This window comes from Streptomyces sp. NPDC026538 (genome assembly GCF_055567535.1).
In genome coordinates this window covers 337673-395343 of sequence record NZ_JBVHQG010000006.1, presented here as the reverse complement: position 1 = coordinate 395343, position 57671 = coordinate 337673, and the positions used below count along the sequence as shown (strand labels likewise).

38 protein-coding genes and 1 pseudogene (2 of these 39 running past the window's edge) are annotated in these 57671 nt (G+C 71.4%); 19 read left to right on the top strand and 20 right to left on the bottom strand.

The features are described from left to right. Nucleotides 1-2236: the 3' portion of a beta-galactosidase gene (locus ACZ4N4_RS25495; RefSeq protein WP_467592841.1), read on the top strand. 1838 nt of this gene lie to the left of the window's left edge; 2236 of the gene's 4074 nt are visible here — the last part of the coding sequence; its start codon lies beyond the left edge, outside the window; the stop codon is at nt 2234-2236. A 126-nt stretch (nt 2237-2362) separates the two neighbouring features. Here the strand turns inward: ACZ4N4_RS25495 and ACZ4N4_RS25490 are convergent, their stop codons facing one another. Continuing rightward, nucleotides 2363-3268 carry an AraC family transcriptional regulator gene (locus tag ACZ4N4_RS25490; RefSeq protein ID WP_467592410.1) on the bottom strand — a complete coding sequence of 302 codons (906 nt, stop codon included), beginning with the start codon at nt 3266-3268 and terminating at the stop codon, nt 2363-2365. Nucleotides 3269-3503: 235 nt separating this feature from the next. On the opposite strand from ACZ4N4_RS25490, the gene ACZ4N4_RS25485 reads away from it, so the two are divergent. Beyond that, on the top strand, nt 3504-4355 hold the full coding sequence (locus ACZ4N4_RS25485; RefSeq protein ID WP_467592407.1) for an oxygenase MpaB family protein: 852 nt from the start codon (nt 3504-3506) through the stop codon (nt 4353-4355). A 55-nt stretch (nt 4356-4410) separates the two neighbouring features. On the opposite strand, the gene ACZ4N4_RS25480 is transcribed toward ACZ4N4_RS25485, so the two are convergent. Both ACZ4N4_RS25480 and ACZ4N4_RS25475 read right to left on the bottom strand, forming a co-directional pair. Further along, complete coding sequence (locus ACZ4N4_RS25480) at nt 4411-11400, bottom strand: glycoside hydrolase domain-containing protein (protein WP_467592405.1); 6990 nt, start codon at nt 11398-11400, stop codon at nt 4411-4413. Nucleotides 11401-11894: 494 nt separating this feature from the next. Next, nucleotides 11895-12776 (bottom strand): class I SAM-dependent methyltransferase, encoded by an 882-nt coding sequence (locus ACZ4N4_RS25475; protein ID WP_467592403.1) that lies wholly within the window; start codon nt 12774-12776, stop codon nt 11895-11897. A gap of 372 nt (nt 12777-13148) precedes the next feature. Here ACZ4N4_RS25475 and ACZ4N4_RS25470 point away from each other — a divergent pair, with 372 nt between their 5' ends. The 10 genes from ACZ4N4_RS25470 to ACZ4N4_RS25425 all read left to right on the top strand — a co-directional run bounded on the left by ACZ4N4_RS25470 (nt 13149) and on the right by ACZ4N4_RS25425 (nt 27879). Continuing rightward, on the top strand, nt 13149-14732 hold the full coding sequence (locus ACZ4N4_RS25470; RefSeq protein ID WP_467592401.1) for an ABC transporter substrate-binding protein: 1584 nt from the start codon (nt 13149-13151) through the stop codon (nt 14730-14732). A gap of 2 nt (nt 14733-14734) precedes the next feature. Further along, on the top strand, nt 14735-15691 hold the full coding sequence (locus ACZ4N4_RS25465; protein ID WP_351701901.1) for an ABC transporter permease: 957 nt from the start codon (nt 14735-14737) through the stop codon (nt 15689-15691). Beyond that, nucleotides 15688-16587 (top strand): ABC transporter permease, encoded by a 900-nt coding sequence (locus tag ACZ4N4_RS25460; RefSeq protein WP_467592398.1) that lies wholly within the window; start codon nt 15688-15690, stop codon nt 16585-16587. Before ACZ4N4_RS25465 ends, ACZ4N4_RS25460 begins: the two co-directional genes overlap by 4 nt. Continuing rightward, nucleotides 16587-18341 carry a dipeptide ABC transporter ATP-binding protein gene (locus ACZ4N4_RS25455; RefSeq protein WP_467592396.1) on the top strand — a complete coding sequence of 585 codons (1755 nt, stop codon included), beginning with the start codon at nt 16587-16589 and terminating at the stop codon, nt 18339-18341. Before ACZ4N4_RS25460 ends, ACZ4N4_RS25455 begins: the two co-directional genes overlap by 1 nt. Further along, nucleotides 18338-20347, top strand: coding sequence for a CocE/NonD family hydrolase (locus tag ACZ4N4_RS25450; protein WP_467592394.1), 2010 nt, complete (start codon nt 18338-18340; stop codon nt 20345-20347). The genes ACZ4N4_RS25455 and ACZ4N4_RS25450 overlap by 4 nt, the downstream gene beginning before the upstream one ends. Next, nucleotides 20344-21012, top strand: coding sequence for a TetR/AcrR family transcriptional regulator (locus ACZ4N4_RS25445; RefSeq protein ID WP_450757379.1), 669 nt, complete (start codon nt 20344-20346; stop codon nt 21010-21012). The genes ACZ4N4_RS25450 and ACZ4N4_RS25445 overlap by 4 nt, the downstream gene beginning before the upstream one ends. A 416-nt stretch (nt 21013-21428) precedes the next feature. Then, on the top strand, nt 21429-22907 hold the full coding sequence (locus ACZ4N4_RS25440; RefSeq protein WP_453578335.1) for a glutamate-cysteine ligase family protein: 1479 nt from the start codon (nt 21429-21431) through the stop codon (nt 22905-22907). Nucleotides 22908-23148: 241 nt separating this feature from the next. Beyond that, nucleotides 23149-24375 carry an aminotransferase class V-fold PLP-dependent enzyme gene (locus ACZ4N4_RS25435; protein WP_467592391.1) on the top strand — a complete coding sequence of 409 codons (1227 nt, stop codon included), beginning with the start codon at nt 23149-23151 and terminating at the stop codon, nt 24373-24375. Between the two features lie 133 nt (nt 24376-24508). Next, entirely contained in the window at nt 24509-26569 is a 2061-nt protein-coding gene (locus ACZ4N4_RS25430) for a galactose-binding domain-containing protein (RefSeq protein WP_467592389.1), read from the top strand. 773 nt (nt 26570-27342) lie between these two features. Further along, nucleotides 27343-27879 carry a DUF3566 domain-containing protein gene (locus ACZ4N4_RS25425; protein WP_467592387.1) on the top strand — a complete coding sequence of 179 codons (537 nt, stop codon included), beginning with the start codon at nt 27343-27345 and terminating at the stop codon, nt 27877-27879. Between the two features lie 179 nt (nt 27880-28058). On the opposite strand, the pseudogene ACZ4N4_RS25420 reads toward ACZ4N4_RS25425, so the two are convergent. The 5 genes and pseudogenes from ACZ4N4_RS25420 to nhaA form a co-directional block, all read right to left on the bottom strand. Further along, nucleotides 28059-28271: pseudogene (locus ACZ4N4_RS25420) on the bottom strand (TetR/AcrR family transcriptional regulator C-terminal domain-containing protein); the annotation flags it as partial. Nucleotides 28272-28407: 136 nt separating this feature from the next. Continuing rightward, the gene (locus ACZ4N4_RS25415) at nt 28408-28869 is read right to left on the bottom strand and encodes a GreA/GreB family elongation factor (RefSeq protein WP_453578345.1); all 462 of its coding nucleotides are present in this window, start codon (nt 28867-28869) and stop codon (nt 28408-28410) included. A gap of 111 nt (nt 28870-28980) precedes the next feature. Beyond that, nucleotides 28981-30294, bottom strand: a complete 1314-nt coding sequence (gene secY / locus ACZ4N4_RS25410) for a preprotein translocase subunit SecY (protein ID WP_467592385.1) — start codon at nt 30292-30294, stop codon at nt 28981-28983. A gap of 191 nt (nt 30295-30485) precedes the next feature. Further along, nucleotides 30486-32093: an adenosine deaminase family protein gene (locus ACZ4N4_RS25405; RefSeq protein ID WP_467592383.1), complete on the bottom strand. Its 1608-nt coding sequence runs from the start codon at nt 32091-32093 to the stop codon at nt 30486-30488. A 120-nt stretch (nt 32094-32213) separates the two neighbouring features. Further along, nucleotides 32214-34124 carry a Na+/H+ antiporter NhaA gene (gene nhaA, locus ACZ4N4_RS25400; RefSeq protein WP_467592381.1) on the bottom strand — a complete coding sequence of 637 codons (1911 nt, stop codon included), beginning with the start codon at nt 34122-34124 and terminating at the stop codon, nt 32214-32216. A 332-nt stretch (nt 34125-34456) separates the two neighbouring features. Here nhaA and ACZ4N4_RS25395 point away from each other — a divergent pair, with 332 nt between their 5' ends. After that, nucleotides 34457-35641: a beta-ketoacyl-[acyl-carrier-protein] synthase family protein gene (locus tag ACZ4N4_RS25395; protein ID WP_467592379.1), complete on the top strand. Its 1185-nt coding sequence runs from the start codon at nt 34457-34459 to the stop codon at nt 35639-35641. Between the two features lie 63 nt (nt 35642-35704). Here the strand turns inward: ACZ4N4_RS25395 and ACZ4N4_RS25390 are convergent, their stop codons facing one another. The 4 genes from ACZ4N4_RS25390 to ACZ4N4_RS25375 all read right to left on the bottom strand — a co-directional run bounded on the left by ACZ4N4_RS25390 (nt 35705) and on the right by ACZ4N4_RS25375 (nt 40615). Beyond that, entirely contained in the window at nt 35705-37864 is a 2160-nt protein-coding gene (locus ACZ4N4_RS25390; protein ID WP_467592377.1) for an ATP-binding SpoIIE family protein phosphatase, read from the bottom strand. Nucleotides 37865-38064: 200 nt separating this feature from the next. Beyond that, the gene (locus ACZ4N4_RS25385) at nt 38065-38748 is read right to left on the bottom strand and encodes a 3-oxoacid CoA-transferase subunit B (protein WP_453578356.1); all 684 of its coding nucleotides are present in this window, start codon (nt 38746-38748) and stop codon (nt 38065-38067) included. Next, nucleotides 38745-39416, bottom strand: a complete 672-nt coding sequence (locus ACZ4N4_RS25380; RefSeq protein WP_453578358.1) for a 3-oxoacid CoA-transferase subunit A — start codon at nt 39414-39416, stop codon at nt 38745-38747. Before ACZ4N4_RS25380 ends, ACZ4N4_RS25385 begins: the two co-directional genes overlap by 4 nt. Further along, complete coding sequence (locus tag ACZ4N4_RS25375; RefSeq protein WP_467592371.1) at nt 39413-40615, bottom strand: thiolase family protein; 1203 nt, start codon at nt 40613-40615, stop codon at nt 39413-39415. Before ACZ4N4_RS25375 ends, ACZ4N4_RS25380 begins: the two co-directional genes overlap by 4 nt. Nucleotides 40616-40698: 83 nt before the next feature. On the opposite strand from ACZ4N4_RS25375, the gene ACZ4N4_RS25370 reads away from it, so the two are divergent. Next, nucleotides 40699-41616 (top strand): LysR substrate-binding domain-containing protein, encoded by a 918-nt coding sequence (locus tag ACZ4N4_RS25370; RefSeq protein WP_453578362.1) that lies wholly within the window; start codon nt 40699-40701, stop codon nt 41614-41616. Continuing rightward, entirely contained in the window at nt 41613-42557 is a 945-nt protein-coding gene (locus tag ACZ4N4_RS25365; protein ID WP_453578365.1) for a helix-turn-helix transcriptional regulator, read from the top strand. The genes ACZ4N4_RS25370 and ACZ4N4_RS25365 overlap by 4 nt, the downstream gene beginning before the upstream one ends. A gap of 33 nt (nt 42558-42590) precedes the next feature. On the opposite strand, the gene ACZ4N4_RS25360 is transcribed toward ACZ4N4_RS25365, so the two are convergent. The 3 genes from ACZ4N4_RS25360 to ACZ4N4_RS25350 are packed head-to-tail and all read right to left on the bottom strand — an operon-like array spanning nt 42591 to nt 46339. Then, nucleotides 42591-43499: an intradiol ring-cleavage dioxygenase gene (locus tag ACZ4N4_RS25360; protein ID WP_453578368.1), complete on the bottom strand. Its 909-nt coding sequence runs from the start codon at nt 43497-43499 to the stop codon at nt 42591-42593. Then, entirely contained in the window at nt 43496-44542 is a 1047-nt protein-coding gene (locus tag ACZ4N4_RS25355) for a maleylacetate reductase (protein WP_453578370.1), read from the bottom strand. Before ACZ4N4_RS25355 ends, ACZ4N4_RS25360 begins: the two co-directional genes overlap by 4 nt. Nucleotides 44543-44545: 3 nt before the next feature. Beyond that, on the bottom strand, nt 44546-46339 hold the full coding sequence (locus ACZ4N4_RS25350) for an FAD-dependent oxidoreductase (protein ID WP_453578373.1): 1794 nt from the start codon (nt 46337-46339) through the stop codon (nt 44546-44548). A 462-nt stretch (nt 46340-46801) separates the two neighbouring features. Here ACZ4N4_RS25350 and ACZ4N4_RS25345 point away from each other — a divergent pair, with 462 nt between their 5' ends. Together ACZ4N4_RS25345 and ACZ4N4_RS25340 are read left to right on the top strand one after the other, a co-directional pair. Beyond that, a complete protein-coding gene (locus ACZ4N4_RS25345; protein ID WP_467592362.1) occupies nt 46802-47530 on the top strand; it encodes a FadR/GntR family transcriptional regulator in 729 nt (242 codons plus the stop codon). A 290-nt stretch (nt 47531-47820) separates the two neighbouring features. Beyond that, nucleotides 47821-48975, top strand: coding sequence for a DUF3103 family protein (locus tag ACZ4N4_RS25340; RefSeq protein ID WP_467592358.1), 1155 nt, complete (start codon nt 47821-47823; stop codon nt 48973-48975). 367 nt (nt 48976-49342) lie between these two features. Here the strand turns inward: ACZ4N4_RS25340 and ACZ4N4_RS25335 are convergent, their stop codons facing one another. Further along, on the bottom strand, nt 49343-50812 hold the full coding sequence (locus ACZ4N4_RS25335; RefSeq protein WP_467592357.1) for an FGGY-family carbohydrate kinase: 1470 nt from the start codon (nt 50810-50812) through the stop codon (nt 49343-49345). Between the two features lie 369 nt (nt 50813-51181). Here ACZ4N4_RS25335 and ACZ4N4_RS25330 point away from each other — a divergent pair, with 369 nt between their 5' ends. Further along, a complete protein-coding gene (locus tag ACZ4N4_RS25330) occupies nt 51182-53977 on the top strand; it encodes a lectin (protein WP_467592355.1) in 2796 nt (931 codons plus the stop codon). A gap of 136 nt (nt 53978-54113) precedes the next feature. Here ACZ4N4_RS25330 and ACZ4N4_RS25325 read toward each other — a convergent pair whose 3' ends face one another. From ACZ4N4_RS25325 to ACZ4N4_RS25315, 3 genes are all read right to left on the bottom strand, one after another. Beyond that, the gene (locus tag ACZ4N4_RS25325) at nt 54114-54734 is read right to left on the bottom strand and encodes a histidine phosphatase family protein (RefSeq protein WP_453578383.1); all 621 of its coding nucleotides are present in this window, start codon (nt 54732-54734) and stop codon (nt 54114-54116) included. A 249-nt stretch (nt 54735-54983) separates the two neighbouring features. Continuing rightward, nucleotides 54984-56096, bottom strand: coding sequence for a sensor histidine kinase (locus ACZ4N4_RS25320; protein WP_453578386.1), 1113 nt, complete (start codon nt 56094-56096; stop codon nt 54984-54986). Next, entirely contained in the window at nt 56093-56761 is a 669-nt protein-coding gene (locus ACZ4N4_RS25315) for a response regulator (protein ID WP_467592349.1), read from the bottom strand. The genes ACZ4N4_RS25320 and ACZ4N4_RS25315 overlap by 4 nt, the downstream gene beginning before the upstream one ends. Nucleotides 56762-57022: 261 nt before the next feature. Here ACZ4N4_RS25315 and ACZ4N4_RS25310 point away from each other — a divergent pair, with 261 nt between their 5' ends. After that, nucleotides 57023-57337, top strand: coding sequence for a hypothetical protein (locus tag ACZ4N4_RS25310; protein WP_467592346.1), 315 nt, complete (start codon nt 57023-57025; stop codon nt 57335-57337). A 136-nt stretch (nt 57338-57473) separates the two neighbouring features. Here ACZ4N4_RS25310 and mgrA read toward each other — a convergent pair whose 3' ends face one another. Beyond that, nucleotides 57474-57671 carry the 3' portion of an L-glyceraldehyde 3-phosphate reductase gene (mgrA, locus tag ACZ4N4_RS25305; protein ID WP_467592342.1) on the bottom strand. It continues 846 nt past the right edge of the window, so the window shows 198 of its 1044 coding nt (coding positions 847-1044); its start codon lies off the right edge, out of view; it ends in the stop codon at nt 57474-57476.

The window sequence follows — 57671 nt, the reverse complement described above, 5'->3', positions numbered from 1 at the left end:
CGGCGACCAGGGCAGCGACGGCGAGACCGTCCTCCGCTACGCCGCCCGGCCCACCGTGACCGCCACCGGCGGGACGGTCACGACCACGTGGGACGCCGCCACCGGCGACCTGCGGCTCAACTACACGCACAAGGGCCTCGTCCGCGTCAGCGTCAGCGGCGGCGGGAAGCGCCCGCTGCTGCTGCTCGTGGGAGACAAGGCCACGGCGGAGACCTTCTGGCGCCAGGACACGGCGACCGGTCCGGTGCTCGTCCGCGGTACCCACCTGCTGCGGACGGCGACCAGCCTGGACGGCGGCCGCACCGTGGCGCTCACCGGGGACAACGCCGACGACAAGAACGTCGAGGTGTTCACCTCCGCCGCCCATGTCACCTGGAACGGCAGGGCGTTGGGCAACAGGTCGACCGAGACGGGGAGCCTGACCGGTACCGTCCCGGTGGCCGCCCCGATCCACCTGCCGGCGCTGACGAACTGGAAACACGCCGAGGAATCCCCCGAAGCGGCCCCCGGATTCGACGACTCCAGTTGGCAGGTGGCCGACAGGACGACCACCAACAGCGTCTCCGGCGTCAACGCGCTGCCGGTGCTGTACGCGGACGACTACGGATTCCACACCGGCAATACCTGGTACCGCGGCCGCTTCCGCGCCACCGGCAAGGAGACCGGCATCCACCTGGTCTCGGACTCCGGTGGCGGCGCGCAGGCGTTCTCCGCCTGGCTCAACGGCACCTTCCTGGGCAGCTCCACCACGGGCAGCGCCGACTTCACCTTCCCGGCCGGCGCGGTGAGGTCCGACGGCGACAACCTCATCTCCGTGCTCACCGTGAACATGGGGCACGAGGAGGACTACAACTCCACCAACGGCAACAAGACCGCGCGCGGCCTGACCAGCGCCTCCCTCGCCGGAGCGCCGCTGACCTCGGTCACCTGGCGGCTGCAGGGCGTACGCGGCGGCGAGGACCTCCAGGACACCGTGCGCGGCCCGCTCTCGACGGGCGGCCTGTACGGCGAGCGGGCCGGCTGGTCGCTGCCCGGCTACCCGGACGGCGACTGGGACCGGGTGTCCCTGCCGACGACCGACACCCGTGCAGGGGTCTCCTGGTACCGCACCGACGCTCGGCTGAGCCTGCCGCACGGCCAGGACACCTCGCTGGGGCTGACGTTCACCGACGACCCGGCCCGCAAGTACCGTGCCACGATCTTCGTGAACGGCTGGCAGGTCGGCAACTACGTCAACTACCTCGGCCCGCAGCACACCTTCCCGGTCCCCGACGGCATCCTGAACCCGAACGGCCACAACAGCATCGCCATCGCCGTGTGGAACCTCGACGGCAGCACCGGCGGCCTCGGCGAGGTCTCGCTCACCAATTGCGGCAGCTACGCCTCGTCCCTGCGCGTCGCGCAGAACGACAGCCCGCGCTACGACGCCCGGACCTACGCCATGCCGAAGGCTCCGGGAGCGGATGTCACCCTGGACGTGCCGGACACCGCCGAGCCGGGACAGGCCTTCACGGCCCGCGCGACGGTGGCGGTGCCGAAGGACCGGTCGTCCGCCTCCCGGCTGACGGCCGCGCTCTCCGCGCCCGACGGCTGGAGCGTGAGTGCCACCAGCCCCACCTCATGGGACCGTCTGCGACCCGGCACGTCGGCCACCTTCACCTGGAAGGTCCAGCCACCGGACGGGACGCTGCCGTCCGCCTCGGCACTCACCGCCACGGTGCGCTACCGGCAGAACGGCAGGCAGGCCACCGGCACCGACGAGCGCGTCGTCGGCGGGATCCCACCGGCTCCGCCGGCCGGGAAGAGCGCGGTGAGCGACCTGACGTTCCTGTCGTCCACCAACGGGTGGGGCCCGGTGGAGCGGGACAGCAGCGTCGGCGAGCAGGCCGCCGGGGACGGCCGCCCGATCACCATCGCCGGCGTCGGCCACGCCAAGGGCCTGGGCACCAACTCCGTCAGCGACGTGCAGCTCTACCTCGCCGGACGGTGCTCGCGCTTCACGGCGGACGTCGGTGTCGACGACGAGACGGGCGGCGCGGGCACCGTCACCTTCTCGGTGATCGCCGACGGCAAGACCCTGGTGACCACGCCGACCGTACGCGGCAGACAGGCGGCGGTGCCGATCGACGTCGACGTCAGCGGCGCCCAGGTGATCGACCTCAAGGTCGGTGACGCGGGCGACGGCAACGGCAACGACCACGGCGACTGGGGGACACCGACGCTGACCTGCGGCTAGGGCCTGGGCGAGCCGGACCGCGTCAGGACCGGCCGGGAAGCGGAACCGGCCGGTGGTGTCGTGGAGGGCTCGCCCCACCGTTCCGGCGACGTCGCCTGCACGATCCTCCACGGCTTTCCGGTCTGCTCAGGGAAGGATGCTCGCGGGTGCCCGGGTGGTGCCGCGCAGTCGGGCGGCGTCCCGGCTCGGGGGTGCGCCGAACTGGCGGCGGTACTCCCGGCTGAACTGGGAGGCGTTGTCGTAGCCGACCCGCCGGCCGACCCCGGTCACGTCGCCGGGGTGGGTGGCCAGCAGCAGCCGGGCCTCCTGGAGCCGGATCTGCTTCTGGAACTGGATGGGGCTCATCGCCGTAACCGCCTGGAAGTTGCGGTAGAAGGCGGAGACGCTCATGCCGGACATGCGGGCCACGTCCTCGACGCGGAAGGAGTGCGCGTAGTGCTCGCGGATCCAGCGCACAGCCCGGGAGACATGGCTGAGACCGCTGTCCGCCAGGCCGAGTTCGCGTACCGTCGCCCCCTGCTCGCCGGTGATCAGGCGCCACAGAATCTCGCGCTTGAACAGGGGCGCGAGCACGGCCCGGTCGCGGGGCTCGTCGAGCAGCCGCAGCAGCCGGACCACCGCGTCGAGCAGCGCGGCCGGAGCGTCGCAGACGGCGATCCCCGACGGCGCGCCTCCGCCGGCCCGTGGGACATCGCCGGGGTCGGCCCGCAACAGCAGTTCGGCGACGGCGGACGGCTCCAGGATGAGACCGAACCCGAGGGCGGGGTGCTCGTGGCCGGTCTGGGTGAACTGCCCCGTGACGGGCAGGTCGACGGAGGCGACCAGGTACTGCCCGGCGCCGTACTCGTAGACCCGGTCGCCCAGGGCGAGGCGTTTGGCGCCCTGGGCGATGACCGCGAGCACGGTGCCGGACATCGAGGGCCCCGGCGGATCCGGCCGGTCGATCTTCGAGATGAGGACGCCGTCGATGGCGGTGCTCCAGTCGGGCCGGGCGTGCCGGTCCAGCAGGCTCCGGAACTCTTCGAGAGGCATGCGCCCATTGCACCACCCCGCTGCCCTCTTGTTCCCGTCGTCGCGAGGATCGTGCAAGTCGACGCGAGGATAGAGCCTGACGTTCGTGCAGGCCGGACCGCTTGAGCCCCGCTGAGCGGCGGGCCGGCCGGCCGGGCGGGCGGGCCGAGGGGGGCGAGGTGGGCCACGCAACCATCGGGGGTGACGGGACCGGCCGGCCGGTGACACGATGCGAGAGGCGAGAAAGGTGGCAGCCATGGCGCCGGACGTCCGCGCGTCGCTGGGCGCGATGCTCTTCCGCCGGGTGGCGGGCCCCGACGGACCGGCCACCCGCGCCCGTATCCACGGCACACCCGGCCCCCGCTGGTTCGCCCCCGGCCGTCCGATCCGCGTCGTCCACGGGGACGCCGCCATGTTCGTCGGCGGACTGGGCGCCCTTCTTCTGCAGTCCCTGCATCCCCTCGCCATGGCCGCCGTCGCCGCGCACTCCGGATACCGCGGCGACCCGTGGGGACGGCTCCAGCGCACCAGCGCCTTCCTGGCGGTGACCACCTACGGCGTGGCGGACGACGCGCAGGCGGCCGTCGCCGCGGTGCGCGGCATCCACGACAAGGTGCGCGGGACGACACCGGACGGCGAGCCGTACCACGCCGCCGACCCGCACCTGCTCGGGTGGGTGCACGCGGCCGAGACGGAGTGCTTCCTGCGCGCTCACGAGCGCTTCGGCTCCCGCCGGCTGGACGGGGCCGGCTACGACGCCTACGTCGCCGACACCGCGCGGGTCGCCGAGGCACTCGGGGTGACCGATCCGCCGCGCGACCGCCGGCAGCTGGCCGCGCGGCTGGCCGGCTACCGGCCGGAGCTCAGGGCCACGCCCGAGGCCCGGTCGGCGGCACGCTTCCTGCTCCTGGAACCCCCGCTGCCCCTGCCGGTCCGTCCCCTGTACGGCATCCTCGCCGCCAACGCCGTGACACTGCTGCCCTCCTGGGCCCGGTCGCTGCTGCGGCTGCCCCGTCTCGCGCTCGTCGAGGACGTCACGGTGCGACCGGCCGGCCGGCTGCTCACCCGCACGATCCGCTGGGCCATGAACACCCCCGACGTCTCGTAGCGGCTCGGCACGGCGGGAACCCGCCGCGCCCCCAAGGGCACGGCGGGTCCGGAGGTCACCTGGTGCTCTGCGCCCAGGGCATGCCGCGGGTTTCCGCCCACTCCGTTCCCCGTGACCAGAGCCCGCCGCCGCCCGACGCGCCGGAAGCGTTCCACCCGCCGGGTCCCGCGACGGTGCCGTCACCTCCGGCCTGGACCGGCCGCTCGTCGCGGTCCGTGCGCTGGAACCCGATCGTGTAGGTCCGGGTGACCGAACCGTTCGCCGAGGTCACCTTGACGGTGCGGGTGGTGAACCTGGACCCGGTCGAGAAGAGGACCGAACTGCCCTCGGTGACCCTCACCCGCTCGCCGGACTGGGCCGGCACGGCGGAGACGCTCGGGATCCTGCCGTTCTTCGGCCAGTCGACGACGTAGGTGGACACGTCCGGGTCGAACCCGTCGATCGCGGCACCTCCGACGGTGAGCGCCTTCGCGTCGGCGACACTGGCCTTGGTGGCGTCCGAGAAGTTCTTCACCGTGACCGACCCGTCGGCGTTGACGACCACCTTCGCCGCCATCGCCGCCGCGAGGTTGATCCGCTGCCAGCTCGCCCCGCCGCCGGCGGTGAGGTCGAGCGGGTACCCGGAGTCCGTCGCGGTCTGCTCCAGGATCTGGGTCCGCTGCCCGGTGGTGAGGTCCGGGAAGGCCGTGATCAGCAGGGCCGCCGCGTCGGACGGCGTCTTGAGGGCCTGCCCGGCCTTGCCCACCTGCGAGAACCCGTAGGTCAGGCGCCGCGTGTACAGGTCGACGTCCTGCGCCGTGCTCAGACCGGCGTACGGGTCGCCCTCACAGGCCGCGAGCGTGTCGCCGTATCCCTCCTCCTGACACTGCGCGAGCAGCACGTTCTCCATCTCGGTGTGGGCCTGCTGCAGCAGTTTCGCGAAGTCGGGGTCCGCCCACCGGTGCGCCACGGTGGCCTGGCCGGAGATCCGGCCGCCCATGACGTCCAGCGGGTAGTGGAACCCGAGGACGATGCGGTTGTCCCCGTACTCCGAGGTGCGCGCGAGTATCGACGGCGCCAGCTCCGGGAGGAGCGTGGCGAGGATCGTGCCGGCCTCGTAGCCGCCGTAGGAGTGGCCGCTCGGGTACGAGCCGCTGGTGGCAAGGCTGCCGTACGAACCGTCCTGCGACTCGTAGATGGAGCCGCCGTCGCCGACGAATCCGAGCCGCACGTAGGGACGTTGGTAGCCGTAGTGGTTCTTGGCCGCGTCGACCTTGTCGAGGTTCTGCGTGACACGGGAGAACAGGGCGCTGGTCTTGGGCAGTTGACCGCCCTTCAGGGCGTCGCTGTAGAGCTGCCCGAGCCGGGACCCGAGACCGTCCGCCATCGTGACGGTGGAGCTGTTCGTCGCGTCGACCTCGGCCCGGTCCACCTCCTTCTGGGTGGCCGCGTTGTTGATCCGCACGGCGAGCCGGTCGTTCTCGGCGGTCAGCGGGGTGCCCTGGGACACCTTGGTGTTGGCGCCGATGATGCCGGAGCCGAGATCGCCGATGCCGTTGAGCAGGTCGTAGAAGGAGTCGGTCCCGTCACCGGTTCCCGGCCACTTGTCCGACGGGTAGGCCGCGTTGAGCGTCTCGTCCGGGAAGGGGGACGACACGTACGCCGGGTCGGCGGTGTCCGCCGAGGCGGTCGCCGAAGAGTCGTCCGCCGAGGTGCCCGCGGGGGAGTCGTCCGAGGTCCCGGCCAGGGTGATCGCGGTGACGGTGGCCGTGTGCGCCTTCGCCTTGGCCGAGGTCGTGAGCAGCGCAGTGTCCGCCGCGGCGGAGACGTGCGCGGTGGTTCCGTCGCGCAGGGCCACGGTGTAGCCGATGATCGGGAACCCGCCGTCGCCGGCCGGCCGCCAGGTCACCCGGACCTGCCGGCCGGTGGTGACGACGCCCGTGACGGACGGCTTCTGAGGCTTGCCGCCGCCGGTCACCACCGGCGTGGTGGCCGCGCTGGGGTGGGAGGTGCCGACCGCGTTCACCGCACGGACGCGTGCCGTGTACGACTTGCCGGACCGCAGCCAGGTGAACGTGGTGCTCCGGCTGTCCGGGTCCCGGATCTCGACCTGGTGGCCGTCGTCCAAGTCGACCTGGTAACCGGTGACCGGCGATCCGCCGGTGTCACCGGGCGCGGCCCAGGCGACGGTCACGCTCGTGCCGGACGACGTCGCCGACACCGTGTCAGGTGCGGCCGGGACCGTCCTGGGCTTCGTGGCGAGCGCGGACATGGCGCGCTGGAGCGCGTCGTACCCTGCCGTCAGGGTCGCGTCCGTGGCCGTGTCGTCCGCGAGCGCGGTCTTCGCGTCCGTGAGTGCCTGGGTGAACGCCTTCCACGACGCGTCCGTGTAGCGGGTGTCCTGGAGGGCCGACGCGGTGGTGACCAGGTCCTCCAGCCGCAGCCTCGGTACCGGGACGAGTTGTCTGGCGGCGAGGGTGAGGCTCCGGGTCTGGGTGTCGACCTCGAGCTGGGTCGTGCCGTCGGCGTCCACGAGGGAGCGAGCGGCGTCGAGTTCGCGCCGGTACACACCGAAGTCGATGGTGTCGTAGCGCGCCTCGTCGGCGGAGAGACCCTCGTACCGCTCGATCGCCTCGCGCAGGGCGGACTTGTCGGTGACGGCGGGCGTCTCGACGTGGTTGAAGGTGATCCGGCCCAGGTTCGCGACGTACGGGTGCGAGGAGTCCGGGGTCGTCGTCAACCGCAGAGAGACGGTGTGTGTGCCATTGATCGCCTTGGGCAGCGTCAGGCTCGTCGTCCCTCCGGACGACCAGCCGGCTCCCGTGACCGGCAGCGGGACGGTCGCGTACGGCGTGCCGGGGTTGCCGGTGTCGAAGGAGTCCAGGTAGAGGTCGACGGCGGAACCGGTGCCGCAGCGGGCCGAGTTGTTGACGTAGGTGATCGTGACGGTGTTCTTCGGGGAACCGCCGAAGTCGATGTCCCCGTAGTTGAGCCAGGCTCCGTTGTAGGTGCCGCCGAGGTCGGTGGCGGAGCCCGAGCCGGTCCAGCCGACCGGCTCGCTCTTGAGTCCGCCGCCGCTGTTCGCGTGGAACGCGGTGGCGTCGAAGCCGACGGGTGCGTCGGCCTCCTGCGTCAGGGTCAGCGAGTAGATGTTGCCCACGTAGGGCTGGGACGAGGACTGTGTGCTGGAGACGAAGTCGGCGTACACGTCCTGGACGCCGGTGAAGACGCTCGGGTCGAGGTGGACGCTCGTGGTCGCGATGGTTCCCCAGCCCGATCCGCTGTAGTCGAGCGGCACGGACACGGTCTTCGGACCGTCCTTCGAACCGAGGTGCAGTTCGATGTGCGAGTCCGAGGCCGCGCGCGACCGGGGCTTGTCATAGCGGACGGTGAGGGTGTCGGCACCGTCCCGGAGGTCGGTGTCCTTCCATTGGGCCCACGCGCCGTTCGTCACGTTCTCGAAGATGCCGTTCGAGAGGTTGAGCGGGGCCGAACCGCCGCCGGTCGTGGTGCTGTTGACCGCGGTGAGGGTGGCGAGCGTCGTCGTCGGGGACGTGGCGACCTCGTACGGCGAGAACTGGTACCAGTCGAAGTTCGACACCCACTGCTGGCCGGCCGGCGCGTGGAACACGAACGTCGCGCTCGACGCGTTCAGCAGCCCGTCCGGGTCGGTGACGGCCGCCTGCACCGTGCTGTAGTACTGCCAGCCGCCGGTTCCGGGCAGCTGGACGGTGGCGACGACGGGACCGTCGGCGGCGCCGGCGTGGATGTCGACGCTGCTCGGCTTCGCGTTGGCCGCCTGCGAGTTGGCGTAGCGGACCGAGATGGTCCTCGGGGCGACCCCGCCGAAGTCCAGCTTGGTGTACCGCTCCCAGGCGCCCTCGGTGACGCCCCCGAGGTTGCCGTCCGAGTTGTTCCGCTCGCTGATGAGGCTGGGGCCCTCCTTCTGGTCGGGGGACTCGGCCTGCAGGACGGCGTAGCCGCCCTCGTCGATGGTGAGCGTGTCGACGGCGGAGTGCAGCGCGTCGTCGGCGGCCATGATCGTGCCCGTCGCGGAGGCGGTGTCCGCGAGGACGGTCCGCGCGCGTTCGAGCGCCGACCGGAACAGGCTCCAGGAACCGTCGGAGTAGTTGCCGCTGCGTACCAGGGACGCCTGGTCGACCAGGGTGCGAAGGGCCTTGCGGTGCACCTCCGCGGCGGAGACGGCGAGCGGGTCGGTCGGGGACACCCCGGTGCCGCGCACCGTCGAGGCCCGCACGCCGTGGGCGAAGGCCGCGTCGGCGAAGGTGATGCCGAAGTGCGCGTCGACCTGCGTGCCGCCGGTGAGCGACAGCGTCGCCGTGCGCGAGCCGGTGACGCGTAGGTCCGCCGTGACACCGCCCGGGAGGCCGGTCACGGTCGCCGCCCCGGTCCTGGTCAGGCTGGTTCCGTAGCGGGCGGCGAACGACGCCGGTCCGGACAGGGCGAGTTTCACGCTGCCGTCGACCTTGCCGTCCGCGTCAGTGTCGACGGTGTCCGGACGGGCGGAGACGACGGTGTCGCCCTTGCCCGTTCCGGCGCCGCTGTCGCCCGTCTCGCCCCCGTCGGTGTCCAGCGAGTACGCGGGCTGCGAGTGAGTGCCCCACTGGGAGGGCTTGGACCCCATGGTGAAGTCCAGGGTGCCGCCGGAGATGATCTGGGAGTAGTCGAGCCACGTGTTGTCGAACCGCTTGCCGTTGAGGGTCGCGCTCTGCACGTAGTAGGCGCTCGGCGACACGCCGTCGGCCCTCACCGTGAACTTGGAGCCGTTGGCGTAGGTGATCGTCGTGGCGTCGAAGAAGGGGCTGCCGATCTGGAACTGGCTGGAGCCGGCGGTCACCGGGAACAGGCCCAGGGCGGCGCCGACGAACATGGTCGACATGGTGCCGGCGTCGTTGTCCATGGTCGGCAGGAAGCCGTTCGGGGAGAGCTTGTAGACCTGGGTCCTGACCGGCGGGGTGAACTGGCCGCCGGAGCTGGGGGCTTCGTTCGTGGAGCCCGTCGCGATGTAGCGGTTCCAGGTCGTGCCGGTGTAGATGGACCGCACCCACTTCTGGGTCAGGCTCGGCTCTCCGACGTAGTTGAAGAGGTACGGGGCCTGCAGGTCGATCTCGTTGGCGTTGGAGTGCAGCATGGTCGAGCCGTCGTCGACGCTGGAGTCCTCGCCGAACATGTGCTTGACCGCGGCCTTGGCCGCCTTGTCGCCGCCCATGGCCTTGATGAGGCCGCCCATGTCGTAGGCGTCGTACCAGTGGTACTGCCAGAGCGTGCCCTGGTAGAGGCCGGCCGCCTCGAACTTCTCGTAGTCGGCGGCCTGCCAGTCGCCGCCCGTGGCACGCGGGGTGAGCAGACCGACCTTGGTGCCGTCGGAAGCGGTCCAGGCGTCGGACTTCACGAGGTTGTCGATCGCCATGGTCGACTGCGTACGCAGCTTCTTCGCGTCCGCGTCCTTGCCGAGCGCGTCGGCGACGACGGACAGCGCCCACTGGTCGTAGCCGCGCTGGACGGTCGTACCGGGATCACCGCTGACGTAACCCTGCCGCAGTTGGGCCCCCGTGTAGTACCCGGAGTACGACAGCAGCGCCGGGTACGCCTCGTCGAGCCGGTCGAAGTTCTTGAAGCCCTTCGACAGCGCGTCGGCGACCAGGACGGCCGAACGCTCCCAGCGCACCGTGGGAACCGAGTGGGTGAGGCTGCCGAGGCTCTTGCCGGAGGCGCGCTGGTCGGCGAAGAGCTCGATCAGCGACTGGATCATGTCCCGGTAGGTGGCCGGGTCGATGTACGCCTCGACGGAGTACTTGCGGAAGTCGTCCCAGGTGGACCAACCGTCGTAGTACGTGAAGCCGTTCGCCTTGTGCACCGCTCCGTCCGCGCCGCGGTAGGTGCCGCTGGTGCTGGTGGCGTTCACCGGCAGCGCGTACATGCGGTACAGGTGCGTGTAGAACTCCTTGGTGAGCGTCGACCCGGGGTCGGACTTCGCCGAGGAGCGCACGTCGACCGCGCCGAGCGCGCTGTTCCAGGCCGCCTTCGTCTGGGCACGGGCCTGGTCGAAGGTGAGCTTGCCCACCTCGTTCTTCTGGTCGGTCGCCGCCTGTTCCGCGCTGATGGGCGACAGCGTGACGCGCAGTTCGACGTTGTTCCCGGCGGACTTGTCGAACCCGAGGACGGCGCCGGTGTCGGAGCCGTCCTGGGTGGTCGCGTCGGTCAGCTTGCCGTCGTTGCCCCAGCTCTTCAGCGAGGTCACCGGGACGTTCGTGGTGGCGTTGTAGTACAGCTGGTACGCGGCGCCGTTGAACGACCCCGCGATGAGCCCGGAGATCGAGGTGGTCCCGTCGGCGAGCGTCGTCGCCTTCATCGTCGAACGGGTGCGGCTGGTGAAGTTGTTCGCCAGGTCGAGGACGAGTTCGGGGTTCGCCCCGGCGGGGAAGCTGTACCGCTCGAGCGCCGTGCGCGTCGTCGCGGTCATCTCGGCCTTGACGGTGCCGGGGTCCTGCGTCACCGACGACACGGTTCCGGAGATGGATCCGAGCCCCACATGGTAGGAACCGGGCGTCGCGCTCTCGTCGTCGTGGCGGTACGGGTGGGCGTACGTGCTGGGCGCGGGGCGCTTGTCGTACCGCACGGAGGTCGGCACGACGAGCAGGTCGCCGCCGCCTCCCGAGCCGCCGACGCCGTCGAGGTTCGTCGCGGTGAAGCCCGCGATGTGGTCCTCGGTGTAGTCGTACCCGGTGTGGTTGCGGTCCGGAGTGGTCAGCGGGTTGACCTTGGCGAGGCCGTGGGGCGCCTGCGCGCCCGGCAGGTCGTTGCCGTCGTCGCCCGCGGTCGACACGAACGGGTCGACCAGTTTCGTGTAGTCGGTGCCACCGGACGTCCCCGCGGACTCGGCGGTGGCGGGCAGTGCCACCGCCGCGCCGCCACCCGCCAGCGCGGCGACGCCGAGGGCCCCGGCGAGCAGCGAGGCAACCGCCGCGCGCAGTGACCGGCGACGCCGGCGGGCGGTTCTCGGTGGCAGTGGGCGGGGCACGAAGGCATCGGGTCTGACAGGCACGGAACCTCTCCAACGTCGCGATACACGGCACGGTCGGGCCTATCGGGGACAACGTTGTCAGCCCGTACGGCACCCGGACCGTGCGGACTCGGGGCGAGACGGCGGCGGACGCACGGGATCCCCGGTAGCGTGCGCGGCCGCCGCCATCAGACACGGGGAAAGCATGCAACGGGCAAACAAGATTCGTACAGGAGATGCGCACGCGTGCCGCCCCGCGAGGGCGCGCACCGGCCACGCCGTCGGGCGCGCGGGACGGACATCGCGTCAGGTGCTTCCGGTAATGCGGGGAAGCGCGCCCGCTGTTCCGTCGCCCGGGGGGCGGGGTGCCGCGGGCCGGTCCCGTTGCGGGCGTGAGACGAAGACGCCCTTCGCCGCCGCTCCCGCGAACGCCCCGGCGGGCCGACCGTGTTCGAGTCCGTCGACCACAGGAACCGCGACGCCGTCGGACATCCTCCGCGCGACGGCATTTGCCCGTCGGCCCGCCACCGGCGGGCTCACTCGCGGTGGTACTCCGCGACGGCCACGCGACCGGACCGCAGGGACGACCGCCGCCGCGCCGGGCTGCCCAAGGTGTGGGCGAGCGTGAGGAGATCGTCGTCCGACACCACCCGCAGGCCGTACTCCGCCAGCAGCGCGGCCAGGCGCCGCGGCCGCCACAGTGAGCGCCACGGCTCGCCCGACGTCATGGAGCTGCCGAGCACGCGTGCCAGCAGCCGCCCCACGGACGCCCTCGCCGACGGCGCCTGGTAGTTGACGACGAGCGCGCTGTCCGGGGCCGACCGGGCGGCGAGCGCGGCGACCGTCGTCCGGACCTCGTCGCGCGTGAGGTAGGGCACGACGCCCTCCCACAGCCATGTCGTCGGAGCCGACGGATCGTGCCCGGCCGCGTCCAGGGCCGCCCCGAGATCGTCGACCGCGAAATCGACCGGCGTGAACCGTGCGGAACGGGCGGCGGCCGGCAACTCGGGGATGTCGGCGAGGCGGGCGCGCTTGTCCTGCTGGGAGGCGGGATGGTCGACCTCCCACACATCCGTCCGCGCAAGCCCGGGCAGCCGCCACGCGCGGGTGTCCAGACCGGCGCCCAAGATCACGAGCTGGCCGGTCGCACGGGCGCGCAGCGCCTCGTCGATCGCGACCGTCCGTGGTACGACCACTTCGGCACACGCCCGCACACCCTCGTACGCGACGCGCGCCTGCCAGCCCTCCGGCACCGTGCCCGCGCGCACCGCGTCCACGGGCGCGCGCTCCTCGACGCGCAGCAGCCGCACCGCCACCGGATCCGCGAAGCGGCCCACGGCCGTCTTCCCGTCCGCCGCCGCCCGCCCCTGGCAGACCAGGACCGCCGTCCGGCTCGCCGCACGCTCGCTCTCGCTCATGGAGCCGTATTCAACACGACTCCCACCGCCCCACGCGGCAGACGGCGAAGTCGCCGCCCGGCAGGGCGAGTACGACACCGCGGCGCTCCGCGGCCGGCGAGCCCGTCGTCCGGCGGCAGCTCGGCGATGGCCCGCACGAAGCCCCTCGTACGTCGGGGCGCCCGGGCGGGATCACGGTCACGCGGTGACCGTGCCGTCCGCGCATGGAGCCGGCCGCGGGCGCCGCCCCGCCGTCGCCCGCCCCCGTTACCGATCCGTTTCGCAGGTTAATTTCCGCGTCCGAAGGGTTGGCTGGAAGTCGTCATCTGGTTATCGTTCACGCACTTCACTCAATCGTTCCGCCGAACGAATAGCGAGAGAGACGGTCGGTCCATGTCCGACATCCACCTGCCGGGGCGCCGCTCGGTGCTCGCCGCGGGCGCGGCCGGCGCGGCCTCGCTCGGCGCGTCCTGGCTGCTCACCGGCTGTACGGGGGCAGCCGCCGCCCCAGACCTGACGGCTGCCGCCCTGACGGGCACCCCCGACGCCGGCGGCACCCTGCGCATCGCCCGCCCCCCGGCCTCCGACGCCGAGACCCTCGATCCCGCCAGCTCCCTGTCGGCGTACGAGTACCTCGGCGCCCTCTACAACCGGCTGGTCCGCGTCGGCGCGGACGGCGAACTCGCCCCCGACCTCGCCGAGTCATGGGAGTCCGACAGCAAGGCCCGTACCTGGACCTTCCGGCTGCGCAAGGGCGTCACCTTCCACGACGGACGCGCCTTCACCTCCGCCGACGCCGCGTACACGCTGCGGCACATCCTCGCCAAGGCGACCGCCTCACCCCAGGCCGCCGTTCTCGCCCCGCTCCTCGACCCCGGCACCCTGCGCACCCCCGACGCCCACACCCTCGTCGTCCCGCTGAAGACCCCGAACGCCGAGTTCCCGAGCCTGCTGACGCACTACAACTGCTATGTCGTCCCGGACGGCAGCGCCAAGGGCATCGGCCGCACCGGCATCGGCACCGGTCCCTTCAAGCTGGAGTCCTTCGCCCCCGCGGGCCCCGGCCGGGTCACCGCGAACAAGGACCACTGGGCCGGCCGCCCGGTCCTCGACGCGATCTCCTTCTACTCGGTCGCCGACATGTCCGCCCGCTCCAACGCCCTGCTCGCCGGCCAGGTGGACCTGCTGTCCCAGACCAACCTCGACTTCGCCACCGCCCGGGTGGTCGCCGCCTCCGACCGGGCCACCATCGCCCGGGTGAAGGACGCGCAGTGGTACGTGCTGCCGATGCTCACCACCGAGAAGCCCTTCACCGACGTACGGGTCCGGCAGGCGATGAAGCTCGCCTACGACCCGGAGCACGTCGTCAAGGTCGCGCTCCAGGGCGCGGGCAGCGCCGGCTGGGACAACCCCGTGCCGCCCACCGACCCCGCGCACATCGCCGCGCACCCCGCGCACGACCCCGAGCAGGCCCGGCACCTCCTCAAGCAGGCCGGGCACGAGGGCCTGGCCGTCGACCTCTACACCTCGTCCTACGACCCGCTGTTCACGCCGATGGCCCTCGCCTACCAGGACTCCGCCAGGCGCGCCGGCATCCGGGTCCGGGTCAGGACGGCCGCCTCGGACTCCTACTACACGCAGATCTGGATGAAGAAGCCGCTGATGGCCACCTACTGGTTCACCGGGCGGCCCGTCGACCAGCTCTTCACCCAGATCTTCCGCAGCGGCTCCTCCTACAACGAGACCGCCTGGTCCGACAAGGAGTTCGACGCCGTCCTGGACCGGGCCCGCGCCGAGACCGACGACACCGAGCGCCGTGAACTGTACGGCGAGGCGCAGCGGCTGGTGATCGAGCGGGGCGGGGCGATGACCCCGATGTTCGCCGACCGGCTGGTCGGCATCTCCCGAAAGGTCCGCGGCTACGCCGAGCACGGCTTCGAGTTCGACTACCTCAACATCGGCGTGAAGGGGGCCTGAGCATGCTGTCGTTCACCCTGCGCCGACTGGCCTCGGCCGTCGGCACGCTGTTCCTCTCCTCGGTCCTCGTCTTCCTCGCCGTCCAGGCGCTGCCCGGTGACGTGGCCACCCAGATCCTCGGCAAGGACGCCACCCCGGACGCCGTCGCCGCCCTCCGCGACCAGCTCGGCCTCGACCGGCCCGCCTGGGAGCGCTACCTCGACTGGGTCGGGGGCGCCCTGCACGGCGACTTCGGCACCTCGCTCGTCTCCGGGAAGGGCGTCGGCGGCGAGGTCGCCCAGTACCTCGGCAACTCCGCGCTCATCGCCCTCGTCACGATCCTGTTCGCGGTGACCGGCTCCCTCGTCCTGGGCGTCCTCGCCGGCCTGTACCGGGACCGCTGGCCCGACCACCTCATCTCCACCGTCAGCCTGGTCGGCATGAGCGTCCCCGAGTTCGTGGTCGCCACCGTGCTGGTGCTGTGCTTCTCCGTCGCGCTGCCCTGGTTCCCCGCGGTCGTCCTCTACGGCCCCGAGGCGAGCGTCGGCCGGCTCCTGCCCGCCGTGTGGCTGCCCGCGCTCGCGCTCGCCGTCGTCATGGCCGCCTACATCGTGCGGATGGCCCGTACCTCCGTCATCGACGTGCTGGCCGGCGAGTACGTCACCACCGCCCGCCTCAAGGGTCTGTCCACCTGGCGGGTCGTCACCCGGCACGCCCTGCCCAGCGCGCTGCTGCCCACCCTGCACGTGATCGCCCTGAACGTCGCCTGGCTCGCGGGCGGGGTCGCGGTCGTGGAGAACGTCTTCAACTACCCCGGCATCGGAAAGCTGATGCTCTCCTCCGTGCAGAACCGCGACCTGCCCGTCATCCAGGCCATCGCCCTCGTCAGCGCCGTGATCTACGTCGTCTGCAACCTCGCCGCCGACCTCGGCGCCATGGCCCTCAACCCCAGGCTCCGCACCCGAGGGAGGACCCGATGACCGCGCCCGACACCACCCCGGCCACCCCGGCCACCGCTCCGGCGGCCCCGCGCTCCGCCGCCCGCGCCTGGCGTGGCCTGCGCTCCTCCCGCACCGCCCTGGTGGGCCTGGCCGTCGTCGCCGTGCACATCCTGGTCGCGCTGCTCGCCCCGCTGCTCACCTCCTACGACCCGATCGCCAACGACGCCTCGCACGCCCTGCTCGGCCCGAGCGGGGCGCACTGGGCGGGCACCGACCAGTACGGCCGCGACGTCCTGGCCCGGGTGCTGTACGGCGGCCGGTACGCGCTCGGCGTCTCCGTCGCCGCCACTCTGATCACCGTCGCCCTCGGCACGGTGATCGGCTGCGCGGCCGCCCTGCGCGGCGGCTGGTTCGACGACCTGCTCGGCCGGGTACTGGACGCGATCCTGTCCGTGCCGTCGATCCTCGCCCTGCTCGTCGTCGTCACCGCGCTCGGCACCGGGCCCGCCGTGATCGTCCTCGCCATCGCCGTCGTCTACGTCCCCCAGGTCGTCCGCGTGGTACGCGGCGCCGCACTGGCCGTCGTCCCCATGGACTACGTCACCGCCGCCCGCGCCCGCGGCGAGAGCACCTGGGCGATCCTGCGCCGCGAGATCCTGCCGAACATCACCGACGTGGTCTGCGTGGAGTTCGCGATGCGCGCCTCCTGGGTGGTGCTGCTGATCTCCTCGCTGTCCTTCCTGGGCTTCGGCGCCGACCCGCCGACCCCCGACTGGGGGTTGATGGTCGCCGAGAACCGCACCGCCATCACCGTCGTGCCGATGGCGAGCCTCGCACCGATCATCGCCCTGGCCACCCTCGTGGTCGGGCTCAACCTCGCGGCCGACGGCCTGTCCAAGGCGTGGGGCGTGGACCGGATCAGGGAGGGTTCCTGATGACCTCTGTCGTCTCCGTCGACCCCGTCACCTCTGTCGTCTCCGTCGACTCGCTCTCCGTCGCCTACCGTTCGGGCGGCCGCGACGTCCCGGTCGTGCACGAGGTGTCCCTGGAGGTGGCGCCGGGCCGGACCCTCGCCCTCGTCGGCGAGTCCGGCAGCGGCAAGTCCACGGTCGCCGCCACCCTCCTGGGCCATCTGCGGCACGGCTCCCGGATCACCGGCGGCAGCGTCCACGTCGACGGACAGGACGTGTTCGCGCTGCCCGCACCTCGGTTGCGGCGGCTGCGCGGCGGGACCGTCGCCATGGTCGCCCAGAACGCCGGGCAGGCGCTGACCCCGACCATGCGGATCGGGCGCCAGATCGAGGAGGCCGGCGGCCACATACCGGTCGTCGACCTGCTCGAACAGGTCCGGCTGCCCCGCCCCGCCGAACTCGCCCGCCGCTACCCGCACGAGCTGTCCGGCGGCCAGCAGCAGCGCGTCGCCATCGCCATGGCCGTCGCCGCCCGCCCCAAGGTCCTGGTCCTCGACGAGCCGACCACCGGCCTGGACGTCATCACCCAGCGCAGCGTCCTGGACCTGATCGCCGCCCTGCGCGACGAACTCGGCCTGGCCGCCGTCCTGGTGAGCCACGACCTCGGCGTCGTCGCCCACCTGGCCGACGACGTGTGCGTCCTCAAGACCGGCAGGGTGGTGGAGTCGGCGGCCACCCGGCGGCTGTTCGCCGCGCCCCAGGACCCGTACACGAAGCGGCTGCTGGCGAGCGTGCCACGGCTGGACGACGCCGGTCTCGCGGTCGTGGACGAGGCGGGGGAACGGACGGTCCGCGCCAAGGCCGTGGTCCCGGACGGCTCACCGGTCGCGGTCGCCGCGAACGACGTCACCATCGACTACGGCAGCACCCGCGCCGTGCACGGGGTCTCCTTCGACGTCCGCCGCGGCGAGGTCCTCGCCCTCGTCGGCGAGTCGGGCAGCGGCAAGTCCACCCTGGCCTGGACCCTGGCGGGGCTGCGCACCCCCTCCGGCGGCACCATGACGCACGAGGCCGGGGACCTGGCCCGTCCCGCGCCCCAGCGGCCGCTGTCGCTGCGGCGCCGGGTCCAGCTGGTCTTCCAGAACGCCGACACCTCCCTCAACCCCCGCCGCTCCGTCGGCGACGCCGTGCGCCGCCCGCTGCGGTTCTTCGGCACCGCGACCGGCCGCACCGAGACCGCCGAACAGGCTCGCCGGCTCATCGCCGACGTACGCCTGGACCCGGCCCTCGCCGACCGGCTGCCCGCCCAGCTCTCCGGCGGACAGCGCCAGCGCATCGGCATCGCACGGGCCCTGGCCGGAGAACCGGACGTCCTGATCGCCGACGAGATCACCACCGCCCTGGACGTATCCGTCCAGGCCGAGGTGCTGCGCCTCCTCGACGACCTGCGCCGCGAACGCGACCTGGCCTGCCTGTTCATCAGCCACGACCTCGCCGTGGTACGCGGCATCGCCGACCGCGTCGTCGTCCTGCGGCACGGAGTCGTCGTCGAGGAAGGCCCCACGGAAGCCGTCTTCGACGCGCCCGGCCACCCCTACACCCGCCGGCTGATGGCGGCCGCCCTCGAACCCGACCCCGACGCACCGCCCCTGACCGGCGACGCCCCCGACTGGGCGGACGCCGCCGAGGCGGACGACACCTGGACGGACCTCGGCGACGGCCATCGGATCCGCCGCTGGCAGCCCGTCGAGGCCCCCGTGGCCGAAGGAGTTTCGTGAAGTACCGCGACCAGTTCGAGCGCCAGGTCGTCCGCGAGGACGTCTGGATCCCCACCCGGGACGGCGCGACCCGGCTGCACGCGCGCATCTGGCGGCCCGCGGACGCCGGGTCCGACCCGGTGCCCGCGCTGCTCGAATACCTCCCGTACCGCAAGAGTGACTGGACCGCGCCCCGTGACGCCCAGCGCCACCCCTGGTACGCCGGACACGGCTACGCCTCCGTACGGGTCGACATCCGAGGCCACGGCGACAGCGAGGGCACCCCCGGCGACGAGTACGACGCCCAGGAACTCGCGGACGGCGTCGACGTCGTCAACTGGCTTGCCGCGCAACCCTGGTGCACCGGCAAGGTCGGCATGTTCGGCATCTCCTGGGGCGGCTTCAACGCCCTCCAGATAGCGGCCCTCGCCCCCGAGCCGCTCAAGGCGGTCGTCACCGTCTGCTCCACCGACGACCGCTACGACAACGACGTCCACTACACCGGCGGCGCCGTCCTCGGCATCGACATGCTCGCCTGGGCCGGCACCATGCTCGCCTTCGCCTCCCGCCCCCCGGACCCGGCGAGCGTCGGTACCGACCGCTGGCTGCCCATGTGGCGCGAACGCCTCGACGCTCTCCAGCCCTTCCTGCACACCTGGCTCGACCACCAGGAGCGCGACGCCTACTGGCGGCACGGCAGCGTCTGCGAGGACTACACCGCCATCGACGCCGCCGTCCTCGCGGTCGGCGGCTGGCACGACCCCTACCGCGACACCGTGCTGCGCCTGGTCGAGCACCTCCCGGCCGACCGGGTACGCGGCCTGATCGGCCCGTGGTCCCACCAGTACCCGGACCGCGGGCTGCCGCCGGGCCCGGCGATCGGTTTCCTCCAGGAGACCCTGCGCTGGTGGGACCAGCACCTCAAGGACACCGACACCGGCGTACTGCGCGAACCGCTGCTGCGCGCCTGGATCAACGACCCGGTCCCGCCCGCCACTTCGTACGACACGATGCCGGGCCGCTGGGTGGGGGAGAGCAACTGGCCCTCCCCGCAGGTGACATGGAGCGAGCGCGCCCTCGCCCCCGACTGCCGTACCCCGGTCCTGGTCCGTTCCCCACTCCACACCGGCCTGGACGCCGGCCGGTTCTTCCCCTTCGGCAACGCGAGCGACCTGCCGCCCGACCAGCGAGAGGAGGACGGCCGTTCGGTGTGCTTCGACTCCGCACCCCTCGCCGAGCGCGTCGAGATCCTCGGCCGGCCGCGCGTCCGGCTGCGCCTGAACAGCGCCACCCCACGCGCCCACGTGATCGTCCGGCTGTGCGACGTGGCTCCCGACGGCTCCTCGACCCTGGTCACCCGGGGGGTGCTCAACCTGCTGAGCAGGCTTGGCCGCGACAAGGCGGTCGAGTGGACCCCGGGGACGTACGAGGACGTCGAGGTCGACCTCACCGGCATCGGCTACGCCTTCCCGCCCGGCCACCGGGTCCGGGTCGCCGTCTCCGACGCGTACTGGCCGTGGGTGTGGCCGCACGGTGAGCGCGGCGAGCTGCGGGTCGTACCCGCCGACAGCGCCGTACTCCTGCCCGAGCGGGCGGCCGTCGAGGAACCGCCGATCGTCTTCGAGGAGCCGGAACAGGCGCCGGCGCTGCCGGTCACCTACGACCGGCCCGCCGAGCCGCGTCCCGAACGGCTCGTCACGCACGACGTGGCGGCCGGGGAGTGGACCCTGGAGGTCGACCCCAACTACGGCGGATCACGGACGTATCCCGACGGGCTCCGCTACGAGGAGAGCGCGCGCGAGACGTACCGTGTCCGCGGCGACGACCCGCTGTCGGCGAGCGCCGTGTCCCAGTGGCGGATCCGGCTGCGGCGCGGCGACGACTACGACGCTGAGATCATGACGCGTACGGAGCTGCGGGCCACGGCCGCGGACTTCGTGATGGACAGCCGTATCGAGGCACGGGCGAACGGAGAGACAGTGGCCAAGCGCTCCTGGCACCACACCAGCGCGAGGACGTCCGGATGAGCGCCGCCAAGCCGCAGCGCGCCGCGAAGACCCCGCGCCGTGCCGTCGCCGCCGCGGACCGCACCCGCCAGCCCACCGAGGTCCGCCGCCGGCTGATCGTCGAGGCGGCCGTCCCGCTGATCGCGGAGCGCGGCTACGCCTCGGTGGGCGTCCGGGACGTGGCGGCCGCGGCCGGGGTCTCCGTCGGGACGGTCACCTATCACTTCGGCAGCGTCCAGGAGATCCTGTCCGAGGCCATGGTCCTGCACATCGAGCGCTACTACGCGGCGCTCAGCGAGGCCGCCGAACAGGCCGGCAGCGGCGCCGAGGCGCTACGGCTGCTCGTCGACGCCCTCTTCACCGAGGACACCGACCGGCACTGGCGGATGTGGTTCGACTACTGGAACGCCGGCGACCCGGACACCGACGAGACGTTCACCCGTGGCCAGGCCCAGCGCTACGAAGCCTGGCACCAGCAGATCCGTGCCCTGGTCGAACGGGGCGTCGAGGACGGGGAGTTCGCAGGCGACGACCTCGACGGGTTCACCGTCCGCTTCGCCGCCCTCGCCGACGGCCTCGCCCTCCAGCGGCTGCGCCAGACGCCGCCGCTCAGCACCCAGGACGCCCGCCGTCACCTGAACCGGCTGGTGGAGACCGAACTCGCCGTCCGCCCGGACCGCGACTGACGCGGACGGCCGGACGGCCGGACCCTGCCGAGGACGCGTGTGCACGGCAGCCGGGCGCGTGCTCCGGGCAGGTACGCCTGGTGCGGATACTCCGGGTGCGGGTGCGGGTGCGGGTGCGGGTGCGGGCGCGGGCGCGGGCGCCGGTCCGGGACCGGGCGGACTGTGCCGGGCCGGTCGGGCCGGAGGGCGCCGCCCCAGGCGCGCCCGTGCCCGCGCCTGCGTTTCCGTGGGACCGCCGAGTCCCTAGGAACGGCCGTCAGCATGCCTGGGCCAAAAGCTGGTGGGGCTGGTCCGGTCACTCTGCGCATCCCTGCCGGGCGCGCTCCGTGAGCCGGCGACTCGGCGAGTGTCCGGTATGCCCGGGAGGTGCGACGCTGGGACGGCAGGCATCCGCCGAGGGGACCCGGGAGGGCCCGATGGGACGTGATGTGCCGGCCCGGGTGTTCACACGGGAGGACCGGCGCCGGTACCGCGAGAAGATGCACACCTGTCTCGACGTACTGGCGCAGATGCTGCGCGATTCGGGCTTCGAGAGCGAGCGCCCCCAGGTCGGCATGGAGATCGAACTCAACCTGGTGGACGACGACGGGCTGCCGGCGATGCGGAACACCGAGGTGCTGCGGGCGATCGCCGACCCTGCCTGGTCGAGCGAGCTCGGCCGTTTCAACCTGGAGATCGACATCCCGCCCCGGGAGCTGACCTCCGGCGGCCCCGGCGCCTGGGAGCAGACGATCCGCGACGCGCTCAACCACGCCGAGGACCGCGCCGCGACGGTGGGCGCCCACCTGATCATGATCGGGATCCTCCCGACGCTGGGCGAGCCGGACGTGGGCGAGAAGTCCCTGTCCGGTGATCCGCGCTACCGGCTGCTGAACGAGCAGATCTTCGCGGCGCGCGGCGAGGACCTGCGGATCGGGCTGGAGGGCGTGGACCGCCTTTCGATGTACGCCGACGCCATCACCCCCGAGGCCGCCTGCACCAGCACCCAGTTCCATCTCCAGGTGGCCCCCAAGGACTTCGCCGACTACTGGAACGCGGCCCAGGCGATCGCGGGCGTGCAGATCGCCCTCGCCGCCAACTCGCCCTTCCTCTTCGGCAGGGAACTGTGGCGCGAGACCCGTATCCCCCTGTTCGAGCAGGCCACCGACACCCGTCCCGAGGAGATCAAGGCCCAGGGGGTACGGCCGCGGGTGTGGTTCGGAGAGCGGTGGATCACCAGTGTCTTCGACCTGTTCGAGGAGAACGTGCGCTACTTCCCGGCGCTTCTGCCCCTGTGCGACGACGAGGACCCGCGACAGGTCCTCGACGCCGACGGTGTGCCGCAGCTCGGGGAACTCACGCTGCACAACGGCACGATCTACCGCTGGAACCGCCCCGTATACGCCGTCACCGACAGCGGGCCGCACCTGCGCATCGAGAACCGCGTCCTGCCCGCCGGCCCCACCGTGGCCGACACCATCGCCAACGGCGCCTTCTACTACGGCCTGACGCGCGCCCTCGTGGACGAGGACCGTCCGGTGTGGTCACGGATGTCCTTCTCGGTCGCCGAGGAGAACCTGCACGCGGCGGCCCGTGAGGGCATCGACGCCCGTCTGTACTGGCCGGGGGTGGGCGAGGTACCGGTGACGGAACTGGTGCTCAGACGCCTGCTGCCGCTGGCGCACCGGGGTCTGGAGCTGGCCGGCCTGGACGCCTCCTGGCGCGAGCCCATGCTGGGCATCATCGAGCAGCGCTGCGTGAACGCCCGCAACGGCGCCCTGTGGCAGGCGGAGACGGTCCACCACCTGGAGCGGACCGGCACCCTCGACCGCCGGGAGGCGCTGCGGCGGATGACCACCACGTACATGGACTACATGCACCTGAACGCGGCGGCACACACGTGGCCCGTGGAGTGAGCGCCGCAACGGGCTGAGAAGGCGGCCCGGAGTTCCCAGCATCCCCGCGTTTCGATCGCGGCCGGGTTCGGGGTGCGCCGCGGATTCCTCTCCCGGCTGAGGCTCGGCCCGGTCTACGGCGAGGGTGGGGCACGGTCGTACGTTCCGGCGCCAGGGTCCCGCCGTCGACCCGGCCTCGGGGGAACGAGCACCGTCGTGCCAGGATGCCGCGTGACCGCTGTGTTCCCGGAGGCTTCCTGACGTGACCGAGACCGAGGTGGCCGTCGCGCCGCACCCCCTGCTGCTGGCCGACGGCCGACCCGCCGCCGACGCGTGGTCGCTTGACCCGGCGCTGACACACCTGAACCACGGCTCGTTCGGTGCCGTTCCGCTGGTGGCGCAGGAGCGGCAGGCGCAGCTGCGCGCCGAGATGGAGGGCGCACCGGTGGTGTGGTTCCCGGAGCTGCCGGGACGGCTCGCCGCCACCCGCGCCGAGCTCGCCGACTTCCTGCGCGTCGACGCCGGTGACCTCGCCCTGGTGCCGAACGCCAGCGCCGGTGCCAGCGTGGTCTTCAACGCCCTCGAACGCCGCCGTGGCGGGGAGATCGTCGTCACCGACCACGGCTACGGGGCCGTCACCATGGGAGCGGCACGGCTGGCCCGCCGCTGGGGCGGCCGGGTGCGCACGGCGCGGATACCACTGGGCGCGGACGAGGACGAGGCGTACGAGGCCGTGGCCGCCGAGATCGGGGAGGCCACCGACCTCGTCGTGGTCGACCAGATCACCTCGCCGACCGCCCGCCGGCTGCCGGTCGAGCGGATCGGCGCGGAGGCGCGCCGGCAGGGTGTGCCGATGCTCGTGGACGGCGCCCACGCGCCCGGTCTGCTCGTCGCACCGCTCGACGGAGCGACGTACGACTTCTGGACCGGCAACCTCCACAAATGGGGCTGTGCCCCGCGCGGCACCGCGGCCCTGGTCGCCCGTGGGCCCCTGCGGGACCTGCTTCACCCCCTGATCGACTCGTGGGGCGCCGAGGAGCCGTACCCCGACCGCTTCGACCAGCAGGGCACGATCGACGCCACCTCCTACCTCGCCGCGCCCACGGCCCTCGACTTCGTCGAGCGCACCTGGGGCTGGTCCGCCGCTCGGCGGTACATGGACCGGCTGGCGGACTACGCCGCCCACGTGGTCGGAGCCGCGTTCGCCCGGCTCACCGGTGACGACAGCCGGACCGACGTCGGGATGCCCGTGCCCGGCATGCGTCTGGTACGGCTGCCCGACGGCCTCGGGCGCAGCCGGATCGAGGCCGACGCACTGCGCGACCGAGTGGCCCGGGAACTCGCCGTCGAGGCGAACTTCACCAGCTTCGGCGGCGTCGGCTACCTGCGCGTGTCCGCCCACGTCTACAACACCCCGGCCGACTACGAGTACTTCGCCGACAAATGTGTGCCCGTACTCGGCAACTGGGCCCGGGAGTCGCCCTGTTGAGTTATCAGGTCGAGCGTTCCGGGCCCTTGACTCGGTAGCCGGGCGGCCCCATCCTCGTCCGAGGTATTGCGCGGGTCATGACAACCTCAAGGGTTCGCCAACCGCGCCTTCCCGCCGACCGAGGGATGTGGCCGTGACGCAGACTCGACGCTCGTACCGCAGACGCAGAAACGTCACCGTGCTGTCGCTGCTGCTCCTGGTACTGGCCGTGGTCCTCGGGCCCACCCCGAGTTCGGCGGCCGGCGGCGACTGGTGGACCCCGGCCGCACGACCCGCCCCGGACGTCGGGATCGACGTCACCGGCGAACCGTTCACCGGCGCCACCTCGACGGGCGAGGTGCGCGGGTTCGTCGACGCGCACAACCACCTGTTCGGCAACGAGGCCTTCGGCGGCAGGCTGATCTGCGGCAAGGTCTTCTCCGAGGCCGGAGTCGCCGACGCCCTGAAGGACTGCCCCGAGCACTACCCCGACGGCTCGCTCGCGCTCTTCGACTACATCACCCACGGCGGCGACGGCAAGCACGACCCGGTCGGCTGGCCGACGTTCAAGGACTGGCCGGCGTACGACTCGATGACCCATCAGGCCGACTACTACGCCTGGGTGGAGCGGGCCTGGCGCGGCGGACAGCGGGTGCTCGTCAACGACCTGGTCACCAACGGCATGATCTGCTCGGTCTACCCCTTCAAGGACCGCGGTTGCGACGAGATGACCTCGATCCGGCTGCAGGCGAAGATGACGTACGACCTCCAGGCGTACATCGACAGGATGTACGGCGGCACCGGTAAGGGCTGGTTCCGGATCGTCACCGACAGCGCGCAGGCGCGTGCGGTCGTCGAGCAGGGCAAGCTGGCCGTCGTCCTGGGCGTCGAGACCTCCGAGCCCTTCGGCTGCAAGCAGGTCCTCGACATCCCGCAGTGCGGCAAGGCGGACATCGACAAGGGGCTGGACGAGCTGTACGCGCTCGGCGTCCGATCCATGTTCCTGTGCCACAAGTTCGACAACGCGCTGTGCGGCGTCCGCTTCGACTCGGGCGGCCTCGGGACGGCCATCAACGTCGGGCAGTTCCTGTCGACCGGAACCTTCTGGGGGACCGAGAAGTGCACCGGCCCGCAGCACGACAACCCCATCGGCAACGCCTCGTCGCAGGCGGAGTCGGACCTGCCGGCGGGCGTGGCCGTCCCCGCGTACGACGCGGACGCCCAGTGCAACAAACGCGGCCTCACCGAACTCGGTGAGTACGCCGTGCGCGGCATGATGAAACGCAAGATGATGCTGGAGATCGACCACATGGGCGTCAAGGCCGTCGGCCAGGCGCTGGACATCCTGGAGTCCGAGTCCTACCCGGGCGTGATCTCCTCGCACAGCTGGATGGACCTGAACTGGACCGAGCGCGTCTACTCCCTCGGCGGCTTCGTAGCCCAGTACATGCACGGCTCCGAGGGGTTCGTCGCGGAAGCGGCGCGGACCAAGGCGCTGCGCGACAAGTACGCCGTGGGCTACGGCTTCGGCACGGACTTCAACGGCATCGGCGACCACCCCGCCCCGCGCGGCGCGGACGCCGCGAACAAGGTGACGTACCCCTTCAGGAGTGTCGACGGGGGCTCCGTCATCGACCGGCAGACCTCCGGTGAGCGCACCTTCGACATCAACACCGACGGCGCGGCCCACGTCGGCATGATCCCCGACTGGATCGAGGACATCCGGCAGGTCGGCGGCCAGGCCGTGGTCGACGACCTGTTCCGGGGCGCCGAGTCCTACCTCGACACCTGGAGGGCCACGGAACAGCATCAGGCCTCGGTGAACCTCGCCAAGGGGCGGCCGGCGAGCGCCGGTTCCTCCGAGTGGAACCCGTTCACCGGTTACCAGCCGGGCCGTGCCGCCGACGGCGACGACGCCACGCGCTGGGCCAGTGACTGGAGCGACGACCAGTGGTGGCAGGTCGACCTGGGCTCCACCCACCTGGTGTCCCGGGTGACGCTGGACTGGGAGCGCGCCTACGGCAGGTCGTACCGCATCGAGCTCTCCACCGACGGCACGAACTGGGGGACCGCCTGGTCCACGACCTCGGGCGACGGCGGCCTGGACACGGCCCGGTTCACGGGGACTCCGGCCCGCTACGTCCGCGTCCACGGCCTCGCCCGCGGCACCGACTGGGGATACTCCCTGTACGAGGTCGGAGTCCACAGCGCCTGAGGCGGGGTCCGCCAGGCCGGTCCGCCGGCCCTCCCCGCGCGGCCGGGGACCCGCGTCGATCACCACCCTCCGCGCCGAGCCCGAAGCCACGGCTGCCGGACGGGCACCGCCGTGACAGCGGGCGCTGACCCGGCCGTCGGCCCCCGGGCGCGTCGCCAGGAATGCAAGATCACGCAGGAGCCCATACCGTCGAAGGCAACGACCAGCAGGCCCCCACCGGCCGCCGGGCGGTCGACGGAGGCCCGTTCGATGCGGTGCGGAGCCCCTGCGAGACTGCCAGGCCACTCACGGAGACACGCATGAGTCGCGCCAAGCGCAGGACCCGTAACCCCTCCCGCAAGCAGGCCACGCCCAGGCCCAAGGGCGCCGTCCACACCACGAGGCAGAGCGAGTCCGTCGAAGGGCCAAAAACCGCGACGCACGGCAGGGACACCGACGAAAAAGCCGCCCCCGCACTCGCGGCACTCCACGAGGGGCGCGAGCCGCCGGCGGAGCACGAAGACGCCCCCGGGCACGGCGAGAGCGCGACGGCAACCGTCGCTCAGGACGAGCCGGTGCCGGACCGCCCCGCCGCGCACGAGCCCGCGCCACAGGCCGCCGCCGCACTCCGTTCCGTGTCCGACGGGCCTCTGCCCGACATGTCCCTGCCCGACGGGCCTCGGTCCGACATCTCTTTGCCCGACGCGGCAGACCGCCCGACCTCGCGGACCGTGGGCGACACGCTCCCTTTACGCCCCGCACGGGGTCCTGCGCGTCGGCCACGGACGATGCGCATGCGCATAGCGGAGGCGGAACCCTGGTCCGTGACGGTGATGAGCTTCCTGCTCCTCGGCGGTCTCGGCATCCTCACCGTCGTCACCTCGGTCGCCGCCTGGGGCCTGGCCGCGGTCCTCGCGCCGGACGCCCTGCCCCGGCTGAGCACGTTCCTGACCATCACCTTCAGCGTCATCACCCTCGAGGTCGTCCTGGGTTCGTGCCTGGCGGCCCTGACCACCTTTCTGTACAACCTCACCGCCCCGTACAACGGCGGCCTCGAGATCTCCCTCACCAACGAGCTCGGCCCCACCGAGGCGGGCGCCAACGCCCAGTTGGCCATGGACCGGGCCCACCTCCGCGCCCGCCGCTACCTCCGCGCGCACATCCCGGCCTGGGTCATCGGCGCGGTGCGGCGCCTGCCCGCCTGGTACGTCTCCCTCTGGGACAGAGCGGGCTCCCTGCGGGACAGGTACGCCTCCCCGCGGCGCAGGAAACCGGCCGCGCCGAGCGACCACGCGGTCCCGGTCAGCCCGGATGCCGGCGAGGGGGAGTGACGCACACGGTGTCATCAGGGGCGGCAATGGGTCCCGGACCGTCCTGGTGAGGTGGGTGACGGGGCGCCGCGGCCGCCCGCCCACTGATGGCAGGGCCTTCGTTCCGAAGCGGTGGCGCGCAAGTCCGCACGACCCGTGGGCCCCGCCCGACCTCCCTCACCTTCGGCAGGAGGTGAGCGTCACGTCGGCGGCCGGGTGAGTCTGGCGGCCACGGCGTCGAGGACCCATTCCAGGCCGGTCGCGAAGGATGTCTCGGCGTCCACGTCCGTGCCGTCGTAGACGGCCTTGCTCAGCGCCGGGAAGCGGCCCGTGGCCAGCATTCTCGTCACATGCGGGCCGGAGGCGCGCTGCCAGTCGTGTTCGGACAGGCCCGTGGCGGGACCCCGCCGAAGCCCTCGCCCTCTTCGACCAGGTCCAGCCATCCTGACGGCCAGGTGCGAGAGCAGCGGCTCGCCACGGCTTCACGGGACGGCACGGCACCGAACACAGCCCTAAGCCCGCTACCGCGGAAAGCCGGTCCGATATCACCTAGGAGCTGCCCAGCGACACCACGGTGGCGTCCGTGGTTCCCTGGGGGGTCTTGAAGCTGACGGTGTCGCCGACGCGGTGTCCCAGCAGTGCGCGCCCGAGGGGGCTGTCCTCCGTCACCAGGTTCTCGTCCGCCGCGGAGGCGATCTCGCCGATCGCGATGTCCTGCACCGCGCCGTCGGTGAACCGCACGGTGACCGTGCTGCCGACACCGACCACGCCCGCGGGGGCCGGCTGGGCGACCGCCGCCTGGTGCAGCCGCAGCGTGATGTTTTCGATGCGGGCGTCCAGGCGCCGGAGGTCGTCGGCCCGCTGCAACTCGTCGGCCTCGTCCGCGTGGTCGCCCGGGGAATCGTCGCCCCGCAACGTCGCGGCGACGCCCTGCCGCTCGGCGTGGAGATCGGTCAGCTGCTGCTCCAGCGCGCGACGACCCTCGGCGCTGATCGGTTCAGGCCCACCCATGTCCGCTCCTTCGGGGACGGCACGACCGAAGTCGGAGTCCGGACCACACGTTGTACCGATTTTACCGACTATGTGCATGGATGCGATGCCGTCAGGCCCCAGCCCCCGGGGTCAGCGGAGGAAGCCCTCGTAGTTGCGCTGCTGGAGCTGGCTCTCGATCTGCTTCACGGTCTCCAGACCGACACCCACGATGATGAGGATGCTGGTGCCGCCGAACGGGAAGTTCTGGCTCGCCCCGAACCCGACCAGCGCGATGGTCGGGACGAGGGCGATCACCCCCAGATACAGCGAACCCGGCCAGGTGATCCGGTTGAGCACGTACGACAGATACGTCGCGGTCGGCCGCCCGGCCCTGATGCCGGGGATGAAGCCGCCGTACTGCTTCATGTTGTCCGCGACGTCCTCCGGGTTGAAGGAGATGGAGACGTAGAAGAACGCGAAGAACACGATGAGGAGGAAGTACAGGGCGATGTAGATCGGGTGGTCGCCCTTGGTGAGGTTCTGGGTGATCCACCGTTTCCAGACGGAGTCCCCGCCCGAGAACTGTGCGACCAGGGCCGGGATGGACAGCAGCGAGGAGGCGAAGATGACCGGGATCACGCCCGCCTGGTTCACCTTCACCGGGATGTAGGTCGAGGTGCCGCCGTAGGACCGGCGGCCGATCATCCGCTTGGCGTACTGGACCGGGATCCGGCGCTGGGCCTGCTCGACGAAGACGACCAGGCCGACCATGGCGAGGCCGACGACGATGACGGCGCCGAACTCGATCCAGCCGCCGGCCAGGGTGCCCTGCTTCTTGATGGCCCACAGCGCGGACGGGAAGGAGGCGGCGATCGAGATGAACATCAGGATCGACATGCCGTTGCCGATGCCGCGGTCGGTGATGAGCTCACCGAGCCACATGACGAGGGCGGTGCCGGAGGTCATGCAGATCACCATCGTGATGGTGGTGAAGATCGACTGGTTCGGAATGATGCTGGAGGCGACCGAGCAGCCGGAGAAGATGGCGCCGCTGCGGGCGGTGGCGACCAGGCCGGTGCCCTGCAGGACGGCGAGGGCCACCGTCAGGTAACGGGTGTACTGGGTGATCTTCGTCGTGCCCGCCTGACCCTCCTTCTTCATGGCTTCCAGACGCGGGATGACCACGGTCAGCAGCTGAAGGATGATGCTGGCGGTGATGTACGGCAGGATGCCGAGCGCGAAGATCGTGATCTGCAGCAGCGCGCCCCCGCTGAAGAGGTTGACCAGTCCGAACAGCCCCTGGTTGCCGGACGCCTCGCCCACACACGTCTGGACGGCCCGGTAGTTGACGCCGGGGATCGGGACATGGGTACCGACCCGGTAGAGCACGATCACGCCCAGCGTGAAGAGCAGTTTCTTGCGCAGGTCAGGCGTCTTGAAGGCATTGATGAACGCGGTGAGCACGGTGCCTCCTGCACCCCTTCGCACATGGGCCGTCGGGGTCGGCGATGACGACAGCACATCGACACGGGAGCGAGGCATGCCGTCCGGAACGGTTCGGGCCACACATGAATGACTCCCCATGCGTCGCCCGACACCTGTTCAGCGGAATTTGCAACTTTTGGGCTCACGGCACCCCCCCGGCGCTCAGGTACTCACCTCTCGAAGGAGGCGAAGGCGGCCTCCTGCCGCCACTGGACGGCGGCCTTCGCGCTGACGGCGACGAGCCGGAGGCACTCCTCGCTCGGGGTACGGCCGCTGCCGGGCAGCTGGCCGGCGCAGGCGGTCGCGGGGCGGTAGCCGTCACGGGTGGGGTTGCCCCGCCACAGGCTCCGGCCGGGGAGGAACGCGTACTCGAGGGAGGCGCGGGCCAGGTCCTTCAGTTCGGGGTAGGTCAGGCCGTAGGTCTGGGCGGCGTACTGGTACTCGTGGGTGATGTCGATCCGGGAGACGCCGGGATCGTCGGTGGCCAGGACGACCGGTACGCCGTAGGAACGGTAGGTGTTGAAGGGGTGTTCGGCGCCGCGTACGCCGAGGATCTGGGCGTTGCTGGTGAACGGCACCTCGACGGCGATCTGGCGGGCGGCCATCGTGCGGGCGGTCTGCTGCCAGCCGTCCTCGTGGACCAGGTCGACGCCGTGACCGACGCGCTCGGTGCCGGCGACGTTCACGGCTTCCGCGATGTGGAACCTCAGGTCCTGGGGCTTGACCAGACCGGGCCACAACTCGCCCGCGTGCAGGGTGACATGGGCCTTGGGGTAGACGGTGCGCAGATAGTTGAGCATGCGCATCTGCAGGCTGTAGTCGGCCAGCGAACTGTTCCAGTCCTCGGGCTGGACGAGGTTGACGGCGACGAACCGGGAGTCGCGTTCGGCGAGCCGCATGCCGAGGGCCAGTTGCGTGAAGACGCGCTCCGGCGCGCTGCCGCGACTGACCTGCGAGATCCAGCGCACGGTCAGCGCACAGCCGGGGCGGGGACGGCTGGTGCCGCAGCGAGCGGCCGTACGGAACTCGGCGTCACCGTCGTCGGCCTCCTTGCGCGCGTCGGCCACGACCTTGTCGAGCCTGCCGCCGGCCACGAGCTTGGCGTGCAGCGCGGCCAGGTCGGGATCCCAGCCGACCTCGGCGGCCAGTTGCCGGGCGCCGTCCGAGGCCGGGGTGATCATGGTCTCCAGGTAGAACTGGTTCTGCGCGGCGTCCGCGTCGGCGACCTGGGCGAGCAGCTTGCCGCGATGCCGCCAGGGCACCTCCCCGAACTTGTTGAACGTGTCGAAGAAGTGGTCGTGACCGTTCTGGTCGGGCGGGAAGTCCTGCATCGACCAGGCGCGCACGATCGCCTCGTAGAAGTCGCGGTCGGCACGGGCATCGGCGGCCGGGCGGGTACCGGGGCCGCACGGCGGTACGACGGCGGTCAGCGTGGCCGTGTCGACGCACAACCCGTCGTCGGCGGCCAACTCGACGAGGTACTCGGTCCTGACCGCCCCGGAGAGGTGGTTGTGCAGGTCGCCGCCCTTGGGCAGGTGCCGGAAGAAACCGCGCAGCAGCCTGGGGTCGTTGCGGATCGACTCCAGGTACGCGGCCGTACGGGCCTCCGCGGCCGTCATCGGCCGGGGGGCGCCGCGGGCCTCCTCGTGCGCGGCCGCGGGCGGCGCGGCCGACAGGGAAGCGAGGCAGAGCAGGGAGAGGGCGCCGAGTCCGGCGGAGAGCGCCGTGCGGCGTGAGGAGTGCGCGGCATGGGGGCCGTGATAGGTCGTCACACTCATATGATCATCAGGTCGGTCCGGCCGGTCCCGGCTGCCGCGCGGTGGGCACGACGGAGTCACCCGCGCGGGCGCAGCGGCGACCTGCCGGACCGCGCCGTGGAGTCCGCACGAGCCGCACGCTCAGTCCGTCGCGGGCTTCGTCCGGCCGGCGCCCGCGTGCTCCGCCAGTGCCCGCTGCCGGGCGTAGTCGACGGCCGCCGCCAGTGTCTGGATGTCGTAGGCGCCTTGGTGACGTCGGCCGTTGATGAAGAAGGTGGGCGTACCGGAGACGCTGCTGAGGTCCGCGGAATCCACGTCCTCCGCCACCCGTGGGGCGCCGCGGTGCTGTTCCAGGTCCCGCCGGAACCGCTCCACGTCCAGCCCGATCTCCTGCGCGTGACGCAGCAGGTCGCGCGCGCCGAGAGCGTCCTGCCGTGCCAGCAGCAGGTCGTGCATCTCCCAGAAGCGCCCCTGGCGGGCGGCGGCCTCCGACGCCTCCGCCGCCAGTTGCGCGTTGGGGTGGACGTCGGTCAGCGGCAGGTGCCTCCACACGTAGCGGACGTCCGCGTCACAGCCCAGCAACTCCCGTACCACCGCCTCGGCCTGGCCGCAGTACGGGCACTCGAAGTCGCCGTACTCCACCAGGGTGACCGCCGCCCGTTCGGGGCCGCGGACACGGTCGTGGCGGGCGTCGACGGTGACCGCGAGATCGGTCAACGGATCGGCGTCGCCCAGCAGCGCCCGGGCCCGGCGGGCGGCCGGCAGCAGGTTCATCACCCCGGTGACCGCCCAGCTCATCGCGAAGGCGCCGACCAGCGTGGCGAGGATGCCGATACGCGCCTGGTCCAGTTCCTCGCCCTCGAAGGCCAGCGAGGCGATCAGCAGCGACACCGTGAAGGCCGCTCCGGCGATCGCTCCGCCGGCGGTGACCGAGCCCCAGCCGACACCGGGCCGTAGCCTGCCGCCCGACAGCAGCCGGGCGGCTGCCATGGACCCGACGAGCCCGATCACCTTGCCCACCGCACAGCCGCACACGATGCCCAGTGTGATCGGCGAGGTGAACGCCTCGGCGAGTTTCCCGCCGCTGAGTTCGATGCCGGCGTTGGCCAGCGCGAACAGCGGCACGATCCCGAAGCTCACCCACGGCAGGAACCTCTGTTCCAGCCGCTCGTTGGGGGAGATCGCCGCGGTCAGGCCCTGTACGGCCGAGCGCTGCAACTCGGGTGTGGGCTGTTCCCGGAAGAGCCGGAAGAGACGACTGGCCTGCTCCAGACCCTCGCGCGGCGCCGGATAGGCGACGATCAGGGCGCCGACGGCCAGACCGGTCACGACCGGGTCCACCCCGGCCTCGTGCAGCGCCACCCAGACGACCACCGACAGGACGGCGCAGTACCGGCCCTTGCGGACGCGTGCCAGCCGCAACAGCATGATGACCAGCAGCGTGCCCACGGCCACCAGCAGCGCGGGCAGGTGGATGTCGTCGCTGTAGAAGACCGCGATCACCAGGAGCGCGACCAGGTCGTCGACGACCGAGATGGACAGGATGAACGCCCGCAGGGAAGCCGGCAGCCGCGACCCGAGTACGGCCAGGATGCCCAGCGCGAAGGCGGTGTCCGTCGACATCGCCGTACCCCAGCCGTGCAGGGAGTCCCGTCCCGCGTTGAACGCGCAGTAGATCAGCGCCGGAACCACCATGCTGCCCAGTCCGGCCACCGCGCTCAGCAGCACCCAGCGCCGGTCGCGCAGTTCCCCCATGTCGAACTCGTGCCGGGCCTCCAGGCCGACGACGAAGAAGAACAGGCTCATCAGTCCGGCGTTGATCCACTCGTGCAGGGTCAGCGACAGGTGCCTGGTGTCGAAGCCGATCGTGAAGTGCGCCTGCCACACGGCCTGGTACGAGTGCATGTCGATGTTGGCCCACAGCAGCGCGACGCACACCGCGCCGAGGAGCAGGACGGCGCTGCCGGTTTCGGTCTGCACGAAGGAACGCCAGCGCGTCTTGCTCTGCGTTGCCAGTCCCTGGGACGCCTCGGTGGACTCGTAGCCGCTCACGTGCCGATTATCACCGCCGGCCAGGTGAGGGGCGGCCGGGACTCGACACCGGCGACAGTGACCTGGGGCTCCTTGCTGACGGCGCGTCATGTAAGGCGCCCGGAACCGTCCTGAGAGCCCTGGTCCGAGAGGTGTGCGCGTTGTCACGCCCATCAAGGGTGGTCTGAGTTGTTTGCATCACAGCGGAAATGTCCATTTGGCGTCCATGCTCGAAGCGGCGCTCGGCTCCCGAACTGGAGCCTGCCGTCGATGCCTTGGGCGTGCGGTTTCTGAAGTGACCCATGGCACAGCGCCCGCGACCACCCTCCCTAATCCTCCCGGAAGGACACGTTATGTCCGCTTTCCTTTGTCCTCCTGCCGTGATCCACGGAGAGTACGCCGTGGAAACCAGCCAGATCGTGGCGGAGGTGCGCGATCGGCATCCGCATGCGACATGGACGCCGCGGATCGAGGGAATCGCGGCCAGCACGGGCATAGAGACCCGCGGGTGGATGCTGCCGCTGGAGGCCGCCGTGGCGCCCGGCAAGGGCGGTGGCCTGCAGGCCGTCGGCAGCGCGTCGGCCCAAGAAGCACTGGCGCGTGAAGGGTTCACCCAGCAGGACGTGGACCGCGCGATCGCCGCGCTCGAGGCGATACCCGCGCCGCAGACCGTGCAGGAGCGCACCGCGCCGGCCTGGGAGGCGGTGCAGTCCTACGGGGAGCATGCGGCACGCGGGGCCCTGCAGATAGCCGGTCTCGACGCCGCGGACGTCGACTGCCTGATCACCAGTCACTCCACCACCCCGGCACTGCCCGGCCTGGACGTCGCCCTGGCCAACAGACTTTCCCTGCGCAACGAGGTGATGCTGGTGCCGGCCACACAGTGGGCCTGCATAGCGGGAACCCGTTCCCTGGCGCTGGCGAGGGATCTCGTGGCCGCGGACCCCGACCGAGTGGTCCTGGTCGTGATCGCGGAGGCGCTGAGCACGACCTACCAGCCCGCGGACGACACTCTCGAGTCCCTGATCGTCCGGCTGCTGTTCGCGGACACCGCGGTCGCCACGGTGGTCACGGGCCGTCGGCGGAGCGAGTCGGCGCTGCGGCTGGACGCCGCCTGGCACCATACCCTGCCGGGCACCCAGGACCTGCACCGTCTCGACACGCGGGCGGACGGCACCCACTTCGTGATGGACCGGCGCGGGCCGCGTGCCGTGCAGGAGACGGTCACCGCGATGTGGGAGTGGCTGCGCGTCCGCTACCAGGACGACCCCGGCTCCTGGCACCCCGACGTGCTGCTCGCGCACCCCGGCGGGACCCGGGTGCTGGAGTACATGGAGCAGACGATGCCCGACGCGTGGCCGTCGGGACTGCTGGAGTACAGCCGGGACAGCTACACCAGCGGCAACCGCGGAGGCGCCGCCGTGTTCGACATCATGCGGCGGGCGTACGACGCCGGGCAGAAGTCGGGCAGCCGCGCCGTCCTGTACGCGGCGGCACCGGGCCTCAGCGCGACCGCCCTGGAAGGCGAGTGGCTCTAGCCGGAAGGGGGGCGATGGTGGTCCGACCCCGCGCCGTCCGTACGGCGCACGGCCGTCCCCGCGTCACCGTGCGACTTCCGCCCAGACCACCTTGCCGGTGTCCGTCCACCGCACGCCCCACCGGGTGGTGAGCCGGTGTACGACGTACAGGCCGCGACCCCTGTCGTCGTAGAGGCCGCCCCGCCTCAGACGCGGCCTGCCGTTGCCCGTGTCGCCCACCTCGCACAGCAGGCTGCGGCCGGTCCTGATCAGCCGTACCGTGACAGGACCGGTGGCGAAGCGCACCGCGTTGGTGACCAGCTCGCTGACCAGGAGCAGCACGTTGTCCCGGGTGTCGTCCCGGGCGTGCCACTGCCGCAACAGCGCGGAGAACAGCGCGCGGGCCCGGGCGGGCGCGTCATCGCGGGCGGGCAGCCGCCAGGTCGCCGTGTCTCCCTTGCGGTAGCCGATCATCCGCGCCAGCAACAGGGTCACGTCGTCGCGCTGGTGCGGGGGTGCCAACGCGGAGACCACGTGCCGTGCGGCCTGCTGGAGGGCGTCCCAGGGGTGCACCGTGGACACGACGTCCGCCAGCCTGCCGATGCCGTCGTCGATCGCCACGGCCGGATCCTCCACCAGGCCGTCCGTGTAGAGGGCGACCAGAGAACCGGAGGGGATGTCGAACGTGTGTACGTCGAACGGCTCTCGTAGTGCGAACTCGGCGCCCAGACCGGGATGCGGGCGGATCGGGAGCGGGCCCGCGTGCCCGTCCGGGGACACGAGAACCGGGGGAAGGTGGCCGGCGCTGGACAGCGCCATGCTGTGGCTGACCGGGTCGTAGAGGGCGATGCAGCAGGTCGAACCGAGGGCGCTGTAGCCGGCCGCGAGCCCGGACTCGGTGTCGTCCAGCAGCGTCACGGTCTCGTCCAGGTGCTCCAGCACCTCGTCGGGCGCGAGCCCCGCGGACAGCAGGGCGCGGGCCTCCATGCTCAGCTGGCCCATGGTCGCCGCGGCTCCCAGACCATGTCCGACGACGTCACCCACCACCAGCGCGGTACGACCGTCCGGCAGCGGAAAGCTGTTCACCCAGTCACCGCCGACCCCCGCGCTGTCGGGCGTGGCCGGCTGGTAGACGCTGGCGATCTCGATGGTGTTCCCGCCCATGCGGGGCAGCAGTCGGCGCTGCAACGCCAGCACCTGCTTGTGCTCACGCTGGTGCTGACGGGCCAGGTCGACGTGGTGGACGGTCCTGGCGACCAGTTCCTGCAGGTCGAACAGTTCGCTGTCGCGGAAGGGGCTGTCGGCCCGACGCCAGATCTCGGCCAGGCCCAGCACGACGGGCGGCGCGCCGTCCAGGACCAGCGGTATGCACGCCACACCCGCCGACCGGTCGCCGGGCACCAGGGCCCGTATCAGTCGCGGACTGCCGAGGACCCGCTCGACCGCCTTCCGGTCGGGGATGACGATGGCCTGCGGGGCGTCGTCCCGCCGCACCGCCTGCGCCAGCAGGCGACTCGCGTCGCCGGGAAGATCGTCGCCCGGAGTGACATAGCCCTCGGGCCACGCGCGGTTCGGCACCAGGGCCGCCCGCCGCAGCCTGATGCGCCCTTGCGCCTGCCCGGTGACTCCCTCGCCCGTCCACACGGTGAAGTCGAGGTCGACGGCGGCCACGTCTCCCCAGGCCAGCAAGGACTCCGCCAGTGACTGCGCGGTCTCGTCGATGTCCAGCGAGGTGCCGATCGCGGTCTCGGCGGCGTACAGGTGCAGCCTCTTGGCCATGGCGATCACGGAGACGGTCAGGCCTTCCTGAGGCACCGCGGCGGGCAGGATGCTCAGCGACACCACCAGTTCCGACCCGTCGCGGCGCCGCAGGCGCTGGATCCGCGCGACATGCGCCTCACCGGTCTCCAGAACCTGCCGCAACCGACGTGTGACCGTCGGTACGTCGCCGGGGGGCAGGAGATCGACGAAAGGACTCCCGGCCACGGCGACCAGACCGGCGAACACCGGCGCGTCCAGATTGGAGCGGATCACTCTCAGATCCCTGTCCAGGTTGATCACGCCGAGTATCTGATCCTGCCGGCCGGCTGCCGGGCCGTCGGGTACGCGCAGACCCGTGCCGCGCTCGTCGGCATCGGTGCGACCGGCGGCCGGTTCCGTTCCGCCACGGGGGACGTAACGCCCCAGCGCGCTGCTGACCATGTCGAACGGCGAAGACGACGAAGAGGAGGGTGTGGCGTCCATGTGGCTCTCTCAGCAATCGCCGACGCAGCGCCGGAGCCGTGCTCGGACCCGGCGACGGGGCCCCGAGATCCCTGACCGCACACCTCATTGAATATCACCGGGGCTCGCTTCGCCCACACCGGCGGAGCACGCGGCGAACGCGGACAGTGAACGAACACCGGCCCCGCCGAGTACTCGCCGGGGCCGACGGCCGTCCGCGTTCAAGCGTGCTGTTCAGGGGCACGGGTCTGCAGCGGCAGGCCCAGGCGATCGGCGAGTTCGGGTACGTCGATGCCGAAGGTCTGCCGCACCCGGACCCCGCTCGGGGTGAGGTCGAATACCGCCAGATCCGTGTAGACGCGGTCCACGCAGGCCAGGCCGGTGAGCGGATAGCCGCACTCGGGGACCAGCTTGGGTGTTCCGTCCCGGGTGAAGAGGTTCATCATCACGAAGACCTTCTTCGCCCCGATGGCCAGGTCCATGGCTCCGCCGACGGCGGGAATGGCGTCGGGTGCGCCGGTGTGCCAGTTGGCCAGGTCGCCGCGTGCGGAGACCTGGAAGGCACCGAGGACGCAGATGTCCAGATGACCGCCGCGCATCATCGCGAAGGAGTCCGCGTGGTGGAAGTAGGCGGCGCCCGGCAGTTCGGTGACGGGAACCTTGCCCGCGTTGGTCAGGTCCGGATCGATCTGGTCCTCCGAAGCGGCGGGGCCCATGTTGAGCATGCCGTTCTCGGTGTGCAGAACGACGCCGGAACCGGGGGACAGGTGGTCGGCCACGAGGGTCGGCTGGCCGATCCCCAGGTTGACGAAGGATCCGTGCGGGATGTCACGGGCGATCAGGGCGGCGATGTCGTGCTTGCCCAGCGGGCCCTGACCGCCGGTCGTCGGGGAAGTCTGGGTCATGAGTGATCAGCCACCTGCACCACGCGGTCGACGAAAATACTGGGCGTCACGACGGTCTCGGGATCGATCTCGCCGGTCTCGACCACCTCGCGGACCTGGGCGACCACGGTGGTGGCCGCGGTGGCCATGACGGGACCGAAGTTCCGCGCGGTCTTGCGGTAGACGAGATTGCCCATCCGGTCCGCTCGATGGGCACCGATCAGCGCGAGGTCCCCGCCGATGGGGTACTCCAGCACATGGAGGCGGCCGTCGATCTCACGCACCTCCTTGCCTTCCGCGAGCATCGTGCCGACACCGGTGGGGCAGAAGAAGGCACCGATACCCGCCCCCGCCGCCCTCAGCCGTTCCGCCAGAGTGCCCTGGGGGACCACTTCGAGTTCGATGCGGCCCGCCCGGTAGAGGCCATCGAAGACCCAGGAGTCCGCCTGGCGGGGGAAGGAACAGATCACCTTGCGGACCCGTCCCTTGGCCAGCAGCGCGGCAAGGCCGGTGTCGCCGTTGCCGGCGTTGTTGGAGACGACCGTGAGGTCGGTGGCCCCCTGTCGTATCAGTGCGTCGATCAGCGCCACCGGCATGCCCGCCATGCCGAAGCCTCCGACGAGCACCGTGGAGCCGTCCTGGACGCCGGCGACCGCCTCGTCCGCATGGGCACACAGCTGTGTGGTCACCTGCTGCCTCCGGCGACGTTCTCCAGGACCACGGCGAGGGCCTGGCCCACACCGATACAGATCGCCGCGACACCCCACCGCTTGCCGGACTCCTGCAGCCGGCGGCAGAGGGTGCCCAGCAGGCGGCCGCCGGACGCACCGAGGGGGTGGCCGAGCGCGATGGCCCCGCCCTTGGTGTTGACGATCTGCGGGTCGACATCCCACGCGTCCACGCACGCCAGCGCCTGGACGGCGAACGCCTCGTTCAGCTCGACGGCGTCGACGTCGCCCCAGGAGATGCCCGCGCGCTTGAGCGCCCTGTTCACGGCCTCGACGGGCGCGTATCCGAACATCTGCGGATCCACCGCGGCCACGCCGCGGCCCGCGACGCGGGCGAGGGGCTCCACGCCGATGCGGGCGGCGGCCGCGGCTGAACCGAGCAGCACCGCGGAGGCGCCGTCGTTCAGCGGCGAGGCGTTCCCGGCCGTGATGAGGCCGTCGGGGCGGTAGGCGGGCTTGAGCGTGGCGAGCTTCTCCATGGTGGACCCGGGACGGATGCCCTCGTCGCGTTCCAGAACGGTGCGCTCGCCGTCCGACACGGGAACGACCAGGCCGTCGTAGAAGCCCGCGTTCCAGGCGTCGTCGGCGAGCCGGTGGGAGCGGAGGGCGAACGCGTCCTGGCGCTCGCGGGAGATGGCGAAGCGGTCGGCGAGCTGTTCGTTCGCCTCGCCCAGGGAGACCGTCCACTCCTTGGGCATGCGCTCGTTGACCAGGCGCCAGCCGAGGGTGGTGGACACGGCGGTGACGTCCCCTGCGGGGAAGCCGCGCCCGGGCTTGGGCAGAACCCACGGGGCGCGGGTCATCGACTCGACTCCGCCGGTGAGGACGATGTCCGCGTCGCCGCTCTCGATGTGGCGCGAGGCGATGAGGGCGGCGTCGAGGGACGATCCGCACAGGCGGTTGACGGTGGTGGCGGGAACCGAGGTGGGCAGGCCCGCCAGCAGCACGGCCATCCTGCCGACGTTGCGGTTGTCCTCGCCGGCGCCGTTGGCGTTGCCCCAGACGACGTCGTCGATGCGTGCGGGATCCAGTGCGGGGGTCTTGGCGAGGACCCCGCCGATGACCTGTGCCGCGAGGTCGTCGGGCCGGACCTCGGAGAGGGCGCCCCGGAAGCGGCCGAAGGGGGTTCGCACCGCCGAGTAGAGATAACTGTCGGTCATACCGTCACGGTAGAAGCGCGGGCTTCACTACGTCCAAGACCCAATCTGCATGGATTGATAAGCCGATCTTATAGAATGGGGGTATGGAGCTGCGACAGATCCGGTACTTCCTGGCGCTCGCCGAGGAGTGCCACTTCGGACGGGCGGCCACGCGCCTGCACGTGGCTCAACCGGCCCTCTCCCAGCAGATCAAACAGCTGGAGAAGGAGCTCGGGACCACCCTGTTCACCCGCTCCACCCGGCACGTCGCCCTGACCGAGGCCGGACATCACCTGCTGGAGCACGCCCGCACCCTGGTCGCCGAGGAGGAGCGCGCCCGCCGGCACATGACAGAGCTGGCCGGCGGCCACGCCGGACGGGTCTCGACCGGCTTCATCGGCACCGCCACCTACGACCTGCTGCCGCAGGTCGCACGCACTGTACGAGCCCGGCTGCCCAGGATCACCATGGACCTGCGCGGCGAACTCCTCACCCCCGACCTGGTCGACGGACTGCTCGACGGCACCTACGACCTGGCGGTCCTGCGCGGCCCCGCCGACCACGAGGACATCCGCACCACGCCCCTGCGCTCCGAGTCCCTGGTGGCCGTCCTCCCCTCCCACCACCCCCTCGCGGCCCGGCGACGCATCTCACTCAAGGCCCTGGCCGACGAGCCGTTCGTCGTCCACTCCTCGCGCTCCTCCATGTACGGCCGGGTCCTGGCCGCATGCCGGCGCGCCGGATTCCAGCCGACCTCACTGATGGAGGTCGGAGAGACGGCCACCCTGGTCGTCTTCGTGGCCGCCGGACACGGCGTCGCCCTCGTGCCCTCACCGGTACAGAGCCTGCGCCTCGCCAGCGTCGCCTACGTCCCCCTCACCCAGACGGAATCCGTGGATCTGGTCCTCGCCGGCCATGCCCGGCGCACCACCCCCGCCACCGAACAGGTCGCCTCGGTGATCAGAGAATGTGTGGACGGTCCCGAACACCGGCAAGCCCCGCCCTCTACGCTGGAGGGATGACGAGCGGCACAACAGGTGCGCCGGTGCGCTTCAGTACGACCGGACTTCCCGAGGCGGAACGCATCGCCCTGTGGGAAGAGCACAACGCCGAGGCCCTGATCGGGCTGCGCTGCCGTTCCCTGCACGACACCGCCCTCGACGCGACGGAGATCAACCTCCAGCTGCCCAGGGCACACCTCGCCCGGGTCCTCGGCAGCCCGCACGTCGTCGAACGACCGGACGCCGAGATCCGCCGCGTGCCGTCGGACGCCGTGGCCTGCTATCTGACCCTGGCCGGTGACGCCTTCTTCTACTACGACGACGGCGTACGGCTACTGCGTCCGGGACAGCTGCTGGTGTGCGACGCCGACCAGCCCTTCATCCGGGGCTTCTCGCACGGCCTGGAGGAGCTCGCGGTCAAGATCCCCCACCAGGTGTGGCGTGACCTCGGCGGGCCGCCCTCCCTGCCCCAGCCGCTGGTGGTCGACGCCGGCGCCGTCCACACCCGGACGCTCGCCACCCTGGTCGCCCGGGCGCTGCCACCGGAGTCCTCCGTCGCCGCGAACGTGGACGAGGACGCCGTACTGGACCTGCTCGTGTCCGCCGCGAGCGGCCGCGCCCCCTCCCTCTCCACCGTCCACCTGACCGTCGCGAAGACCTACATCGACGACCACCTTGCCGACGCGGGGCTCTCCGCGGCCCGCATCGCCCGCGGCATCGGGATCAGCGAGCGCCATCTGTCCCGGGTGTTCGCCGCGGGCGGCACGAGCGTGCCGCGGTATCTGCTGCACCGCCGCCTCGAACGAGCCCGCACGCTGCTGAGCACCGGGGGAGAGGCGACCGTGGCCGAGGTGGCCGCGCGCTGCGGGTTCGTGTCGGCCGCCCACTTCTCCCACCGGTTCAAGGAGCGCTACGGCCTGCGCGCCACCGACGTCCTGCGTGAGGCGCGAGCCCGGTCGTAGCGGGGTGCGTGCCCGCTCGAAGCGGGGGCGCGATCACGTGCCGTCGGGTGCCAGCACGATGTCGAAGCGGACCCGGGACCAGGACCGCTCGCCGAGGTCGCGTCCGTCCGGCGTGGGCGTACCCGCCGGCTGCGTCACGAAGTCCTTGACGAGCGACTCCTTCACCCCGAACACGGAGTCCCGGTCCAGCAGTTCGTCACCGCGGACGAAGATGTGCGTGACCAGCGTGCGAAGTGCCGGAGCGCTCACCATGAAGTGCAGATGGGAGGCGCGCATGGGCGATCGGCCGGTCGCCGCCAGCAGTGCTCCCACCGGCCCGTCGTGCGGAATCGGATACGGCGTCGGGGTGAGCCCCCAGAACCGGTAGCGGCCGTCGGCGTCGCTGAACAGGTGCGCCCGCGCCGCCATCCGTTCGTCCCCGTACTGCGTGTCGTAGAAGCCGTCCTCGTCGGCCTCCCACACCTCGATCCGCGCCCCGGCCACGGGTTTTCCGGCGGAGTCGGTGACGGTGCCCTCCACCCAGCAGGGTTCCCCGGCGGCCCCGAAGGCGAGATCGCCGCCCTGGGCGATCTCGGGACTGTTGTCGACGAAGAACGGGCCGAAGACGGTGGCCTCGGTGGCGTCGCCGTACGCCTCGTTGTTGACGGCGACCGTCTGCATGGACGCTCCGAGGACGTCCGACAGCAGGATGAACTCCTGGCGGCGCTCGTCGGTGATGTGACCGGTGCGGGTGAGGAACTCGATCCCCTTGCTCCACTCGCCCTCGGTGAGGCGGACCTCTCGGACGAACGCGTGCAGGTGGCGGACCAGCGACTGCATGATCTCGCGCAGCCGAGGGTCGGTGCAGTCGCCGAAGGACGCCAGCACCTGGCGGGTGATCTGCTCCTCGCGCTCCTGCTGCTCGGCCGGGACGGGGGTGCGGGGGGTGGGGGTGTCGCTCATCGGCCCTCCCAGGCGTTCCGGACCAGATCGGTGATCGCGTCGAGGGTGACGGGCCGCGGATTTCCCGCGGGCGCGGCGGCCACGACGGCCTCGGCCACGGCCGCCACCCCGTCCCGGGGCATCCCGAGGTCGCGCAGCGAGCGCGGCGCGCCGAGCCGGTCACGGAGCGCGGCGAGGCCCTCGACAGCGGTCGGGGCGCCGAAGGCCGCGGCCAGGCGCCGTTCGGCGTCGGGGGCGAAGGGCGCGTTGAAGGCGAGGACATGGGGGAGGACCACCGCGTGGGTCTGGGCGTGCGGAAGGTTGAACATGCCGCCCAGCACATGGCAGATCTTGTGGTGCAGTCCGGACCCGGCGGAGGCGAACGCCACGGCGGCCAAGTAGGCGCCGTACAAAGCCTGTTCCCGGCCGTCCAGTGCCTGCGGGTCCTTCACGACCAGCGGCAGCCCCGCCCGCAGGGCCCGCACGCCCTCGGCGGCGAGCGCCTGGTTGATCGGATCGGTCCGCGGTGCCCACAGGGAGTCCACGCAGTGGGCGAGCGCGTTGAGACCCGAAGCGACACTCAGCCCGACCGGAAGGGAGAGCGTCAGCGAGGCGTCGTAGACGACGGCACGCGGCAGGACCTTCGCGTCCGTACCGGTGGTCTTCACTGAGTCCTCGGTCAGCCCCCACACGGCGGTGGCCTCCGAGCCGGCGTAGGTGGTCGGGACGGCGACGATCGGCAGGCCGGTGGTGAGCGCGACCGCCTTGGCCAGGCCCGTGGTGGAGCCGCCGCCGACACTGACCAGGGCGTCGACGTCCTGGTCGGCGGCCGCCGTACGAGCCCGCAGGGCGACCTCGACGGGCACGTGCATGACGACGTCGTCGTGCCGGTGGACCACGGGCAGGCCGGCGGTGACGCGATCGGCGAGTTCCCGCTCGGTCGCCCCCGCGACGACCATCACCCGCCGGGCGCCGAGCGCGGCGACCTCCGCGGCCAGGCCCTCCTCGGCCGCGCCGGAGGCGAACCGCACCCGCTGCGGCAGCGTGTCGTGGACGAACCGCATGGACTAGTCCCTTCCCAGGACGGAGAGCAGAGCAGCACGCAGCTGATCCTCGGGGTTCTCGGGCAGTTCCATGGCCCGCCACGCGATGTGCTTGTCGGGCCGCACCAACAGCACACCACTCTCGTCGATCTCGCGCAGCTTGGCCCAGTCGTAGTAGAGGTCGGTCACTTCACGTCCCGGGCCGATGACGACGGTCGTGAGCGGTATGCCCAGCTCCTTGCCAACCCTCTCGGCCGCGTGCTCCCACTCCTCGCCCGCGATGCCGGTCAGCAGCGTCCAACGGTCGTACGGCGCCAGGTCCATCAGCGCGTGACGGTGTGCGCTGTCCCCGACCCAGGCGTGCGGAAGATGCGCGCCGGGGACGGTCGACATCTCGTAGTACAGATCGGCGTCGCGGGCGGGCGTGGGCAGTTCGCTGCCGTCGGAGACGACGGCGGTCGAGGTGTAGTGCTGGCCCAGCTCCACACCGTGCGCGTTGAACTCGTAGTTCTTCAGCTCCATCGCGCGCACCAGCGCCGCCCGCTTGGCGGCCCCGGCAGGGGTGTTGGCCTTGCGTTCCTCGATGGCGGCCGACATCGCGGCCTCGTCCGGCGCGCCGAGAACGCCCAGTGCCTCGAAGATGTCGACGAACTCGCGGCTGGACCTGTTGGCACGCTTGACGATGCGCTCGGCTACGGGAGCCCGCTCCGCCGTGTACGTCTCCAACAGGCTCGCTCCCGCATGCCCCTTGAGCACGGCGGCGATCTTCCAGGCGAGGTTGTACGCGTCCTGGACTGAGGTGTTGGAGCCCAGGCCGTTGCTCGGCGGATGCCGGTGCACGGCGTCGCCGGCACAGAACACGCGGCCCTGCTGGAGCCGGGTCGCGTACATCTCGTTGTTGCCCCACAGGCTGGTGCCGGTGATCTCCACGTCCAGGTCGGGTGCTCCGAGGAGGTTGCGGACGATCTGCACGGCAGCGGCTTCGTCGACGACCGGGGGCTCCCCGGCGATGTCGTAGCCCCACACGATCAGCCACTCGTTCCACGGCCGCACCATGCGCACGAGCCCGGCGCCGATGCCGCCGACGTTCGAGCCGGGCTGGACGACCCAGTAGAGGACGGACGGCCGGTGGGCGACGTAGCGGCTGATGTCGGCCTTGAACGTGATGTTCATCGAGCCCGCGATGTCCATCGCGCCCTCGAAGGGCAGACCGATGTCCGCGGCGACCTTGGAGCGGGCACCGTCCGCGCCGATCAGGTACTTCGCGCGGATGCTGTACTCGTGCCCGGTGAGCCGGTCCAGCACCCGCACGGTGACGCCGTCGGCGTCCTGGGTGTGCGACAGGTACTCGCTGGAGAACCGCGTCTGAGCGCCGCGCTGCGCCGCGTTGCGGACCAGGATCGGCTCGAGATACGTCTGCGGGATGTCCACGGTGAGGCAGGGGGACGCCAGCCGGTAGTCCGCCTCCCGGTCCGGCCGGGTACCCCAGGTGTGGATACGGCCGATCTCCTCGCCGGTGATGCTGGTGCAGAACACGGTGTCGCCGACCAGGGAGTGGTCCGTGGCGTCGGCCAGCACCTGTGCCTCGATGCCCAGATCGCGGAAGACCTCCATCGAGCGCTGGTTGGTGATGTGCGCGCGGGGCGTGTTCGCCGTCCACCGGTACTTCGTGATCATGATCGTGTCGACGCCCAGCGTCGCCAGCAGCAGCGCCGCGGAGGCGCCGGCGGGACCGGAGCCGACGACCACGACGTCGGTCGTGACGGCCGAGTCGGCCGGCAGCTCGGTCTCGGACATCCCGTCGTTGAACATCGGCATCGTGCTGACCTTTCATCGATCCGGCGGCGTTGCCGGCAGCGCCAGTGTGAGACGGACGCGGACGGCCTGGAACAGAACGGCGGCGAGGTCGGCGGATCCACCAAGACATGGCGGATCCACGAAAGACCCGGCCGCGCCGCGGGGTCGGGACGCGCGGCCGTCGCGGAGCACCGGGCGGCACGGCGGGACTCGCCGTAGGAGATGGTCCGGGCCGAGGCCGTGGGGCACCAGCCGATCCACCCGCTGTCCCTGAGTGCCAGGCCTCACACCGCTCGTCCGCGCCCAGTCCTCTACGCGCGTACCCCTGCACAACTCCTCTGTGCCATCGGGTGATTGACGTGGCGGTCGGGGGGCTGCTTCACTGAGGCAGTGGCTGAGCCACTGGACCAAGAAGTCGCTGAACCAGCGGGCCGCCAGACCGGTGGGCCGCTGAACCGTGGACCGAAGCCTGGGAGATCCTCCGTGGCCGTCGAAAGCATTCCGCGCCGAACCGTGGTCGACCTGCTGGAAGAACGGCTGCGTGACGACATCCTGAGCGGCACGCACGAGCCCGGCTCCCTGCTGCCCCCCGAGAGGGAGCTGGCCGCCGGTTACGGGGTCACCCGTACGACCTTGAAACACGCGCTGACCCGCTTGGAGCAGGCGGGACTGCTGAGCACCCGGCACGGCATCGGCACGCGCATCCTGGACTACCTGCGGGTCGGCGGCGCCGACCTGCTTCCGATGCTGGCCGCACAGGACCCCGCATGGCTGCGAGAGGTCTTCGAGGTACGGCGGCAGATCGGCACCCTGATCGCCGGCCGCGCGGCCGACCGGCGCACGGAACGACAGGCCCGGCGGCTGGAACACCTGCTGGGCCAGGTCGCGGACGGCCCGGACGCCGACGCCGTCCAGCTCGCCGACGCGGAAGTGCATCGCGAACTGGCGCGGGCCACGGGGAACCGGGTCTATCTGCTCCTCACGAACACACTGTTCAACGCCTACCTTCCGGTACGGGCCTCGCTGCGGGCGCCGTTCGAGGACGCGTTGCGGGCGACGGACCGGCTCGCGCCGGTGGTGAGGGCGGTGGTCGACCGGGACGGCGAAGGAGCGCGGCGCGCCGCGGAGACGTATCTGGCCGGCACCGAGAAGATCATGCTCGGTGCGCTGGGCAGTCCTCGCGGGCGGCCGACCGCCGACAGCCCCCGGTAGCCGCGCTTCCCGGCCCCGGCCGCGGGCCCGCCGGCTCCCGTCGAGGCGAGGTGTGCGCGGCGAGGCGGCCCGGACCGGGCGTGGCCCGATCATGCCCGGATGCCCGTTCGTCCCACGTCACTTTATATGTCATGTACGGGTCATGTTGACGTGCCCTGGTGTACGCCCGGCGGGGCGGGACCAGGCGCGCGGCGGCGACCCCTCAGGAGCCCGGGGCAATCCGGGCCCATCACCCCCAGGACGGCCGCCCGTTCACCGTGGGCGCGGCGGCGACCGACAACACAAGGAGCATGGTGAGCAGATCGAGCAAGAGACGCAGCGTCCTCGTCGGCGTGATGCTGTCCGCGGTCATCGGCGGCACCGTCCAGCCCGCGATCGCCGCCCCGGTGCGGGACGCGGGGGACCAGGCCACACCGTTCCGGCAGTCTCCGGTGCGGTCGACCGAGCAGGAGATCGCGCGGGCGCTGTCCGCCTCGCTGCGCGACCCGCAGTGGCGCGAGCAGGTCCGTGCGGCCGCGCTCGGCACCGAGGACGTGGACCTCCAGGCGCTGGCCGGCAGGAGCGCCGCTTTGGAGGGCAGGAACCTGTTCGCTTCCGTCTCCGCGGCGGACCGTCGCATCGCGAGCCTGAAGGGCCTGCCCGCGTCGACCGGGTCGCTGCTGCGCGTTCGGCTGGCCGCGCCGTCCATGCGGTCGCGGCTGAACGCCGACGCCACCCCCTGGATCGCCGTCGCCGCGGCCGCCGACGACGCCAGGAGCATCACGGCGTACGACAGTCAGGGCCACGCCCACGCCGTCGACACCGCGCGCGTCCCCGACCGCCCGCTGTACGTCCTGGACATCGACGTCAGCAAGGCTCACCGGGCCGGCCTGAAGGTGCTGCAGAACGCCTTCGCCGACAAGGGGCTGACCTCCCTTCCGTCCAAGGCCGCGAACAGCGCCCACGCCGCCGCGGCGGGCTGGTGGGCGACCAAGGTCACGGCCGTCGAGGTGAACGACGACCAGGAGCCCTGGTTCAAGGGCTCCGCCGAGATGTTCTCGCTGGTGACCGGCTTCGGTCAGGACGGCACGGCGCGCGTCGACTCGGTGGACATGCCCTACCTGGACTACGACGGCACCGTGTACTACCCGAACCAGATCCTGGTCAACTGGTCGAACTACAAGTACAACCTGGCCGACGTCGTCATGATGGAGGACGACGACGGCACCAACTACCGTGCGCTGGCGCAGGCGATCACCACGGCGCTGCTCACCGTGACCGACCAGGGCACCTACATCCCGTTGGTGAACGCGGTCCTGAGCGCGATCCCCGACGACTGGTTCACCGACGACCCCGACTACGTGGAGTCCTGGTACACCCTGGCCCAGAACTCCTCGGGCCGGCTGAACGGCGCCTCGGGCAACGGCTGGATGACCGTCGAGCCCTACTTCGTCGAGGAGTTCTAGACCTCGAACGCCAGCGCGGACCGGCCGCCGCACGCCGATGAACGAGCCGGTCCGCGCCGTCGGTGAACGCGCCGCTCCACGCCGCGGGGCCGCCGTCGTGCCGGAGCCGTATGTCCCCGACACCTCGGCGCGGCCGTGCCCGGCACTGACCAGGAGGGGCGCCTGCCGGACGTCCGACCTGGTCGGGCACCCCTCTTCGGCGGCCGGAAGCAGCCCAGCCGCCACACTGCGATCGATCGAGAGCCTTGCCGGCCGCGGCGTCCGCCCGCAGGTCGCCGCCGGCCGCGAGGCGGACGCCGTTCGGCTTCAGGACCGGACGCGGAAGGGGCCAGGCAGAGCGTAGGGGCCCTGTCGCGGGGTGCTTCCTTCACGCGGTGTTCTGGTCGTGGGCCAGGGCGTGCGTGACCGTGGTGGTGCTCTCGTACAGGACCCGGTACTGGGTGAACCGGCGGTCGTAGACTGCCGCGGTGGCGGGATCGGGCCGGACCACCGACTCCGCCGGATTCCAGGCCGCGATGTCCGGTCGGCCGATCAGTCCGGCGGCGAGGAAGGCGGCACCGTAGCTGGCACCGATGGTCGTGCGGGCGACGATCTGTTCGAGACCGGTGACATCGCTGACGATCCGAGGCCACAGTCCGCCCCGGGTGCCGCCGCCGACCGCGACGATCCGCCGGATGTCGGCGCCGGCCGCGAGCATCGTCTCGACGTTGTGCCGGACACCGTAGGCGGTGGCCTCCAGCGCCGCCCGCATCAGGTCGCCCCGGGTGTGACCCAGCGTCAGGCCCGCGATCACGCCGCGGGCGTCGGGGTCCATGAGGGGTGTGCGTTCCCCGGCGAAGTACGGCAGCATCACCAGGCCGTTCGCCCCCGGGGGCGAGGCGGCCGCCTCGTCGAACAGCACGCCGAGGCCGACGTCGCCGAAGAGGTGCCCGAGCCAGTCGGTGACGGCTCCGGAGGTGGCCATACCGCCGGCCAGGCAACGGGTGCCGGGCAGGGCGCCGACCGTGGACCACATCGATGGGCTGGTCACGAGCCGGTCGACGGTGTTCACCAGGAACATCGTGGTGCCGTACATCAGCATCAGATCACCGACGCCGTGGCCGCCGACGCTGACGGCCTCGCTCCACGCGTCGATCGTCCCCACGATGACCGGCGTCCCGGCCGGGACACCCGCGACGGGCGTGCTCACCCGGCCGGCCTCCTCGCCCGGCCACCGCAGCGGGGGGAGTTCGACGCCGGGTGCGATGTGCTCGGCCCATTCGGGGATCCAGCGCTGCTCGTGGATGTCGAACAGCGGGGTGCACTGGCTGGCGGAATGCAGGTCCAGTACGTAGGCGCCGGTCAGCCGGTGGGCGAGCCACGAGGCGGGCATGAGGAGGCGGCGGGCGCGTGCCCACACCTCGGGCTCCCGCTCGCGGATCCAGGCGAGTTTCGGCCCGACGGCCTGGGAGGACAGCGCCGAACCGCACCTGCGAAAGACGGTGTCCGACCCCAACTCCCGGTTCAGCCGGGTGATCTGGTCCTCGGCGCGGGTGTCCACCCCGTACAGAACCGCCGGACGCACCGGCTCTCCCGCGTCGTCGACCAGGAGGGTGCACGGGCCCATGCCGCTGACTCCGACGGCTCGGACGACGATGTCGTCGCGATCGAGCAGCTCGGCCGCGAGCGAGACGAACTCGTCCCACCACACATGTGCGTCCATCTCGACGTGCCCCGGCCGGGGACGGTCGACCACGTGAGTGCGTACGGCCTCGCCCAGGATGCGGCCGGCGGTGTCGACCACCACGCCCTTGGTGCTGGAGGTGCCAACGTCAACTCCGAAGACGACGTCGATCATGTACTGCCTCCCTCGGCGTCGGGTACGCCACCGTAGATTGTCGCTCGGTCCGGCGGGCGGCCGCGGTTCAGCCGGACCGCCGCCCGAGATGCCGTCACATCCGTACCCGGTGACCTTGCGGCAATCGTTGACATGCCCCTGCCTTGTGGCTAGCTTCGCGAAGAGTCCCGTACGTGCTTCCTGGGCGCCCGCAGCCCAGGGTCCCGTCGAAGCGCCCACATCTCAGGCACCTCATCTCCACGGTTAGACAACGTTGTCAGCCTCTGGCGATCAAAACATCTCGGTGCGTCATCCATCACCCGGGGTCGCGTTCTCCGCGCGGGAGACAACGTTGTCGGACCTCCACTCCCGAGTAGAGGAGCAAACCCCGTGATCACACGACTGTCGAGACCTCCCGGAACCGCGGCGATCGGTCTCCTCGCCGCTGCGGCACTTGCCGCGGCCGGGCTGTGCACGCCCGCGTGGGCGGTCGGGAAGGCCGCGCTCGTCACCTCGCCGGCGACTCTCGTCAATCCCTTCATCGGAACGTCCAACCAGGCCGACGACTTCCCGGGGGCCGACGTCCCGTTCGGCATGGTGCAGTGGAGCCCGGACACGCCGTCGCGCCCCGACGGCGGGGGCTACGAGTACAACGACTCGTCGATCACCGGGTTCAGCCTGACCCACATCGCCGGCCCCGGCTGCGGCGCGGCCGGTGACATACCGGTGCTGCCCACGGTGGGGGCCGTGAACACCGGTGCGACGGACGCGTTCTCGCACGCCAACGAGTCGGCGTCCGCCGGATCGTACAAGGTCGCGCTCAACAACCAGGTGACCACGGAGCTGACCACCACCACGCGCAGCGGTATGGCGCGCTTCACCTTCCCCTCGACCAGCCAGGCCAACCTGATCTTCAAGTTGACGGGCAGTCAGAACGGGGCCACCTCGACACAGTTCACCAAGGTGTCGAGCACCGAGGTGAGCGGCCAGGTGACCAGCGGCCGCTTCTGCGGTGCGGGAAACACGTACAACGTGTACTTCGACATGGTCTTCGACCAGCCGTTCGCCTCGCAGGGCAGCTCGCTCGCCAAGGCCGCGACCGCCACGTCCACCGCTCCGGCCAGGGCGTCGAAGAACGCCGCCGAGAAGCCCAACAGGCCCGTGCTGCACGGAAAGAATCCGGGCGCTCCGGAGTCGAAGGCCACGGGCTCCCCGCGGTCCGCCAAAAACGCCGCCGCCGCCCCCGCCGCCGCCTCGAACGGCTACGTCACCTTCAACACCACGTCCAACCCGGTGGTGCAGGCCAAGGTCGGCATCTCCTACGTGTCGGTCGCGGGCGCGGTCGCCAACCGGACGGCGGAGAACACCGGCTGGGACTTCAACGCGACCCGCGCCGCGGCACAGAACGCGTGGAACAGCACGCTGGGCAGGGTACAGATCGCCGGCGGAACGGCCGCGCAGCAGCAGAGCTTCTACACCGCGCTCTACCACTCGCTGTTGCACCCGAACGTGATCAGTGACGCAAACGGCCAGTACTACGGCTTCGACGGGAAGACGCACACCGTGGACGCCGGCCACAGCGCGGTGTACGCGAACTACTCCGGCTGGGACATCTACCGCTCGCAGGCCCAGCTCGAAGCCTTGGTCGCTCCCCAGGTCGCCTCGGACACCGCGCAGTCGATGGTCGACGACTACACACAGACCGGGATCTTTCCCAAATGGTCGGAGAACAACGGGGAGTCGTACGTCATGGTCGGTGACCCGGCGGACGCCATCCTCGCCGACTACTACGCCTTCGGCGCCCGGAACTTCGACACCACGACCGCCCTGGCCGACATGGTCAAGCAGGCGAGCACGACCAACAACGACCGGCCCGGTCTCGCCTACCTGAACTCACCGGGATACATGCCGCACGACGGCAGCTACGGCTGCTGCAACTTCTACGGCCCGGTGGCCACCACCCTGGAGTACGACACGGCCGACTTCGCGATCTCGGCGATGGCCGGAGCGCTCGGCGACACCGCGAACCAGAAGACGTACGCCAACCGCGCGCAGGACTGGCGTAACGTGCTCAACCCCGCCTCCGGCTTCGTGGAACCCCGAAACGCGGGCGGCTCGTGGACCGGTGGCTTCGACCCCACCAGCGGCACCGACATGGTCGAGGCCGACTCGTGGATCTACACCGGGATGGTGCCCTTCAACATCGGCGGCCTGGCGCGCGCCAAGGGGGGCAACACGGCGATGAACCACTACCTGGACACCGTGCTGCGTAGCTACACCGGCGCCAACGGCTACGCCTGGGTCGGCAACGAGCCGAGCATCGAACTCCCGTGGGAGTACGACTACACGGGGCAGCCCTACAAGACCCAGGGCACGGTCCGGGCGATCCAGGACCAGATCTGGTCGAACACCCCGGGCGGCCTGGCCGACGGCAACGACGATCTCGGCGCGATGAGTGCCTGGTACGTGTGGTCGGCGCTCGGCATGTTCCCCGAGACGCCCGGAACCTCCGACCTCGCCCTCGGCTCACCGCTGTTCACGCAGGCCGTGGTCACCCTTCCCTCGGGCAGGACGCTGACGGTCAACGGCAACGGTGCCGCGGACAACGCCCCCTACGTCCAGTCCGCGGCGTGGAACGGCACCGCGTGGAACAACGCCTACGCCCCCACCACGGCGATCACGGCCGGTGGCACGCTCGACTTCACGCTCGGGACCAGCGCCAACACCTCCTGGGCGACGGCGGCCACCGCGGCTCCGCCCTCGTACGCGGGGGACACCACGGCGCCGGCTTCGCCGCGGATCGGTCCGCTCACCTCGGCGGTGGCCTCCGGCCTGTGTGTGGACGACGCGTCCTCCGGCACCTCCGACGGCACCCATGCGCAGATCTGGAGCTGCAACAGCACGTACGCCCAGGACTGGATCGTCGCCGGTGACGGCACGATCCGGACCCTCGGCAAGTGTCTGGACGCCGATCACAGCGGGACCACCAACGGCACGCTGATCCAGCTGTGGACCTGCAACGGCAGCGGCGCCCAGCAGTGGACCGCCGGCACCGGCGGGTCGCTGGTCAACCCCGAGTCGAAGCTGTGCCTGGACGATCCCAACTCCTCGACGACGAACGGCACCCAGCTCCAGCTGTACACCTGCAACGGCACGGCGGCCCAGAACTGGAAACTGCCGAGCTGAGCCTGCCGAGCCGAGCCGTCGGCGGGGGAGCTGACAGCCCCGCTCGCATACCTCGGTGTGGCGCGTTCCCGTGGGTCCAGGGCGATCGGCCGGGACACAGGGGAACGCGTCGTGCAGGAACCGAGGACCGGGCTGGTCAGGCCCTGCCCGTCGCGAGCGTCGCACGCTGGGAGAGCAGCCGGCGCCGGGGCTCCTGGGGCGAGACGCCACCGAACTGGACGTCCCAGGAGCCGTTCTGCCAGGTGAGGAAGACCGCGCACAGGGGCGGCACCGCGAGATGCCAGAAGGCTCTTGCCGGTACGGCCAGAGCATCGATGAGCACGGCCCGGACGACGGCTGCCTCGGTGACGGCCACCGTATGGCTCGTGTGCGGCGCCATGCTGCTCAGCCACTGTGCCGACCGGTGGCAGAGCTGTCGTACGGACTCTCCGTCGTGCGGCGTGGCATCCGGATCCGTGAGCCAGGCGGTGAACCCGGCGGGGTCGGTTGCGGCGATGTCCCTGACAGTTCGACCGCTCCACCTGCCCACGTCGAGATCGCGCAGCATGGGCTCGGACGATGCCGCGAGACCGATGGCGTCAGCAGTCTCCGAGCAACGGATCGAAGGTGCCCGGACGGCCGACTCGCAGGGAGAGAGCATCGCTCTCGCGGTGCCTGCCATGTGCATGCCTTCGTCGCTGAGATGGGCGTCGCCGAGGAGCGGATCCACAGTGGGGTCACCGCCGGGCGCACACAGAAGCGTCAGGTGGATCGACATGGGACCTACCTCTTTCCTGGCCGGGCGTGGCTTCAGACGGTGTGGCGGCTGCCGGCACGTCGTGCCTCACCTGCTCCACAGTCGGTGCGGGCCCCCCACCGGCACCATCCGCCAGGTGTCCGAAACCACCCCGCCGACCGGCCGGCCCACCCCTGCGCAGAACGGGAAAGCACGCAGCGACGAGGCAGGGGCGGACGGACCCGGCCCGCGGCCTGCGAACGCGCGGGCCGCGCGCCTCGGCGGCGGCGTTCACCGGTCGGGCTCATGGGGCAGTTCGAGCCGGAGCTCGTAGCCACCCTGATCCGTGGGGCCGGAGGTGACGGTACCGCCGAGAAGCTCCGCCCGCTGGGCCAGACCCGCCAGGCCGTGATGGGCGCTGGGCAGGGCGAGCGCGCTTCGGGTGGGGGCGGTGTTGGTGACCGTGGCGCAGAGAACACCCTCCCTGAGCCCGATACGGACGGTCACGGCGGCGCCAGGGGCATGTTTGCGGACATTGGTCAGCGCTTCCTGCACGGTCCGGTAGACGGCCCGCTGAACCGTGGGCGGAAGCTCCTCGGGCACATCGGTCTCCAGTTTCGCCTCGATGCCGCCGGCCTCCAGGAGATGCTCCAGGTCGGCGAGCGAAGGCTGCGGGGTGAGCTCCGTGGGCCTGCTGCCGGAGGCCCGCAGCACGCCGACCATGTGCCGCAGCTCGTCCAGGGTCTGCACGCTCAGGCGGCGGATCGTGGCCGCGGCCTGTCTCGTCTCGGCGTCCCGGCCGGCCACCTGGAGCGCTCCGGCCTGCACGGCGATGAGACTGACCTGGTGGGAGACCACGTCGTGCATCTCCCGGGCAAGCTGGGCGCGCTCCTTGGCCAGCACGCTCTGCGCGGTCAGCAGCCGTTCCTGCCTGCGCGCCTCCGAGATGTCGGCGAGCCGCAGCGACAGCTCGCGGCGGGCCTGGACGAGCTGACCCAGGAAAACGGGAGCGGCAGCGGTGGCCAGCGTGTAGCTGAGGTGGAACAGGCTGTTCGTCTGGGACAGCTCGGTCGCGTCGAGGGACGACCACGGCCAGGGCAGGAAGTCGATGATCGCGTAGAGCAGCGCGCAGCCGCCCAGCAGGAAACGGTGACGGTTGACGGAGGACAGGGTGTACAGCGCGGCCGTGGGGGCGACCACCGCGTCGGTGACCAGGCCGGTGGGGAGCGTGAGGACGAAGGTCGTCAGGGGCAGCCGGTGGCGCAGCACCAGGGCGAGGGCGCCGAGCACCGCGCAGGCAGTGGTCGGCCGGTCCTCGAGGTCCACGTGAGCCCAGGCGTCCGCCAGCGCGGTCCCGACGAGAGCGATGTCGATGAGCGCGGCACGCGGCTGCCGGCGGCTCACCGGGCGCCCTCGTCGTGCGCGTGCGTGAGCAGGCCCGCGCGCTCGGCGATCAGAGCCGCCTGGACACGGCTGCTCACCCGTAGTTTGCCCAGCACGTTGGTCACGTGGCCCTTGATGGTGCCGGTACTCAGGTGCAGCCGCTCGCCGATCTCGTTGTTGGCGAGTCCTTCCGCCATGAGGACGAGCACCGCACGCTCACGCTCGGTGAGCCGGGCGGTGAGACGGAGGGCGGTGGGCTCACGGCCGTTGTTGTCGAGGTAGCCGCCCACCACCAGCCGGGTGACCTTGGACGACAGCACGGTCCCTTCCTCGGCCAGGGTACGCACCAGATAGGGAAGCTGCTCGGGATCGGTGTCCTTGAGCAGGAACCCGGCGGCGCCCGAACGCAGGGCGGTCGCCACGTACTCGTCGGTGTCGAATGTGGTGAGCATGGCGACCACCGGCGGCTCCGGCATGCGGCGGAGGTCGGCCAGGATCGTGAGCCCGTCCACGTCCGGCATCCGGATGTCGAGCAGGACGACGTCGGGGCACAGTTCCCGTACCGCCTGTACGGCCTGGCCACCGGCTACCGCCGCGACGACTTCGATGTCGTCCGCCGTTTCGAGGATGTGCGTGAAACCCGTACGGATCAAAGCCTCGTCATCGACCACCAGTACCCGGATCATGTGCGCTCCGCTTCTCGCATGCCCCGGTCGATGCGTACCCCCGCGGAGCCTGCTCGCAGGCGGCCGGCCCGCAGAACCCGCCGGTTGGCGGCGCGACCTCAGCCGGTCGGCGGGCGGCGCCTGCCCACCGCCCCGGCGGCAGGCACGCGACCTCGGCTGACAGCGCGCCCGGCTCGCCGTGGCGCAGCCAGGACCTCCCCGCCCGTCTCACCACGCTGAGCGCCGGGATACCGCCCGGACCAGGACAGATCGGGAGACCACATGGCCGTCGAGCTCGACATCGACCGCATCCGCCGGTTCCTCGGCGAAGGTGTCCGCGACAAGGTCTACCCGGGTGCCGTCTGGGCCGTCGGTGACCGCTCCGGAAGCATGGCCCTCGGTACCCCGGGGGTCCCGGACCCCGACCGGCCCGACGAACCGATGCGGCACGACACCGTCTTCGACCTCGAAGGCCTGACGCAGGTCCTCGCGGTGTGGTCGTCCATCGGATCCCTGACCAACACGCGCTACTACACCAGGGATCACGGATCCCTCATCCACGTCCGCGACACGTTCCGGTCGCTCGCCTTCGCCTGACCACGCCCCCCGTGACCGCCGGCGCATGTCCCGACGCTGACGCGAGCCGTGCCGGCCCGTACGACGGGGTGCCGAGGGCGCGCCGTCGCCACCGGTCTCCTCGACACGACCGCGGCCGGCCGGCGCACCTACGGCCTCAGTCCATCTTTCCGGTCCGGGCGTCGTGCCACAGGTCGACGCCGCCGTCGACAGCGTATGCGTCGATGTCGGCCAGCTCCTCCGCGGTGAACTCCAGGTTCTCCAGAGCGGCGACGTTCTGCTCGAGCTGTTCGGTCCGCGACGCACCGATGACCAGCGAGGTGACCCGCTCGTCACGCAGTGCCCAGGCGAGTGC

Excerpts from the sequence above, each read along its gene's own strand:
- ACZ4N4_RS25490 (WP_467592410.1), bottom strand. The coding sequence starts at position 3,268 with ATGCCTCTCGAAGAGTTCCGGAGCCTGCTGGACCGGCACGCCCGGCCC.
- ACZ4N4_RS25485 (WP_467592407.1), top strand. The coding sequence starts at position 3,504 with ATGGCGCCGGACGTCCGCGCGTCGCTGGGCGCGATGCTCTTCCGCCGG.
- ACZ4N4_RS25475 (WP_467592403.1), bottom strand. The coding sequence starts at position 12,776 with ATGAGCGAGAGCGAGCGTGCGGCGAGCCGGACGGCGGTCCTGGTCTGC.
- ACZ4N4_RS25470 (WP_467592401.1), top strand. The coding sequence starts at position 13,149 with ATGTCCGACATCCACCTGCCGGGGCGCCGCTCGGTGCTCGCCGCGGGC.
- ACZ4N4_RS25465 (WP_351701901.1), top strand. The coding sequence starts at position 14,735 with ATGCTGTCGTTCACCCTGCGCCGACTGGCCTCGGCCGTCGGCACGCTG.
- ACZ4N4_RS25460 (WP_467592398.1), top strand. The coding sequence starts at position 15,688 with ATGACCGCGCCCGACACCACCCCGGCCACCCCGGCCACCGCTCCGGCG.
- ACZ4N4_RS25455 (WP_467592396.1), top strand. The coding sequence starts at position 16,587 with ATGACCTCTGTCGTCTCCGTCGACCCCGTCACCTCTGTCGTCTCCGTC.
- ACZ4N4_RS25445 (WP_450757379.1), top strand. The coding sequence starts at position 20,344 with ATGAGCGCCGCCAAGCCGCAGCGCGCCGCGAAGACCCCGCGCCGTGCC.
- ACZ4N4_RS25440 (WP_453578335.1), top strand. The coding sequence starts at position 21,429 with ATGGGACGTGATGTGCCGGCCCGGGTGTTCACACGGGAGGACCGGCGC.
- ACZ4N4_RS25425 (WP_467592387.1), top strand. The coding sequence starts at position 27,343 with ATGCGCATAGCGGAGGCGGAACCCTGGTCCGTGACGGTGATGAGCTTC.
- ACZ4N4_RS25415 (WP_453578345.1), bottom strand. The coding sequence starts at position 28,869 with ATGGGTGGGCCTGAACCGATCAGCGCCGAGGGTCGTCGCGCGCTGGAG.
- ACZ4N4_RS25405 (WP_467592383.1), bottom strand. The coding sequence starts at position 32,093 with ATGAGTGTGACGACCTATCACGGCCCCCATGCCGCGCACTCCTCACGC.
- ACZ4N4_RS25395 (WP_467592379.1), top strand. The coding sequence starts at position 34,457 with ATGTCCGCTTTCCTTTGTCCTCCTGCCGTGATCCACGGAGAGTACGCC.
- ACZ4N4_RS25390 (WP_467592377.1), bottom strand. The coding sequence starts at position 37,864 with ATGGACGCCACACCCTCCTCTTCGTCGTCTTCGCCGTTCGACATGGTC.
- ACZ4N4_RS25385 (WP_453578356.1), bottom strand. The coding sequence starts at position 38,748 with ATGACCCAGACTTCCCCGACGACCGGCGGTCAGGGCCCGCTGGGCAAG.
- ACZ4N4_RS25375 (WP_467592371.1), bottom strand. The coding sequence starts at position 40,615 with ATGACCGACAGTTATCTCTACTCGGCGGTGCGAACCCCCTTCGGCCGC.
- ACZ4N4_RS25370 (WP_453578362.1), top strand. The coding sequence starts at position 40,699 with ATGGAGCTGCGACAGATCCGGTACTTCCTGGCGCTCGCCGAGGAGTGC.
- ACZ4N4_RS25365 (WP_453578365.1), top strand. The coding sequence starts at position 41,613 with ATGACGAGCGGCACAACAGGTGCGCCGGTGCGCTTCAGTACGACCGGA.
- ACZ4N4_RS25360 (WP_453578368.1), bottom strand. The coding sequence starts at position 43,499 with ATGAGCGACACCCCCACCCCCCGCACCCCCGTCCCGGCCGAGCAGCAG.
- ACZ4N4_RS25355 (WP_453578370.1), bottom strand. The coding sequence starts at position 44,542 with ATGCGGTTCGTCCACGACACGCTGCCGCAGCGGGTGCGGTTCGCCTCC.
- ACZ4N4_RS25350 (WP_453578373.1), bottom strand. The coding sequence starts at position 46,339 with ATGCCGATGTTCAACGACGGGATGTCCGAGACCGAGCTGCCGGCCGAC.
- ACZ4N4_RS25340 (WP_467592358.1), top strand. The coding sequence starts at position 47,821 with ATGGTGAGCAGATCGAGCAAGAGACGCAGCGTCCTCGTCGGCGTGATG.
- ACZ4N4_RS25335 (WP_467592357.1), bottom strand. The coding sequence starts at position 50,812 with ATGATCGACGTCGTCTTCGGAGTTGACGTTGGCACCTCCAGCACCAAG.
- ACZ4N4_RS25325 (WP_453578383.1), bottom strand. The coding sequence starts at position 54,734 with ATGTCGATCCACCTGACGCTTCTGTGTGCGCCCGGCGGTGACCCCACT.
- ACZ4N4_RS25315 (WP_467592349.1), bottom strand. The coding sequence starts at position 56,761 with ATGATCCGGGTACTGGTGGTCGATGACGAGGCTTTGATCCGTACGGGT.
- ACZ4N4_RS25310 (WP_467592346.1), top strand. The coding sequence starts at position 57,023 with ATGGCCGTCGAGCTCGACATCGACCGCATCCGCCGGTTCCTCGGCGAA.